The organism is Providencia sp. PROV032, from assembly GCF_028484875.1.
GTDB classification, from domain to species: domain Bacteria; phylum Pseudomonadota; class Gammaproteobacteria; order Enterobacterales; family Enterobacteriaceae; genus Providencia; species Providencia rettgeri_E.
Genome location: NZ_JAMPSX010000028.1, coordinates 1 through 52,497 on the forward strand (window position 1 = coordinate 1; position 52,497 = coordinate 52,497).

50 protein-coding genes are annotated in these 52,497 nt (G+C 41.5%); 38 read left to right on the forward strand and 12 right to left on the reverse strand.

Annotated elements, in window-relative coordinates; translation table 11 throughout:
- Positions 1 to 65: 65 nt before the first annotated feature.
- Positions 66 to 950 (forward strand): CNNM family magnesium/cobalt transport protein CorC, encoded by an 885-nt coding sequence (corC, locus tag PSF42_RS16785; RefSeq protein ID WP_125894263.1) that lies wholly within the window; start codon positions 66 to 68, stop codon positions 948 to 950.
- Positions 950 to 2,479, forward strand: a complete 1,530-nt coding sequence (gene lnt, locus PSF42_RS16790) for an apolipoprotein N-acyltransferase (protein WP_213914233.1) — start codon at positions 950 to 952, stop codon at positions 2,477 to 2,479. Before corC ends, lnt begins: the two co-directional genes overlap by 1 nt.
- A 47-nt stretch (positions 2,480 to 2,526) precedes the next feature.
- Here lnt and PSF42_RS16795 read toward each other — a convergent pair whose 3' ends face one another.
- Positions 2,527 to 3,450 (reverse strand): sugar kinase, encoded by a 924-nt coding sequence (locus tag PSF42_RS16795; protein ID WP_272680391.1) that lies wholly within the window; start codon positions 3,448 to 3,450, stop codon positions 2,527 to 2,529.
- 3 nt (positions 3,451 to 3,453) lie between these two features.
- Positions 3,454 to 4,470: an SPFH domain-containing protein gene (locus PSF42_RS16800; RefSeq protein ID WP_272680392.1), complete on the reverse strand. Its 1,017-nt coding sequence runs from the start codon at positions 4,468 to 4,470 to the stop codon at positions 3,454 to 3,456.
- 150 nt (positions 4,471 to 4,620) lie between these two features.
- Between PSF42_RS16800 and PSF42_RS16805 the strand changes: the two genes are divergently transcribed.
- Positions 4,621 to 5,334, forward strand: a complete 714-nt coding sequence (locus PSF42_RS16805; protein WP_125894184.1) for an NUDIX hydrolase — start codon at positions 4,621 to 4,623, stop codon at positions 5,332 to 5,334.
- Positions 5,335 to 5,382: 48 nt separating this feature from the next.
- Here PSF42_RS16805 and PSF42_RS16810 read toward each other — a convergent pair whose 3' ends face one another.
- The 5 genes from PSF42_RS16810 to PSF42_RS16830 all read right to left on the reverse strand — a co-directional run bounded on the left by PSF42_RS16810 (position 5,383) and on the right by PSF42_RS16830 (position 10,064).
- On the reverse strand, positions 5,383 to 5,910 hold the full coding sequence (locus tag PSF42_RS16810; RefSeq protein ID WP_148099021.1) for a protein K: 528 nt from the start codon (positions 5,908 to 5,910) through the stop codon (positions 5,383 to 5,385).
- 109 nt (positions 5,911 to 6,019) lie between these two features.
- Entirely contained in the window at positions 6,020 to 6,520 is a 501-nt protein-coding gene (locus PSF42_RS16815) for a protein disulfide oxidoreductase (protein WP_125894188.1), read from the reverse strand.
- Positions 6,521 to 6,804: 284 nt separating this feature from the next.
- On the reverse strand, positions 6,805 to 7,536 hold the full coding sequence (locus tag PSF42_RS16820; RefSeq protein WP_272680393.1) for a DsbA family protein: 732 nt from the start codon (positions 7,534 to 7,536) through the stop codon (positions 6,805 to 6,807).
- The gene (locus tag PSF42_RS16825; RefSeq protein ID WP_125894192.1) at positions 7,533 to 9,605 is read right to left on the reverse strand and encodes a protein-disulfide reductase DsbD family protein; all 2,073 of its coding nucleotides are present in this window, start codon (positions 9,603 to 9,605) and stop codon (positions 7,533 to 7,535) included. The genes PSF42_RS16820 and PSF42_RS16825 overlap by 4 nt, the downstream gene beginning before the upstream one ends.
- A gap of 48 nt (positions 9,606 to 9,653) precedes the next feature.
- Entirely contained in the window at positions 9,654 to 10,064 is a 411-nt protein-coding gene (locus PSF42_RS16830; protein ID WP_125894265.1) for a metal resistance protein, read from the reverse strand.
- Between the two features lie 584 nt (positions 10,065 to 10,648).
- On the opposite strand from PSF42_RS16830, the gene PSF42_RS16835 reads away from it, so the two are divergent.
- The 4 genes from PSF42_RS16835 (at position 10,649) to PSF42_RS16850 (ending at position 13,802) form a co-directional block, all read left to right on the forward strand.
- On the forward strand, positions 10,649 to 11,542 hold the full coding sequence (locus tag PSF42_RS16835; RefSeq protein WP_213914229.1) for an amino acid ABC transporter substrate-binding protein: 894 nt from the start codon (positions 10,649 to 10,651) through the stop codon (positions 11,540 to 11,542).
- Between the two features lie 115 nt (positions 11,543 to 11,657).
- Positions 11,658 to 12,398, forward strand: a complete 741-nt coding sequence (locus PSF42_RS16840) for an amino acid ABC transporter permease (RefSeq protein WP_102138300.1) — start codon at positions 11,658 to 11,660, stop codon at positions 12,396 to 12,398.
- A 4-nt stretch (positions 12,399 to 12,402) separates the two neighbouring features.
- The gene (gltK, locus tag PSF42_RS16845; RefSeq protein WP_109913215.1) at positions 12,403 to 13,080 is read left to right on the forward strand and encodes a glutamate/aspartate ABC transporter permease GltK; all 678 of its coding nucleotides are present in this window, start codon (positions 12,403 to 12,405) and stop codon (positions 13,078 to 13,080) included.
- Positions 13,077 to 13,802, forward strand: coding sequence for an amino acid ABC transporter ATP-binding protein (locus PSF42_RS16850; RefSeq protein ID WP_004257041.1), 726 nt, complete (start codon positions 13,077 to 13,079; stop codon positions 13,800 to 13,802). Before gltK ends, PSF42_RS16850 begins: the two co-directional genes overlap by 4 nt.
- A gap of 76 nt (positions 13,803 to 13,878) precedes the next feature.
- Here the strand turns inward: PSF42_RS16850 and PSF42_RS16855 are convergent, their stop codons facing one another.
- Entirely contained in the window at positions 13,879 to 14,289 is a 411-nt protein-coding gene (locus tag PSF42_RS16855) for a GFA family protein (RefSeq protein WP_125894199.1), read from the reverse strand.
- 451 nt (positions 14,290 to 14,740) lie between these two features.
- Between PSF42_RS16855 and leuS the strand changes: the two genes are divergently transcribed.
- Genes leuS through nadD form a run of 4 tightly spaced genes read left to right on the forward strand, consistent with a single transcriptional unit; the run spans position 14,741 to position 19,582 of the window.
- On the forward strand, positions 14,741 to 17,323 hold the full coding sequence (gene leuS, locus PSF42_RS16860; RefSeq protein ID WP_213914245.1) for a leucine--tRNA ligase: 2,583 nt from the start codon (positions 14,741 to 14,743) through the stop codon (positions 17,321 to 17,323).
- Between the two features lie 30 nt (positions 17,324 to 17,353).
- Positions 17,354 to 17,893 (forward strand): LPS assembly lipoprotein LptE, encoded by a 540-nt coding sequence (gene lptE / locus PSF42_RS16865; protein ID WP_036957952.1) that lies wholly within the window; start codon positions 17,354 to 17,356, stop codon positions 17,891 to 17,893.
- Positions 17,893 to 18,924: a DNA polymerase III subunit delta gene (gene holA, locus PSF42_RS16870; protein WP_125894201.1), complete on the forward strand. Its 1,032-nt coding sequence runs from the start codon at positions 17,893 to 17,895 to the stop codon at positions 18,922 to 18,924. Before lptE ends, holA begins: the two co-directional genes overlap by 1 nt.
- On the forward strand, positions 18,917 to 19,582 hold the full coding sequence (gene nadD / locus PSF42_RS16875; protein ID WP_125894203.1) for a nicotinate-nucleotide adenylyltransferase: 666 nt from the start codon (positions 18,917 to 18,919) through the stop codon (positions 19,580 to 19,582). Before holA ends, nadD begins: the two co-directional genes overlap by 8 nt.
- Here the strand turns inward: nadD and PSF42_RS16880 are convergent.
- Positions 19,573 to 20,295, reverse strand: a complete 723-nt coding sequence (locus tag PSF42_RS16880) for a YbgA family protein (protein ID WP_272680394.1) — start codon at positions 20,293 to 20,295, stop codon at positions 19,573 to 19,575. The genes nadD and PSF42_RS16880 overlap by 10 nt on opposite strands.
- A 263-nt stretch (positions 20,296 to 20,558) precedes the next feature.
- Here PSF42_RS16880 and rsfS point away from each other — a divergent pair, with 263 nt between their 5' ends.
- The 9 genes from rsfS (at position 20,559) to lipA (ending at position 29,167) form a co-directional block, all read left to right on the forward strand.
- Entirely contained in the window at positions 20,559 to 20,885 is a 327-nt protein-coding gene (gene rsfS / locus PSF42_RS16885; RefSeq protein ID WP_080641496.1) for a ribosome silencing factor, read from the forward strand.
- Between the two features lie 2 nt (positions 20,886 to 20,887).
- A complete protein-coding gene (rlmH, locus tag PSF42_RS16890; RefSeq protein WP_004908925.1) occupies positions 20,888 to 21,358 on the forward strand; it encodes a 23S rRNA (pseudouridine(1915)-N(3))-methyltransferase RlmH in 471 nt (156 codons plus the stop codon).
- A 32-nt stretch (positions 21,359 to 21,390) separates the two neighbouring features.
- Positions 21,391 to 23,280 (forward strand): peptidoglycan DD-transpeptidase MrdA, encoded by a 1,890-nt coding sequence (mrdA, locus tag PSF42_RS16895; RefSeq protein ID WP_125894207.1) that lies wholly within the window; start codon positions 21,391 to 21,393, stop codon positions 23,278 to 23,280.
- A gap of 37 nt (positions 23,281 to 23,317) precedes the next feature.
- Entirely contained in the window at positions 23,318 to 24,430 is a 1,113-nt protein-coding gene (gene mrdB, locus PSF42_RS16900; protein ID WP_125894209.1) for a peptidoglycan glycosyltransferase MrdB, read from the forward strand.
- A 13-nt stretch (positions 24,431 to 24,443) separates the two neighbouring features.
- Positions 24,444 to 25,418 carry an endolytic peptidoglycan transglycosylase RlpA gene (gene rlpA / locus PSF42_RS16905; RefSeq protein WP_272680395.1) on the forward strand — a complete coding sequence of 325 codons (975 nt, stop codon included), beginning with the start codon at positions 24,444 to 24,446 and terminating at the stop codon, positions 25,416 to 25,418.
- A 172-nt stretch (positions 25,419 to 25,590) separates the two neighbouring features.
- Entirely contained in the window at positions 25,591 to 26,802 is a 1,212-nt protein-coding gene (dacA, locus tag PSF42_RS16910) for a D-alanyl-D-alanine carboxypeptidase DacA (protein ID WP_125894213.1), read from the forward strand.
- Between the two features lie 154 nt (positions 26,803 to 26,956).
- Positions 26,957 to 27,220: a DUF493 family protein YbeD gene (gene ybeD, locus PSF42_RS16915; RefSeq protein WP_125894215.1), complete on the forward strand. Its 264-nt coding sequence runs from the start codon at positions 26,957 to 26,959 to the stop codon at positions 27,218 to 27,220.
- 229 nt (positions 27,221 to 27,449) lie between these two features.
- Complete coding sequence (lipB, locus tag PSF42_RS16920; protein WP_125894217.1) at positions 27,450 to 28,079, forward strand: lipoyl(octanoyl) transferase LipB; 630 nt, start codon at positions 27,450 to 27,452, stop codon at positions 28,077 to 28,079.
- A gap of 122 nt (positions 28,080 to 28,201) precedes the next feature.
- Positions 28,202 to 29,167: a lipoyl synthase gene (lipA, locus tag PSF42_RS16925; RefSeq protein WP_213914222.1), complete on the forward strand. Its 966-nt coding sequence runs from the start codon at positions 28,202 to 28,204 to the stop codon at positions 29,165 to 29,167.
- Positions 29,168 to 29,300: 133 nt separating this feature from the next.
- Here lipA and cspE read toward each other — a convergent pair whose 3' ends face one another.
- Positions 29,301 to 29,510: a transcription antiterminator/RNA stability regulator CspE gene (gene cspE / locus PSF42_RS16930; protein WP_004257099.1), complete on the reverse strand. Its 210-nt coding sequence runs from the start codon at positions 29,508 to 29,510 to the stop codon at positions 29,301 to 29,303.
- A 216-nt stretch (positions 29,511 to 29,726) separates the two neighbouring features.
- Positions 29,727 to 30,185: a methylated-DNA--[protein]-cysteine S-methyltransferase gene (locus PSF42_RS16935; protein WP_272680396.1), complete on the reverse strand. Its 459-nt coding sequence runs from the start codon at positions 30,183 to 30,185 to the stop codon at positions 29,727 to 29,729.
- Positions 30,186 to 30,473: 288 nt separating this feature from the next.
- On the opposite strand from PSF42_RS16935, the gene nrdH reads away from it, so the two are divergent.
- The 11 genes from nrdH to emrB all read left to right on the forward strand — a co-directional run bounded on the left by nrdH (position 30,474) and on the right by emrB (position 43,907).
- The gene (nrdH, locus tag PSF42_RS16940; protein WP_125894222.1) at positions 30,474 to 30,701 is read left to right on the forward strand and encodes a glutaredoxin-like protein NrdH; all 228 of its coding nucleotides are present in this window, start codon (positions 30,474 to 30,476) and stop codon (positions 30,699 to 30,701) included.
- Positions 30,702 to 30,709: 8 nt separating this feature from the next.
- The gene (gene nrdI, locus PSF42_RS16945) at positions 30,710 to 31,123 is read left to right on the forward strand and encodes a class Ib ribonucleoside-diphosphate reductase assembly flavoprotein NrdI (RefSeq protein ID WP_125894224.1); all 414 of its coding nucleotides are present in this window, start codon (positions 30,710 to 30,712) and stop codon (positions 31,121 to 31,123) included.
- Positions 31,124 to 31,134: 11 nt separating this feature from the next.
- Positions 31,135 to 33,267: a class 1b ribonucleoside-diphosphate reductase subunit alpha gene (nrdE, locus tag PSF42_RS16950; protein WP_213914221.1), complete on the forward strand. Its 2,133-nt coding sequence runs from the start codon at positions 31,135 to 31,137 to the stop codon at positions 33,265 to 33,267.
- Between the two features lie 13 nt (positions 33,268 to 33,280).
- Positions 33,281 to 34,252 (forward strand): class 1b ribonucleoside-diphosphate reductase subunit beta, encoded by a 972-nt coding sequence (nrdF, locus tag PSF42_RS16955; RefSeq protein WP_125894228.1) that lies wholly within the window; start codon positions 33,281 to 33,283, stop codon positions 34,250 to 34,252.
- Between the two features lie 741 nt (positions 34,253 to 34,993).
- Positions 34,994 to 36,193 (forward strand): glycine betaine/L-proline ABC transporter ATP-binding protein ProV, encoded by a 1,200-nt coding sequence (proV, locus tag PSF42_RS16960; RefSeq protein ID WP_125894230.1) that lies wholly within the window; start codon positions 34,994 to 34,996, stop codon positions 36,191 to 36,193.
- Positions 36,186 to 37,361, forward strand: coding sequence for a glycine betaine/L-proline ABC transporter permease ProW (gene proW / locus PSF42_RS16965; RefSeq protein ID WP_125894232.1), 1,176 nt, complete (start codon positions 36,186 to 36,188; stop codon positions 37,359 to 37,361). Before proV ends, proW begins: the two co-directional genes overlap by 8 nt.
- A 102-nt stretch (positions 37,362 to 37,463) precedes the next feature.
- A complete protein-coding gene (gene proX / locus PSF42_RS16970) occupies positions 37,464 to 38,459 on the forward strand; it encodes a glycine betaine/L-proline ABC transporter substrate-binding protein ProX (protein ID WP_272680397.1) in 996 nt (331 codons plus the stop codon).
- A gap of 130 nt (positions 38,460 to 38,589) precedes the next feature.
- Complete coding sequence (locus PSF42_RS16975) at positions 38,590 to 39,789, forward strand: MFS transporter (protein ID WP_213914219.1); 1,200 nt, start codon at positions 38,590 to 38,592, stop codon at positions 39,787 to 39,789.
- 654 nt (positions 39,790 to 40,443) lie between these two features.
- Positions 40,444 to 40,959: a transcriptional repressor MprA gene (gene mprA, locus PSF42_RS16980; protein WP_125894236.1), complete on the forward strand. Its 516-nt coding sequence runs from the start codon at positions 40,444 to 40,446 to the stop codon at positions 40,957 to 40,959.
- Positions 40,960 to 41,175: 216 nt separating this feature from the next.
- Complete coding sequence (gene emrA / locus PSF42_RS16985) at positions 41,176 to 42,357, forward strand: multidrug efflux MFS transporter periplasmic adaptor subunit EmrA (RefSeq protein ID WP_272680398.1); 1,182 nt, start codon at positions 41,176 to 41,178, stop codon at positions 42,355 to 42,357.
- Positions 42,358 to 42,371: 14 nt separating this feature from the next.
- The gene (emrB, locus tag PSF42_RS16990; protein ID WP_125894240.1) at positions 42,372 to 43,907 is read left to right on the forward strand and encodes a multidrug efflux MFS transporter permease subunit EmrB; all 1,536 of its coding nucleotides are present in this window, start codon (positions 42,372 to 42,374) and stop codon (positions 43,905 to 43,907) included.
- A 107-nt stretch (positions 43,908 to 44,014) separates the two neighbouring features.
- Here emrB and PSF42_RS16995 read toward each other — a convergent pair whose 3' ends face one another.
- Positions 44,015 to 45,109 (reverse strand): tRNA/rRNA methyltransferase, encoded by a 1,095-nt coding sequence (locus PSF42_RS16995; protein ID WP_125894242.1) that lies wholly within the window; start codon positions 45,107 to 45,109, stop codon positions 44,015 to 44,017.
- 169 nt (positions 45,110 to 45,278) lie between these two features.
- Here PSF42_RS16995 and PSF42_RS17000 point away from each other — a divergent pair, with 169 nt between their 5' ends.
- From PSF42_RS17000 to PSF42_RS17030, 7 genes are all read left to right on the forward strand, one after another.
- Entirely contained in the window at positions 45,279 to 45,980 is a 702-nt protein-coding gene (locus PSF42_RS17000; RefSeq protein WP_272680399.1) for a tRNA-uridine aminocarboxypropyltransferase, read from the forward strand.
- A 228-nt stretch (positions 45,981 to 46,208) separates the two neighbouring features.
- Positions 46,209 to 48,854, forward strand: coding sequence for a bifunctional acetate--CoA ligase family protein/GNAT family N-acetyltransferase (locus PSF42_RS17005; RefSeq protein WP_125894244.1), 2,646 nt, complete (start codon positions 46,209 to 46,211; stop codon positions 48,852 to 48,854).
- Between the two features lie 159 nt (positions 48,855 to 49,013).
- Complete coding sequence (pssA, locus tag PSF42_RS17010; RefSeq protein ID WP_125894246.1) at positions 49,014 to 50,369, forward strand: CDP-diacylglycerol--serine O-phosphatidyltransferase; 1,356 nt, start codon at positions 49,014 to 49,016, stop codon at positions 50,367 to 50,369.
- A gap of 73 nt (positions 50,370 to 50,442) precedes the next feature.
- Positions 50,443 to 50,775, forward strand: a complete 333-nt coding sequence (locus PSF42_RS17015; protein ID WP_272680400.1) for a YfiM family lipoprotein — start codon at positions 50,443 to 50,445, stop codon at positions 50,773 to 50,775.
- A gap of 115 nt (positions 50,776 to 50,890) precedes the next feature.
- A complete protein-coding gene (locus PSF42_RS17020; protein WP_272680401.1) occupies positions 50,891 to 51,214 on the forward strand; it encodes an antibiotic biosynthesis monooxygenase family protein in 324 nt (107 codons plus the stop codon).
- Positions 51,207 to 51,596, forward strand: a complete 390-nt coding sequence (locus PSF42_RS17025) for an amino acid-binding protein (RefSeq protein ID WP_125894252.1) — start codon at positions 51,207 to 51,209, stop codon at positions 51,594 to 51,596. Before PSF42_RS17020 ends, PSF42_RS17025 begins: the two co-directional genes overlap by 8 nt.
- Positions 51,593 to 52,303, forward strand: coding sequence for an ArsR/SmtB family transcription factor (locus PSF42_RS17030; RefSeq protein ID WP_125894254.1), 711 nt, complete (start codon positions 51,593 to 51,595; stop codon positions 52,301 to 52,303). The genes PSF42_RS17025 and PSF42_RS17030 overlap by 4 nt, the downstream gene beginning before the upstream one ends.
- Positions 52,304 to 52,497: the final 194 nt, after the last annotated feature.

Here is a 52,497-nt window from a genome sequence, read left to right on the forward strand (position 1 = left end):
CAGCCAACAACGCTGCAGTTCGAAGTATGACGAGTATTTTTTTGAGGAATATTAAATTAACCGCCATGAGCGACGATAACTCTTCGAGTAGCGATAACCCTGGTCCTAAGAAAGGGTTCTTTGCACTGTTAAATCACCTATTCCATGGTGAACCTAAAAATCGTGATGATTTAGTCGAATTAATCCGCGACTCTGAACAAAACGATTTGATCGATCCTGATACCCGCGAAATGCTTGAAGGGGTAATGGATATTGCGGATCAGCGCGTACGCGACATTATGATCCCGCGTTCCCAAATTGTTACCTTAAAACGTAATCAAACGCTTGATGAGTGCCTTGATGTCATTATTGACTCAGCTCACTCACGCTTCCCTGTTATTAGTGAAGACAAAGACCATATCGAAGGGTTATTGATGGCAAAAGATTTACTGCCATTTATGCGTACCGACGCAGAGCCTTTTAGTATTGATAAGGTATTACGCCAAGCGGTTGTTGTCCCTGAAAGTAAGCGAGTAGACCGGCTACTCAAAGAATTCCGCTCTCAACGCTATCATATGGCTATCGTGATCGATGAGTTTGGTGGCGTTTCTGGTCTAGTGACCATTGAAGATATTTTAGAGCTCATCGTAGGCGAAATTGAAGACGAATATGACGACCAAGACGATGTTGATATTCGTCAACTCAGCCGTCATTCTTATTCTGTCCGAGCCCTTACACAGATTGAAGATTTTAATGAAGCCTTTGGGACTCATTTTAGTGACGATGAAGTCGATACCGTCGGTGGCCTCGTTATGCAAGCCTTTGGACACCTGCCTTCTCGTGGTGAAATCATCACGATAGACAACTACCAATTTAAAGTTGCGATGGCTGACAGCCGCAGGATCCTTCTGCTTCACGTGAAAATTCCAGACGACGCGCCAGTTCCAACTTTGGAAGAAGAACAGACTTAATGAACTCAACGTCTATTTATCAAAGCCAGCGGTTACGGTTATTGCTGGCTTTAATTTTCGGAGCCAGTGGAACACTGGCTTTTTCGCCTTTCGACATCTGGCCTGCCGCACTGCTTTCTATCCTTTTCCTCCAACTACTGACCTTGCAGCGTACAGCCAAACAATCTTTTGCTATTGGCTTCGCTTGGGGATTTGGCTTATTCGGTAGTGGGGTTAACTGGGTTTACGTCAGTATTGCCGATTTTGGTGGCATGCCGGGCCCTGTAAACGTATTTATTGTTATTTTATTAGCCGCTTACCTCGCGCTTTATACTGGCCTTTTTGGTGGTTTACTGGCTAAGCTTGCTCCTAAAGCTAATATTTGGCGTTTCGTTTTTATGGCGCCAGCGCTCTGGCAAGTCACTGAATTTCTGCGGGGTTGGGTATTAACTGGCTTCCCATGGCTACAATTTGGTTATAGCCAGATTGATGGGCCGATGAAAGCACTCGCCCCTGTATTTGGGGTAGAAATGATCACATTGCTTTTATTTAGCATTAGTGGTCTGTTAGTACTCGCTATCCTACGCCGCAGCTTTATCGCGCTCGCCGTTGCAGCTGCCTTCATTTTTGCCCCATTAATCGCCAAAAATGTACAGTGGTTTACCCCCCTTGAAGGCAAAAAAATGGAAGTGGCATTGGTTCAAGGCAACATTCCCCAATCAATGAAGTGGGAAGCTAGCTTCTTACAAAAAACCAAAGACACCTACATGGCGCTCTCTCGCCCTTATATCGGCAAAGCGTCTTTGATTATTTGGCCTGAATCAGCGGTCCCTTCTGTTGAGCTCGATAACCAAACGTGGCTTAAATCTCTCGACCAATTATTGGCAGAGTCGAATACCCAATTAATTACTGGAATTGTGGATGCACGCCCGATAGATGGTGAATATACTTTTTATAATACAATCATTGTATTAGGCGATAAAAACCCGTACTTGTACCCATCTAAAAACCGCTATAACAAACACCATTTAGTGCCATTTGGTGAATATGTACCTTTAGAAGATTTGCTGCGCCCTATCGCACCGTTCTTTAATTTGCCAATGTCAGGTTTTAGCCGTGGCGATTATGAGCAAGCGCAATTAGCGGTTGGTAATATTCATCTAACGGCTGCGATTTGCTATGAAATTATTTTAGGTACACAGGTCAGGGATAATTTTAAACCTGATAGCGATTACTTACTTACCGTCTCCAATGATGCATGGTTTGGTCAATCTATCGGCCCATGGCAGCATTTCCAAATGGCGCGTATGCGTTCATTAGAATTGGGACGCCCATTATTACGTTCCACCAATAACGGGATAACTGCGGTGATCAGTGCAGATGGCTCAATACAAGATATGCTGCCACAATTTAAAGCAGCGACGCTTGCTACTGAAGTCACACCAACAACTGGACTGACACCTTACGCACGTTGGAGCCATTATCCGATGTGGGGAGTAGTCGTTATATTTGGTATTCTTGGTTTTGCTCTGAATCGCCGTCAAAAATAACGATATTGACCCCACCTCAGTCGCTATCAATGAGGTGGGGTAACCCGCTAAGCAACCAGTAACCCTTGTAGATCCGCAATTTTCACTGTCACAATACAACCTGAGTTGAATTGTAAGAAATCATCTTCGATACCATCGGAAAAAATAACACCGTTATGGGGCATTAATGATTCAATGGCTAACGGGCTCCCCGGCTCAATCGTGCCAAATACCCATTTCGTTCCTGTTGTTTTACTTAAAAATGGCTCCCTAACACTAAACTGTAATTTACTTTCTCCCCAGCCAAACCCTTTTGCCAACGGATGATTATGTCCCCCCATAATTGCCTGTGCTCCCGCTAAAATAGATTGAAACCAACCTGTTGACCCAAGTCCTGTGGATATAATAATGCCAGAGGATGATTGAAACTCTTGCTCTCCATTCCAATTTAACAAATAACGTGCCGACGTGTGGCTTTTCGGACCAATGAATAAATCGTTCACCGCGAGTAAGGATTGCCCGTCATTGGTCGTTGCCTGTGCGAAGGTCACCTTTTTTTGCCCTATTTTTCCTTTTAAGGTATTCATCACCACTTCCTGCAATTGGCCTATTTCAAAAGGAAGCAACTGACCATCCCACCTTTCAGGATCTGGATTAATAGCGATAACGGGTTGTCCGTTTAAGTACTTCAAGGTGTTCGCCACTAAACCATCTTGGCCAATCACGATAACAATATCGTGTTTAGAAAATTGGTAACTGGGCAATAATTTTCTCTCCAATAATTGAAACCTACCTAATGATTTCAATATCGATTCGGCTTGTATTAGTTGGCGTTGATATAAGTCATGTTCATTTAAGTAGTCACTCACCTCTACATGGTTGTGTTCCAAGTAAAATTTGGCTTGAGGCCAAGTATTAAAGCGCTCAATCAATTCCTGCAAACGTGTTTTACGCATTACTAAGACAAAACGTACGTCATTATTCCTTTGCATTATTTACCCCCCTTTCTTCATTAGCTGGCCAAATAAATCAGGCGATATATTGAGCTCACCAATCTTACCGGCATTTTGTGCTAATGATTCGAATGCCATCGCCATCAATTGTTCTGGTCCCATTTTTGCTAACGCTAATGCTTTTAAGTTTTCAACCGGTAATTGACTATAGGCTTTCATTTTAGATTCAATAGAGTAAGCATCGGCGTCCGACTGTATGCGTTGGTTTTCAACACTAAGCGCAACCAATTCATTGCGTTTTGCTTCTGCGTTCACCTGTGCGATTAACTCCTCTTGCTCGATTTCTGCTCGCTCTCGCAATATTTTCCGCTCATTATCAAGGCGCGCCTCTTCAATTTGCTGTTCTTTGGCTTGAACAGATAAGTCGGTTTCTAATTCCGCTTCTTTGATTGTGCGTTCTTGTTCGACAGAAAATTTACGTCTTGCATAAATGGCATCATCAGCCTCTTTCAGTATGGATTCTCTCGCTTGTGCTTCTAATGCTTTAAGCGTTTCAGGTAACGGTGCAATGGCTGAGATAGAAACATCCAAGATTTCAATCCCCAGAGACTCAATGACCGCCTGCACGGCGAGTTGCTGGCTTACCAAAACAACTAATGATTGGCTAATTAACAATGCATCCCGCAGTGAAGTGGTTTGTACTTTGGCTTGGATCACGGTTTGAGCCGCTCGTACGACTCGATCATTTAATTTAAGGGGGTCTTCTGAAGCGTAACTTTTTCCGTCCTTAGATAAGTTAAAATTTAAGACGTCCGCTGTTTTTTCGGGCTGTTTTACCTGAAAAGAAATTTGCCCCTGAATACGTAAACTTTGGAAATCAGCTGTTTGTAAATTAAAAATAAATGGGGCTTCTTGTGCATTCAATGGAAGCGCCGCAATGGAGGTTTTATCGGAGTTATACCAAAAACTGAGCCCTTTACCTTGCTTACGCACTTTCCCATTCACGGATTGAATAACAAAAGTCGATGAATCTGCTTTGAAATATTTAAAGTTAATCATAGTGTGCTCCTCATTATTGTCTTTATGACTTTAATTAATTATTGTCCTATAGACATTAATTAGTCAAGCAATAATTGTCTTAATGACATTAACTATTTTTTAGCGTATAGTTTATTCATCAATGCCAATCAGACTTTGAGTGATAACCAAATGAATGAAAAAGAATTTTTAGCTCACTACGATAGAAAAAAATTTCTATCACCGCTTATCACTGTCGACGCTGTAGTATTTACCTATCATGAAAACACGCTGAAAGTATTACTTGTCGAGCGCGCTAATTTTCCAGAAAAAGGAAAGTGGGGGTTGCCGGGTGGTTTTATTGATGAAATAAATGATAAAAATTTAGAAGAGACGGTGTTACGTAAGCTGAAAGAAAAAACAGGGGTTATCCCACCCTATGTTGAGCAGCTTTGTACTGAAGGCAACCATCAACGGGATCCTCGAGGCTGGTCTGTCACTGTTTGTTATACGGCGTTAATTGCTTACCAATCCTGCGAAGCGCATATTGATACGGTGGATTCTGTCAGGTGGGTCTCTATTGATGAGATAGATCAGCTTTCTCTTGCATTCGACCACTTCAAACTCTATCAACAAGCAAGAGAACGTCTAAAGCAAAAATCACTCTACTCAATCGTGCCAGGTTTCGCACTTCCTGACGTTTTTACCTTAGCTGAGCTGCAACATGTCCATGAAGTTTTGATTGGCAAACCTTTGCAAAACAAATCGTTCAGACGTCGGCTCGAACAAGCAGATTTGTTGATTGATACTGGAGAAAAACGCCACGAGCGCGGCCGGCCCGCTAATTTGTATCGTTTAAAACCACAATCCGCGGATTACCGTTTTATTCGTAATTTAGAATTTTAGTAATTGATATGCCTGATAAATAAGTATTATCAGGCACTTTAATGAGTGCTATTGGCAAATAGCTGGAGTCACAATATAGGTAAAAATGAGTTTGTTCGACTTATGATAATTATGTGTAATGCCTTCGGGGAACATTTCATGCAAAATATCCATACCTGCATTTTTACTGCAGTAGTTGCGGTTTAAAATTTCACGCATATTTTGCTGCCAGCTATCACCTTCCAATATATTGTCAGGGATCCCTTTGATCGTGTATTGATAAAATAACATGCCATTTTTAGCAGTCACTTCCGTCAATAATGTTACATCGTCGATTAACATAGGTAGAGATTTAGCCATATCAGACAGAAAAATGCCCCGTAACATCGTTGGGTCATCATCCCCTTTTGCATTAAATGCATTGATTTTATCTTCTGTCGAGTTAGCTTTTATTTCATCATAGCGCTGGTCTATTTTTGAATTTTTTATCGTTTCTGACGGTTGTTTCGTTGTTGTTTTTTCTTCCACCTCAGGGGAGCACCCTGTGATTAATACCGCCCCTAAAAATAATCCAATTACTTTATTAAACATAGCCATCCCATTCACCTATTTTATTATTTATATAGCCGAATGAGTTTACCATAATGATAAATTAAACTTATAGGCAGAAAAGTCCCCTTTTTAATCTAAAGGGGATATAGCAAAATTAAAACGATGCAAACCACATACGCATTTTTAAGCCGTAAGAGCTAGTCCAACCCGATGTAAAGCTGACTAATTCGCCGTTATCAATCACCATAAAGGTGGGCGTCGCACTGACCCCGACCGCATTGGAAAGCTGACCGCTGGTATCGTTAATCACAGGAAACGTTAATTCTTTGTTTTCCATTCCCTTGATTAAGCGAGATGTTTCACCTGAGCGTATCGCTACGGAAATAATTGGCATACCTGATTGGCTTAATTCTGATACCGTTGGCGAAGTCAAATTACATACCCCACACCACGTCGCCCAGAAATAAACCAATATTGGTTTTTCTTTGCTTAACTCAGCTAGTGAAACGCTCTCACCATTCACTAGCGTGTGCTGTTCCAATAATACAGGTGCAAGGGTTTGTGGCTTGCGCCATAAATCCATCACTGTAAAAGCAATAAATAAAATAATTGCCAAAACAATAATTTCTTTAGACCACTTTTTTAGTCTAGACATACGTTTTTAACCACTTAGTTTTCAAATAGCCCAAATTTAACGTATAGGAAAACAAAGCATTTAATCGAAATTAATGCTTTGTTATTAAGTTAAAATGCTTTCTTTCCTAATTCGCTAATACTTTTCTAAGTAAATCTTTAGCTTAACTTTATCCTCTAAATAATTCGTGTTGTGGCTAGGCGGCAAGTGAAACTAAGCCCTAAGAGCATACATCAGTATGTGACTAGGGTTAGTAAACGAAGCCAACAACGCCACAGCGCGAAGTATGACGAGGATAACGAGGATTATTTGAGCTTAGCGAGCTGCTCCTTCACTATCTCTTCAAACTGCTGCGCATCGATAGCGCCAGGGATCAACTCATCCCCCACCAATGTTGCTGGCGTTCCATTCACACCCAATTTTTCTGCCAACATCATATTGGTGCGAATACCATCACGGCTCTTATCACTCGCTTTCAGCTTATCATTGCCAGTGGCTTTGAGGGCATCTTTGATATTTGCATCTGATAGCATGCCCTGTTTTTGCATAAATTTGTGGTGTAGAGCTTCAAATGCTTTCGGGTTTTCTTGCCATAACGTCATGCTTAACTGAGCTGAATCCATTGATGTTTGGCCTTTAAATGGTAAATATTTGATTACCACAGCCACATCATTAGGGTATTTTTTCACAATATCCATCAGTTGAGGGTCGAAACGCTTACAGAATGGGCAGTTGAAATCCGTAAAGTTAACTAAGACGAGCTTCGCATCTTTTTTACCGATAAGTGGGCTGGTTGGGTCATTAAACAGAACATCCTGCTCCGCTTTTAACGTTTCTTTCATCTGAGCTTGTTGTCTTTCCCCTTGTTTCGCTTGCAGGGCAACAATGGCTTCTTCTAAAATTTCAGGGTTTTCAACTAAAGTATCACGCACTAATTTACGCACTTGTGCTTCTTGGTCTGCACTCAAAGGTGCCGCCTGTGCTACTGTTCCCATCATTAGTGATGAAAATAAGACAGCTAAAATTGTTTTTTTCATTTTGTGGCTCCTTTGGCCTGATTCATAATGGATATTAGCGATTCACGATCAAGTATCGTTGACAGTACTTCGCCTTCGGCCAAGTTAGGGCCATAAATTTGATTGAATGGAACAGCAACCTGTCCACGTTTTTGTAAAAATGCTGTAATTTCAGGTGAAGGTTTGGTCCAATCCCCACGTAAAGCAACCACATCAGGTTCACTGAGCAGTTGTTGGATATCATCCCTTAGCAGTACATTGTATTTATTTGCCTTACAGGTTACGCACCATTCCGCGGTGACATCAATAAATACCCGTTTATTATCCGCTAACGCGTCAGTAATTGCCTGTTCAGTTAACGGCTGCCAATTCACGGTATCTTTAACGAGAGAGCGGCTACCGGAATGCTGTTCTTGTGTCATCCAGACAAACCCACCAGCAAAAACAGCAAATAATATCAATGGTAAGATTGCCGCCCTAATACCCCGTTTTATCGCGATAAAGACCACCAATAACACTAAGAAAACAACAGCAATTGCGGTCGATGTGGTGACACCAAAATGCGGTATTAATAAGCTAATTAACCATAAGCTGGATATCAGCATCATTAACCCAAGTACAGCACGCAGCTTCAGCATCCACATACCAGGCTTTGGTAGTAAACGAGAGATAACCGGAAAAGCCGCGATCAGTAGCCACGGTAAACTCATTCCGACACCTAATGCCGTGAAAATCAACCACAACTCTTCCATTGGTGCTGCCAATGCAAATGCCACGGCTGTGCCCAAAAATGGTGCAGAGCAAGGCGTTGCCAGTAATGTCGCAAATACCCCTTGCCAAAAATGGCCACTGTTACCATGACCGCCTGCTGTCGCCAAGCGTGTATTGGCCTTACTGCCGAGATTGATTTCAAATAAGCCAAATAAATTCGCCGTAAATAACGCCGTTACCAGCACCATAAAGCCGATAAACCACGGGTTTTGGAACTGAATTCCCCAGCCAACTGCTTGTTGACCGACTCGTAATAACGTCATCAAGAGCGCCAGTAACCAAAAGGAAACTAGAATACCGAGAGAGGACAATAAAAACTGGCGACGAATGGTCTTTTGCTCACCATTAGGCACCATCAAAACAGAACCAAGTTTCATTGCTAACACCGGAAGTACACACGGCATTAGATTAAGGATCAAGCCCCCTAAAAGAGCAAATAGCATCACCTGCCATAAAGAAGCACTGCTCACTTTAGACGCTACCGTGCCGGTAAATGGGCTAACTTGATGGCTAACTTGCTGTGAAATATCGCCATCTGCAACAACAAAAGAAATGGTTTTTCCAGTTAAATCAGGAGAATCGCTACCCCAATCATCGCTGACATCTATTGTTGCTGTTAAATGGTCACCTGATGTTTCTATTACAGGCACGCCTAATGCCGCCCCTTCAACCACATCAGTGAAAATATTCGGTTGCTCCCACGCGGTTCCTGTGCTTTTTTGCAATTCAATGATTAGCTTATCATTCGCAAAACCAACTTTAGTTTGCTCAACTAAACCACTTGATGGTGGAACCGCACCTTTGGCTTGATTAAACGCCCAAGTAAAGTCAGCTGGAACAGGTTCTGTTAAATCGAGCTCAAACGGGTAATCTGTTAAAATACAAACATTACTGCACGTTGATAATGTTAACGTACCTTCAAGTTTATCCAACTTTTCATTACTTGTGACTGTAATGGGGAAAACAATATCCCCCATGTAGCCTTGAGTTGAAACGCCCGCAACATCAAAGCGACCCGGCGTTGGCCATTGCCAATCCGTTGATTCAACAGGTGACGACCACACAATTTCAGGCGCAACTCCGCCTTCACCAGGTGAGCGCCAATAGGTTTTCCAGCCTTCATCAAGCTTTACATCTAGCAAAATGTCGACTTTGCCATTTTCCTGTGCCGAACTTAATAACCTGACCTGCGCATGCTGCGGGGTATTATCACTCATCCACCCCGTATTCGCAGGTTGCAACCACCCCGTATCCGCAGCATATAAACTGCTCGAAAATAGTGCAAAAAATATAAAAAATGAATTAATTAAAAAACGCATTGTTTCCTCCAGAATAAATTACACAAACAAGTCCCTATTCGTTGTGCGCTAATTCCGAAGATTACAAAACTGTAAGTGTCGTCTGACTCTTGGAGGGGCATGTTTCTCTTCATTATTTGCTCTAGATATAAATAGATTAGTACAAAATAACGTTAATGCCGCTAAAGAAAGAAACATGAAGAAGAGAGGTTCAAGAACAGCAGGTAGCAAAGTCATCAATGACTTAGCACTCAGCTCACAACTGGAAAGCTGCGCACTGCCGCTATCACTTTGATTTACTTGAAATTCACTGATGTAAGAAAGGTTAATTCCCGTATTAATTTGTGCTTGCGCGAGCACATCCGGCACAAAAAAATTGGCGAACAGACGCTCTCCGACGGCGCGTTGATTTATACAAACCAATACCATCAGACAGGCGAATAACACTAATCCTTTACCTAATCTTAAATGCCTGTTCATGCGCATCTTTGTATAACTTCCTGAAATAACACTCATTATGCGACTTTGATAACCATAACGATAAAAACCAGTCTTTGGCTAATACCATTACCCCATCTATCTATAAGTTAAATAGAGGTTACATCTTACACAGCAAAATATTCCGTACAAGTACCATCAGCTAACTTTACAAATATTATTCCATTTCAGATCAGTAAACATGCAACTCCATCAAAACTCGGCACGTAAATTGCTTAATCCAATGTATGCCATGATACGAAGATAAATTGCACTTTAATAGTGCGTGATTATCAGTTTCAAACAATTTTAGATAGCAAACCACCATGTTAGTGCGGTAACTCAAAAATTACCCAAATAATATGCGAGACAGCTCCCGAAATTGAAACAATTTGTTTTCATTAATTAACAATTTTAATTACTTTTTAACAAGAATAAAACATATAGCGGATAATCGCGGTGTTATCTAAATCAGCGAAATATTTGCAAACACAACACAACAAAACCACAGTAATTCAGGCGTTATCTCGCGATAGCCCCTTAAAATTACAGCGGGCTTACACCGATGTTCTAAAGGAGTTGTAATTATGCGTATAAGTAAACTTGTATTATCGATGATGATTTTAGGTGCAACCTGCGCAGTCCAAGCAGAAGAATTAAACGGCACTCTGAAAAAAATCAAAGACAACGGTGTAATAGTTGTTGGTCATCGTGAATCATCCGTACCGTTCTCTTACTATGATAATAGCCAGAAAGTGGTTGGTTACTCGCAGGATTATTCAAATGCCATTGTTGATGCAGTGAAGAAAAAATTAAATATGCCTGATCTGCAAGTCAAACTCATTCCAATTACATCACAAAACCGTATTCCACTCCTGCAAAATGGCACATTTGATTTCGAGTGTGGCTCAACAACCAATAATGTAGAAAGACAAAAACAAGCTGCTTTCTCTAACACGATCTTTGTGGTTGGGACGCGCTTACTCACCAAAGGTGACTCTGGTGTAAAAGACTTTGCTGACTTAGCAGGTAAAAATGTCGTTGTGACCTCAGGTACAACTTCTGAAATTCTGTTGAATCAGTTAAATGATGAAAAAAATATGAAAATGCGCATTATCAGCGCGAAAGATCATGGTGACTCATTCCGTACTTTGGAATCTGGTCGTGCTGTCGCCTTTATGATGGATGACGCATTGTTAGCGGGTGAGCGAGCAAAAGCGAAAAAACCAGAGATCTGGGAAATCGTCGGCAAGCCACAAACTGAAGAAGCTTATGGCTGTATGTTACGTAAAGACGACCCTCAATTTAAAGTGCTTATCGATGAAACCATTGCGAATGCACAAACCTCGGGTGCCGCTGAGAAATCCTTTGACCGCTGGTTCAACCAACCTATTCCACCGAAAAATCTGAACCTGAAATTTACGTTGTCCGATGAAATGAAAGCCTTATTTAAAGAACCGAATGACAAAGCATTAAACTAATAAAAAGACAAACAGGGTATTACTGAAGTAAGAATTGCAAGGCGGTCGTTCCCCGCCTTGCATCCTCTTTTACGACAGTATTCGGGAATTTCATTGCCCACAGGAAGTCAATATTATGTCTATTAATTGGAATTGGGGGATTTTCCTTCAGGAAGCCCCGTTTGGGAATACCACCTATTTAGGGTGGTTAATATCTGGTCTCGAAGTCACTGTCACGCTTTCCATTTGCGCATGGATTATCGCATTCTTAGTTGGCTCATTTTTCGGTATTTTACGTACCGTACCTAACCGTTTTTTAGCCTTTTTAGGAACCGCCTACGTAGAGCTATTTCGCAACGTACCGCTTATTGTGCAATTTTTTACTTGGTATTTGGTGATCCCCGAACTGCTTCCTCGCTCAATCGGGGATTGGTTTAAAATGGATTTAGATCCTAACTATCAATTCTTTATATCTTCAATGCTTTGCCTTGGGTTATTCACTGCAGCGCGAATGACCGAGCAAGTACGTGCAGCCATTCAATCACTACCTAGAGGACAAAAAAGCGCTGCTCTCGCAATGGGGCTCACTTTGCCACAAACCTATCGCTACGTTTTATTACCCAACGCCTATCGAGTCATTTTGCCCCCCATGACGTCAGAAATGCTGAACTTAGTCAAAAACTCAGCCATTGCGTCAACCATTGGCTTAGTTGATATGGCGGCACAAGCAGGGAAACTATTGGACTACTCCGCTCACGCATGGGAATCCTTTACCGCAATTACGTTAGCTTATGTCGGAATTAACGTCATTATTATGATTTTAATGACGTTATTAGAGCGCAAAGTTCGCTTACCTGGCACCATTGGAGGGCGGTAAAATGATGTATGAATTTGATTGGAGCTCAATTGCTCCGAGTATGCCCTTTTTAATCGATGGCTTTATTGTCACCGCGAAAATTACACTGACCGCGATAGTGGTGGGGATTTTGTGGGGTACTGTCCTTGCTGTGATGCGGTTATCCACATTCAAACCCATTAGCTGGTTTGCAGCCCTGTATGTGAATACATTTCGCTCCATACCATTAGTCATGGTTTTACTGTGGTTCTACTTAATTGTGCCTAGCTTATTACAAAATGTTCTAGGCTTATCACCAAAAAATGATATTCGTTTAATTTCTGCAATGATAGCCTTCTCTCTTTTTGAAGCGGCCTATTACTCTGAAATCATTCGTGCTGGTATTCAAAGTATTTCTCGAGGACAAGCCTCCGCTGCGTTAGCCTTGGGAATGACAAATATGCAAACCATGCGGCTCGTCGTATTACCGCAAGCCTTTAAAGCCATGGTGCCTTTGTTGTTAACACAAGGGATTGTACTGTTTCAGGACTCCTCTCTCGTGTATGTGCTCAGTTTGACCGACTTTTTCCGTACCGCCACCAATATAGGCGAGCGTGATGGAACACAAGTAGAGATGGTTCTGTTTGCGGGTCTGGTGTACTTTATTATCAGTTTTGGCGCTTCTATGTTAGTGAATTATCTTAAGAAAAGGACTGTTTCATGATAACCCTGAAAAATGTATCCAAATGGTATGGCCAATTTCAGGTGCTTACAGACTGCACAACTGAAGTTAAAAAAGGTGAGGTTGTGGTGGTGTGCGGGCCATCTGGTTCTGGTAAATCCACATTAATAAAAACAGTGAATGGTTTAGAACCTATTCAGCAGGGTGAGATTTTTGTGAATGACATTCAAGTTAATAACAAAAAAACTGACCTTGCAAAGCTTCGCTCTAAAGTTGGGATGGTGTTCCAACACTTTGAGCTATTTCCTCATTTGTCGATCATTGAAAACCTGACATTAGCGCAAGTTAAAGTATTAAACCGCGATAAAAAAGAAGCGGAAGCAAAAGGTTTGAAATTATTGGAGCGTGTAGGTTTATCTAGCCATGCCAATAAATTTCCGGCTCAACTTTCAGGTGGGCAACAGCAACGTGTCGCTATCGCTCGCGCACTGTGTATGGACCCCATCGCAATGCTATTTGATGAGCCTACTTCAGCGCTAGACCCAGAAATGATCAACGAAGTTCTTGACGTTATGGTTGAATTAGCCAATGAAGGCATGACCATGATGGTGGTGACCCATGAAATGGGATTCGCCAAGAAAGTGGCTAACCGCGTGATTTTTATGGATGAAGGGAAGATTGTTGAAGACAGTAAAAAAGAAGACTTTTTTGCAAACCCGCAATCTGATCGTGCAAAAGATTTCTTAGCGAAAATCTTGCATTAAGTTTATTTATTATTTGGCAGAGAACTATCAGGTTTTCTGCCACTTTCCTGATTAAAATCATTCACCATTAACTGCACTATTTTTCATTTACTTTTTTATAAATAAGCTTCCCAATAACGCCTCCCCCGCCATCTTTGGGGTGATTCACGCCATCCATAACATCAACCTCTGCAAAATCAAATGGAGAGATACCTTCAAGACACGCAACATTCACACCATATTGCTCAGGATTAGAACGGCGCTGATGAAAAGTATAAATACCACATACAGAGCAAAAAAAGTGAACCGCTTTCTGGGTATTGAAACGATACTCGGTGAGTTTGTCAGCCCCTTCTATTATAGTGATCCCTAACAAAGGGGCTGAAACTGCAATAGCTCCACGCATTCGACAAAAAGAGCAATTACAGCGTCTTTTTGTATTGAGTCCATCTGTTAATACAACCTTAAACTTCACTGCACCACAGTGGCATTGCGCTCTTTTTTCCATAACAATTCCACAATTGTATAACTGTTGTCAGATAAATTAATAGCAGCCACTATAAAGCAAAGGTCCACTCACCCGCTTAATGATTTTGTGCCTTTTCCATTTTAATAAGGCACAAATAAAAATTAAAAGCCCAATTGATGTTCATTGGATGCATGCCTTCCACAATTAAAAACGGCACTATAAAATATTTGATAGTTTCGTTTTTTTTTGTGTAAAACACTACCAATCTTGCTGTTTTTTGGTTAAGTTTGATGGTCATTGGAATGTAAAATTCTAACTTCGCCCCCCAAAAACAAGATCCAGCTTCCCCTATCGGTTCAGCTAATCAACGATTGTTGTGATAAGGCATTGTTGTTTTCGGGTATGATCCGTTATGCTATGCGGATCTAATTTAAGAAAGACATTAATGCTACTTAATGTAGCCTTTACTCACCATAGGATTATCGGTGCCATGCAAGAACAATATCGTCCAGAAGATATAGAGCCTAAAGTACAGCGTCACTGGGATGAAAAAGCAACTTTCAAAGTGACTGAAGACAACAGCAAAGAAAAATACTACTGCCTGTCCATGCTACCTTACCCTTCTGGTCGACTACACATGGGCCACGTACGTAACTACACCATGGGTGACGTTATCTCTCGTTACCAACGCTTGTTGGGGAAAAACGTTCTCCAACCCATTGGTTGGGATGCGTTTGGTCTACCTGCTGAAGGTGCTGCGGTTAAAAATAATACCGCTCCTGCGCCATGGACTTATGCCAATATCGATTACATGAAAAACCAGCTAAAAATGCTCGGTTTCGGTTACGATTGGGATCGCGAAGTCACGACTTGTACCCCTGAATATTACCGTTGGGAACAATGGTTCTTCACTAAACTGTATGAAAAAGGTTTAGTATACAAAAAAACGTCTGCGGTGAACTGGTGCCCTCACGACTTAACTGTTTTAGCGAATGAACAAGTGGTTGATGGCTGCTGCTGGCGTTGTGACACTCCTGTTGAGCGCAAAGAAATCCCACAATGGTTTATTAAAATTACCGACTACGCAGAAGAATTGCTCAACGACCTCGACAAATTAGATGACTGGCCAGAGCAAGTTAAAACCATGCAGCGCAACTGGATCGGCCGTTCCGAAGGGACTGAGATCACTTTCAATGTTGCAGACCGTGATGAAACCTTAACGGTTTACACCACTCGCCCTGATACCTTTATGGGGGCAACTTATGTCGCTGTCGCAGCTGGTCACCCTCTGGCGAGAGAAGCTGCGGCAAATAACCCTGAATTAGCCCAATTTATTGATGAGTGCCGTAACACCAAAACTGCAGAAGCAGATATGGCAACCATGGATAAAAAAGGGATGGCTACGGGCTTATTCGTTATTCATCCATTAACCCAAGAAAAACTGCCAATTTGGGTCGCTAACTTTGTTTTAATGGAATACGGTACGGGTGCGGTTATGGCCGTTCCAGCCCATGACCAACGTGACTGGGAATTCGCCCACAAATACAACTTACCCATCAAACCTGTTATTGCCGATGCTGATGGCAATGAACCTGATTTATCCCAAGAAGCGATGACCGAGAAGAATTCCCTGATTAACTCAGGTGAATTCAGTGGATTAGACCACCAAGCTGGTTTTAATGCGATTTCAGATAAACTCGTTTCTCTGGGCGCAGGCCAACGTAAAGTAAACTATCGCTTACGTGACTGGGGCGTTTCACGTCAACGTTACTGGGGCGCACCAATCCCAATGGCAACATTGGAAGATGGTACTGTCGTGCCTGTTCCTGAAGACCAATTACCTGTCATTCTGCCAGAAGATGTCGTGATGAACGGCATTACCAGCCCAATTAAAGCTGATCCTGAGTGGGCAAAAATGACCATTAATGGTCAACCTGCACTACGTGAAACCGATACTTTCGATACCTTTATGGAATCATCTTGGTACTATGCACGTTATACCTGCCCACAATATGACGAAGGCATGTTAGACCCAGAGGCAGCGAACTACTGGTTACCGGTTGACCAATATATCGGTGGTATCGAGCACGCTATCATGCACTTAATGTATTTCCGCTTCTTCCATAAGTTGATGCGTGATGCAGGGTTAGTAAATTCCGATGAACCAGCAAAACGCTTACTGTGCCAAGGCATGGTGCTTGCTGATGCATTTTATTACACCGGCAGCGATGGCCAACGTGTTTGGGTCTCCCCGGCAGATGCTATTGTTGAACGTGACGATAAAAACCGTATTACTAAAGCCGTAGACAGTGAAGGTCATGAACTGGTGTATACCGGTATGAGCAAAATGTCTAAGTCGAAAAACAACGGTATTGACCCACAATTGATGGTCGAGAAATACGGTGCCGATACTGTTCGTCTGTTTATGATGTTTGCAGCGCCACCTGAGTTAACCCTTGAGTGGCAAGAGTCTAGCGTTGAAGGTGCTAACCGCTTCGTTCGTCGTGTTTGGCGTTTAGTGCATGAACATTCTCAAAAAGGTGCGACTTCGCCTTTAGATATCAGCGCACTGACACCAGAACAGAAAGACTTACGTCGTGATCTGCACAAGACAATTGCTAAAGTCTCTGATGATTTCAGTCGTCGTTATGCATTTAATACCGCGATTGCAGCCATCATGGAATTCTTAAACAAATTAGTTCGTGCACCACAAGAAACTGAACAAGACCGTGCATTAGTCCAAGAGTCTCTTGAAGCTATCACATTAATGTTATCACCAATCATTCCACATGCTTGCTTTGAAATGTGGAAAGCGCTCGGTCACCAAACAGACATTGACTTTGCACAGTGGCCTGTTGCTGATGAAAAAGCCATGATTGACGATACCAAGCTGGTTGTCGTTCAAGTTAATGGTAAGGTTCGCGGCCGTATCACCGTTCCGGCTGATGCAACCCAAGAGTTTGTCCTAGACATGGCAAAAAATGAGCCAAGCGTAGCGAAATACCTTGAAGGTGTTAGCATCCGCAAAGTAATCTATGTCCCAGGCAAATTGCTAAACCTTGTTGTAGGTTAATATTAGGTTGTTGGCTGATAAGGAGGCCAGGTGCGTTATCTGATAACTTTATTTTTGAGCCTGGCGGTGCTAGTCACCGCAGGTTGCGGTTTTCGTCTTCAAGGAACAACTCAAATTCCTGAGGAACTGAGAACTTTGCAGCTAAGTTCAAGTGACCCATATAGCTACCTCACAAGAGCGCTTAGGGAGCAACTGCGGCTCAATAATGTGACCATTCTCGAAACTGGAAGAGCCGGTGTTCCCATTTTGAAAGTTCTGAGTTCTAATGAAAACACTGAAACTGTATCCGTTTATCAAGATGGTAAAGCAGCAGAGAAACAATTAACACTGGTAATGAATGTGCAAGTGTTAATGCCTGATGGTGCTATCTATCCATTACAAAGCCGTGTTGAACGCACTTTCTTCGACAACCCTTTAGAAGCACTTGCAAAAGATGCAGAAAAAGAAATTGTTAGACAAGAAATGCAAGAACAAGCTGCACGTAATATCGTGCGTAAATTATTGCTTGTTCATTCAGCAGAGCTTGAAAAAGCAAAAAACCAAGCGGCTGATACGAATACTCAACCATAATGACGCGTATTTACCCTGAACAGCTGGCCTCTTCGTTACAAGAGTCTCTAAGAGGCCGCTATTTAATTTGGGGCAATGAGCCCCTTCTTCTTCAAGAAAGCCAAGATGCCATCCGAAAAGCCGCACAAGAGCAAGGCTTTGAAGAGCATTTTTCGTTTTCTCTTGAACAAAATACCGATTGGGATGAAATTTTTAGCCTCTGCCAAGCTCTCAGCCTATTCGCAAGCCGCCAAACTCTGACGCTATTATTACCTGAAAATGGCCCTAACGCCGCCATGGCAGAAAAGCTGAACCAACTAGCACAACTACTACATTCAGATCTCCTTCTTGTGTTACGCGGTCATAAGCTCACTAAAGCACAAGAAAACAGTGCTTGGTTTAAAGCAATTAGCCAAGATGCTATTTATATCAGCTGCCTAACTCCTGAATATCAGCGGTTACCACAATGGGTTTCTAAACGCGCCTACAGTATGCGGCTTTCGTTAGAAACTGAAGCTAACCAGCTACTTTGTTACTGCTATGAGGGCAATTTACTTGGTTTGGCGCAAGCACTTGAGCGGCTGTCTCTTCTTTATCCAGACGGTAAACTCACCTACCCTCGGGTCGAAAGTGCCGTTAATGATTCTGCGCATTTTACCCCCTACCATTGGGTTGATGCCCTATTGGCTGGTAAATCCCGCCGTTCATGGCATATTTTAGAGCAGCTGCAACAAGAAGATGTCGAGCCTGTTATTTTATTGCGTTCAATCCAACGTGATCTCATGTTGCTTATTACATTAAAACGCCAATCTGCAACCACCGCGCTAAAGACATTATTTGATCAACACAAAGTGTGGCAAAACCGCCGAGGTGTGCTCACGGAAGCTTTACAACGTTTAACACTGCATCAATTGCAATCTGCATTAATGTTATTAACGCAAGCAGAAATCAATATTAAACAAGATTTTAGCCATTCCCCATGGCCTGACCTACAGTCACTGTCTATGCTATTATGTGGTAAAGCATTTGCAGAGAACTTTATTCATGAGTAATTCTTTTCCAAAACAACATAACTTGCTAGCGCTATTCGGAGGGACATTCGACCCTATTCACTTTGGCCATTTACGCCCAGTGCAAGCCCTTGCCCAACAGGTTGGTCTCGAAAAAGTTCTCTTGTTACCTAACCACGTCCCCCCCCATCGCCCACAACCCGAAGCGACGCCATCACAACGTTTAGAAATGGTGAAACTTGCGATTCAAAACCTGCCGTTGTTTACTATCGACACCCGTGAATTAGCGAAAAACAGCCCTTCTTATACAATAGAAACGCTAATTGAATTACGCCAAGAAATTGGGCCAGAAAAACCCCTGGCGTTTATTATTGGCCAAGATTCCTTATTGTCGATTAATAAATGGCACGGTTGGGATCGCATTCTTGATAACTGCCATTTATTGGTTTGTTCCCGACCGGGGTATGCCACGCAGTTTGCCGACCCTAAAATGCAAAATTGGCTGTTAGAACATCAAACAACAGACCCTATTACCTTAAACCAAATAGCGAATGGGTATATTTTTATTGGGGATACCCCATTGGTAAATATCTCTGCAACCGAAATCCGCGAAAAATTAAGCTCCGGTGACTCGTGTCAGGATTTAATTCCAGATGCGGTTCTGCAATATATTCATCAACAACACCTTTATCAGCAATAAGGGATCTCTCTTATTGAACTGCAATTAGGGTATGGTTCAAAAATGACTTGCTCTATTAAATAGTTGTCTGGGTATTGAACAAGCAACTGTTTCATCATCGCTAACGGCCGGTTTAACGGTAAATTCCCCGCTAAGTAGTCATTAATCAGCCACAATAAGCGTTTTTTCTCATCTTTCGTAGCTTTGTGTTTAAAATAGCCTTGCATATGACTTAGCGCATTAACTTCAATGTTTCTTGAAGGTACCGTTGCCAATATTTCCATTAAACAGGCTTTATATTGATTAAAAAAACACTCAAGATCGGTATTGCTTTTAATACTTGCCACTAAGCGCCCGGTATACTGATAGCCAACTGGGGAATACGCCATAATGAGATATTTGTGGCAACTATGAAATTGGATAATATTGTGATGTGTTAACACGCGATATAAGCCATTTAATCTTTGTATCGTATATAATTTCGTCAAAAAGCAGTCCCAGAACGCAACATTTTGTAGTTTATCATCGGTTAATATCGGAATGCTTGCAGGGAATAGCCCTTGTAATTCACAGAATTGCGGCTGAGAGCAGATAATACCATTAACTTTGTCCTGCACGTCCTCATGGGAAAAACTCGTTACAAATTCAACCGTAGAATTCACTTGCCGATAAATATTAGCAGGCAGGTGATTAATCCCTTCAAATATAAAAACTTTTGGTTTAATTATTTGCACAATACGTATCTCATCCTAAAATATTTATCTGGGGAACAGTTTTTAGCGCTATTTTGTAAAGTTAGCACAAACTTCTTGCTCAAATGTACGGATATCCCTATAAATTTCACTCCACAATGAATAAAAAAGAATTTAGCCGATTTTTCTTAAAATCTAGGGTAAAATAGCAAGGCTGTTAATGTCTTTGATTCATTATCAGCGATTATTTTATCGACAAACTACAAACAGTGTTTAACGTGATATTCTGTTTATTTGAATAAAAGGTGAACCTTTTGCAAGGAACTGAACTCCAACAATTTATTATCGATCAGCTTGATGATGCTAAAGCAGAAGATATCATTACTATCGATGTTCAAGGGAAATCAAGTATTACTGATCAGATGATCATCTGTACAGGGACATCAAGCCGCCATTTGATGTCAGTTGCTGACAGATTAATCGAAGCTTGCCGCAAAAATGGTTTAATGCCATTAGGTGTTGAAGGGCAAGGTATTTCTGATTGGATTGTCGTCGACCTTGGCGATGCCATTGTTCATATAATGCAAGATGAAAGTCGTCGTATGTATGAATTAGAAAAGCTCTGGAGCTGAGTTTGAAATTACAGCTCATCGCCGTTGGAACAAAAATGCCGGACTGGGTCCAGACCGGCTTTATGGATTACCTCCACCGTTTTCCTAAAGATATGCCCTTTGAATTAACGGAAATTCCAGCAGGGAAACGTGGAAAAAATGCAGATATAAAACGCATTCTAGAAAAAGAAGGCGAATTAATGCTCGCTGCGGTAGGCAAAGGAAATCGCATCGTTACTCTGGATATTCCAGGCGATCGTTGGGACACCCCAAAACTTGCCGTACAGCTCGATAAATGGAAACAAGATGGCCGTAATGTCAGTTTATTAATCGGTGGTCCCGAAGGTCTTGCACCCGCTTGCAAAGCGGCCGCGGAGCAAAGCTGGTCACTTTCACCACTTACGCTTCCCCATCCACTGGTTCGTGTCCTTGTTGCCGAAAGTCTGTATCGCGCATGGAGTATTACGACTAACCACCCTTATCACAGGGAATAGTCAGGTTTAAATATGTTCAAAATGGCAATGGGATGAAAACACAACGCACCCCTTTTCGCGACCATACCGCTGAATCAGTTTTGTTTATCCGCCGAGCGCTTATCGCCTTCGGTGTGATTGTCATTTTAACGTCTATTCTTGTGACCAATTTGTATCATTTGCAAATTGTCCGCCACGAAGATTACCAAACGCGGTCAAATGATAACCGGATCAAATTAGTGCCTATCGCACCAAGCCGCGGGATTATCTATGATCGCCGAGGAACCCAACTCGCTCTTAATCGCACGTTTTATCAGCTAGAAATCGTGCCGGAAAAAGTCAGTAACCTACAAGAAACCTTAGATAATCTTCGTAGTGTGGTCGATTTAACTGACGAAGACATCACTAACTTTGAAAAAGAGCGTAAGCGCTCACGTCGGTTTACCTCTATTGCACTAAAAACACAGCTTAACGAAGTCCAAGTCGCGCGTTTTGCTGTTAATCAATATCGTTTTCCTGGTTTAGAGGTCAAAAGCTACCAACGTCGTTCTTACCCATACGGCTCTGCATTAACCCATGTGATTGGCTATGTGGCAAAAATCAATGATAAAGATGTTGAACGTCTTGATAAAGAAGGTTTATTACCCAACTATGCCGCTAGTCACGATATCGGTAAATTAGGTATCGAACGCTATTATGAAGATATTTTACACGGTAAAACAGGCTACGAAGAAGTTGAAGTGAATAGCCGCGGGCGTGTTATTCGCCAACTTCATGAACAACCACCGCAAGCAGGTCGAGATATCTACCTCACCATTGATCTCGAACTGCAAATTTATATCGAAAAGCTGTTAACCACCAGCCGTGCAGCCGTCGTCGTCACTGACCCGCGTAATGGGGAAATTTTGGCTCTGGTGTCGAATCCAAGTTATGACTCTAACTTGTTTGTTAACGGTATCTCCAATAAAGATTATCAAGCATTATTGAATAACCCTGATAGGCCATTGATTAACCGAACAACTCAAGGGCTTTATCCCCCTGCATCGACAGTAAAACCGTTTATTTCTGTCGCTGCGTTAAGTGAAAAGGTGATCACGCCCAACACCACCATTTTTGACCCTGGTTGGTGGCAATTACCCGGTTCAGAAAAACGTTATCGTGACTGGAAGCGCTGGGGACACGGCAAACTCAACGTATCAAAATCGATTATTGAATCTGCGGATACCTTCTTCTACCAAGTCGCCTATGACATGGGGATTGACCGTATTTCTGAGTGGATGAGCCGGTTTGGCTTTGGCGATTATACAGGAATTGACCTTGCTGAAGAACGCTCAGGGATCATGCCGACCCGTGAATGGAAACAAAAACGCTATAAAAAACCTTGGTATCAAGGCGATACTATTCCTGTAGGGATTGGACAAGGCTATTGGACCGCAACGCCAATTCAAATGTCAAAAGCATTGATGACATTAATTAATGATGGCCAAGTTAAAACGCCTCATTTGCTCTACGGCACAAAATTGGGTAATGCCATGGTGCCTTATGAAGATAAAGAAACCAAGCAAATTGGCGACGTGAATTCAGGTTTTTGGGAATTAGCTAAGCATGGCATGTACGGTGTTGCCAACGCACCAAATGGTACGGGCCGCCGCAGTTTCATTGGTACGCCGTATAAAGCTGCGGCCAAATCGGGTACCGCGCAAGTCTTCAGTTATGAAACCTATAATGCCAGTAAACTTGCTGAACACTTACGCGACCATAAGTTGATGATTGCTTACGCTCCGTATGATAAACCCACTATCGCTGTTGCGATTATTTTAGAAAACGGGGGCGTGGGCCCTGCAGTCGGCGACATTGTGCGGCAAATATTTGACCACGTTCTTCTTGGTGATAACAGCACTGATGTCCCGGTGTCAGCAACCAATCCAGGAGAAGATCGCTGATGCACAATCTAATGAATAACCATGGGCTATAAAGAATATGACAGACGATAAGAAAAAGATTTCGTTATCCACACGTCTGCATATAGATGTGCCTATGCTTCTGATTATTATCGCGTTGCTTGCATACAGCGCATTTATTATGTGGAGTGCTAGCGGTCAAGATCCTGAAATGATGGAACGCAAATTGGGGCAGATAGCATCAGGCTTCATCGTCATGATCGTGATGGCGCAGATCCCCCCTAGAATGTATGAAAACTGGGCACCTCACCTGTTTATCTTTTGTGTTATTTTATTGGTTTTTGTTGATGTGTTCGGGCAAATAAGTAAAGGGGCTCAGCGCTGGTTAGACTTGGGGTTTATTCGGTTTCAGCCCTCTGAAATTGCAAAAATTGCCGTCCCTTTAATGGTCGCTCGCTTCATGAACCGAGACCTATGCCCTCCTTCATTCAAAAACACCTTAATCGCACTCGTCTTGATTTTTGTACCGACACTATTAGTGGCTGCGCAGCCAGATCTTGGTACCTCAATTTTAGTTGCCGCTTCCGGCTTGTTTGTTTTGTTCCTTGCTGGGATGAGCTGGCGGCTTATTACTGTCGCAGCCATTGCTCTCGCAGCCTTTATTCCATTGCTGTGGTTCTTTTTGATGCATGGCTACCAAAGAGCCCGCGTCATGATGTTATTAGACCCAGAAACTGACCCATTAGGGGCTGGTTACCATATTATCCAGTCAAAAATTGCGATTGGTTCTGGTGGGTTAGTGGGGAAAGGTTGGCTACATGGCACACAATCACAGCTTGAATTTTTGCCAGAAAGACATACCGACTTTATTTTTGCCGTGTTAGCAGAGGAACTTGGCTTAGTCGGGGTGCTTATTTTACTTGGCCTATATCTTTTACTGATTATTCGCGGACTTTATATTGCTGCTAGCGCACAAAATACATTTGGCCGGGTTATGGTTGGTGGTTTGATATTAATCCTTTTTGTCTATGTATTTGTGAATATCGGTATGGTCAGTGGTATATTACCTGTGGTTGGTGTTCCCCTCCCTTTAGTGAGCTACGGGGGATCCGCTTTGATTGTTTTAATGGCTGGATTCGGTATTATCATGTCGATACATACACACCGAAAATTCCTTTCTAAAAGTTTATAAGATGAGGCTTAGTATGCGTTTACAATGGATAATGCTTGGCGTCACAGCCGCGCTACTTAGTGGCTGTGTGACAGAAAATGTTAAACAACCAGCCCAAGTGCCAACCAATGTACCCACTCAAGATGTATTAGGTGCAGAGCCTCATTATGAGCCGTATCATCCAACCGCAAATAATGATTACTCACGTAATGGCCAACAATACCAAATCGTGCGTGACCCATCACAATTTAGCCAAGTAGGCTATGCATCCATTTATGGTGCGGAGTCTGCCGGCAATATGACAGCGATAGGTGAACGTATTAACCCTGTGGAATTAACTGCCGCTCATCCTACTTTGCCTATCCCAAGTTATGTTCGTATCACTAACATGATGAATGGTCGCATGATGGTCGTGCGTGTTAATGACCGCGGCCCTTATGTCCCGGGTAAAAGTATTGCAGTATCAAGAGCGACCGCTGACCGCCTGAATTTAATGCCGACGACAAAAATTAAAATTGATGCTATTCAAGTTGCTCAAGATGGTACCTTGTCAGGTCCTGGGACCGTAGGTTCTAATTTTGTGAAACAAAGTTATGCATTACCAGGGCGCCCACAATTAGGTTCTGGCCCAATGGGTACCCCTGTAATGGAGAACTTGCCAACGCCAGAAAATATATTGCCCGTTCAGCAGCCAAAAGAGCCAATGCAGCCTACTATGCCAGATATGAACCTGCAAACCCCTACACCACCGCCAACTGCAACTACCGCTGAAGAACCTGTGCCAGAACGTGGTTTTCTCGTTCAAGCTGGTGCGATTAGTAACCAAACTAATGCACAAAACATGCTGAATGAATTGAAAACGCAATTTAATGTCCCTGGACGGTTACAACCCTACAACGGTATTTTCCGAGTACAATTAGGGCCATTTAGTACAAGACAGCAAGCTGTTGAGGTTCAAGGCCGTTTACAGTCTGAAAAAAATCAATCGTCAATGGTCGTTGCGCCATAAAGCGATGCTAACTTAGGTCGCTCACGTCTATTTGGAGCAACCTAAATTCAGGCAATATTGAACTGACAAAAAAATCATTGGTGCAGCGCAAAAGTCACTTTTTTCTTACCCCTTTCTTTTGCTAAACTGCGCCTCCTTGTGTTAACCGAATTTCGGATGTAATGGTAAAACCATGAATAATGTCGCTCCATCACGCATCGTGCGTCATACAGTGCTGGGCTCCGCACTCCTTCTTATGACTGCTAATATTGCAAATGCTAATGAAACTTTCCCGACCCCATCAATTCCTGCTGCACCTGCGATTGATGCAGAAGCTTATATATTAATTGATTATAATTCAGGCAAAGTTCTTGCTGAAAGTAATGCAGACCAACGTCGCGACCCTGCGAGTTTGACTAAAATGATGACCAGCTATGTTATCGGTCAGGCAATTAAGTCAGGCAAAATTGGTGAAAATGATATTGTCACGGTTGGAAATGATGCGTGGGCGACGGGTAACCCAATATTTAAAGGCTCATCATTGATGTTCTTAAAACCTGGCGATCGCGTTAGCGTATCCCAGCTAACTCGGGGCATTAATTTGCAATCAGGTAACGATGCTTGTGTTGCAATGGCCGACTATATTGCAGGTGATCAAACCAACTTTGTACAATTAATGAATGGCTACGTGAACAAATTAGGGCTAAAAAACACCCATTTTGAAACGGTTCATGGTTTAGATGCGGATGGTCAGTACAGCTCAGCCCGTGATATGGCCCTTATTGGCCAAGCGCTAGTGCGTGATGTACCTGAAGAATACGCTATCTATAAAGAGAAAGAATTTACCTTTAACAATATCCGCCAAACAAATCGCAATGGGCTGCTGTGGGATAAGAGCTTAGCTGTTGATGGCATCAAAACAGGCCATACTAATGCCGCGGGCTACAACCTTGTCGCATCAGCAACCGAAGGCGACATGCGCCTGATCTCCGTTGTTATGGGGGGGAAAAGCAGCAAAGGCCGTGATGCAGAGAGCAAAAAATTACTCACTTATGGCTTCCGTTTTTATGAAACCGTTAAGCCATTACAAGCCAATGTTGACTTTGCCAGTGTGCCAGTCTGGTTTGGTGATGAAAATGAAGTAAAATTAGGTGTCACAGAAGATTTATACCTCACAATCCCACGTGGCCGCTTAAAAGATTTAAAAGCTAGCTATGAATTATCGACAGCTGAGCTCGAAGCCCCGTTAACCAAAGGCCAACAAGTCGGGACAATTAGTTTTCAGCTTGATGGCAAAATCATCGAACAACACCCTCTAGCGGTGTTAAAAGATGTTGAAGAAGGTGGTTTCTTCAGCCGATTAATTGACTACATCAAGTTACTCTTTCATCGCTGGTTTGGTTAAGACTTGAAACTAAAACAAGTCGCCCTCATATAGTAAATATTGAAATATAGTAAGTATCGAAATGTTTGTTGGATGAATACTTCTCATTGGCTGGTTTAATAATACCAGCCAATCTTTTTCAGCCAGCAGCCCAATTTAAAAATTAGGAGTGCCCATGAAAACGAAATTAGGTGAACTGCTTGAGTTCCCATGTCCATTAACCTACAAAGTAATGGGCTTGGCACAGCCTGAGCTGGTTGATCAAGTGGTTGAAGTGGTACAGCGCCATGCGCCAGGTGACTATAGCCCAGACGTAAAACCAAGTAGCAAAGGCAATTATCACTCAGTTTCTATTACTATTAATGCAACTCATATTGAACAAGTTGAAACCTTGTATACTGAGTTAGGTGCATTAGAGTTAGTGAAAGTAGTGCTTTAATCAAAACTGTATTAAAGACCCACATCAAAGGCCGAATAGTCTGTTGCTATTCGGCCTTTTTTCGTTTTGTTCCTCTACTTTAGCGTGGATTACATTTACACCTAAATAACATTTGATTCCAATTTGAATCACATTTTATGCAAGTACCAGATACGATGTTAGCTTGAAGTATGGCAAACATAGGCGTTATACTGCCCGCAACGATAAAGACAACGTGGACACCTAAATTTTGTCAGATAGATGTATAACCATACGCCAACTCGGCCTTGCTCCTTATCAAACTGTTTCTGATGCGATGCACCATTTCACTGAACACCGTACGCCTGAAACTCATGATGAAATATGGCTGGTTGAACATCCTCGCGTATTTACTCAAGGCCAAGCCGGAAAAGCAGAACACGTTCTGGCGCCTGGGGATATTCCAGTTATTCAAAGTGATAGAGGTGGCCAAGTCACCTACCATGGCCCAGGACAGCAAGTGATGTACGTGATGCTTGACTTAAAACGCAATAAAATTGGTGTCAGAGAACTCGTCAGCGCACTAGAAAATACCGTCGTGAATACCCTTGCCCATTTTAATATTGCAGCGTATCCTCGCCCTGATGCTCCTGGTGTCTATGTTAATGGCGATAAAATTTGCTCCCTCGGATTACGCATACGGCAAGGTTGTTCTTTTCATGGTCTCGCATTAAATATTGATATGGATCTTGAACCCTTTAACCGCATTAACCCTTGTGGTTACAGCGAATTAAAAATGACTCAGGTGAGTGACCTTGCTCCCAAAGTGTCAGTTTCTGATGTTCAGCCTGTGCTAATTCGCCAATTCTGTGACACACTGGGATTTCATATTGTTCAATAATAATGCTATAATTTTTAACAATTTTAAAAATTATTTTAATGAATGGATAACAGCCTCCATTTAGTTTTATTTAGAATTATCACTTATCCATCAGCATAAAAGATAACTGGAACCGTCATATTATGAGTAAACCAATTCAGATAGAACGCGGAATTAAATATCGTGACGCCGACAAAATGGCGCTGATCCCTGTCAAAAACGTTGTGACTGAACGAGAAGAGATTCTACGTAAACCTGACTGGATGAAAATTAGGCTGCCGGCTGATTCCACTCGTATTCAAGGTATTAAAGCCGCCATGCGTAAAAATGGCTTACACTCTGTGTGTGAAGAGGCTTCATGCCCTAACCTTTCTGAGTGTTTTAACCACGGTACTGCGACCTTTATGATTTTGGGCGCTATTTGTACCCGCCGTTGCCCATTCTGTGATGTGGCCCATGGTCGACCCAATGCACCGGATGCAAACGAACCTGAAAAATTAGCGCAAACAATTAAAGATATGGCATTACGCTATGTTGTCATCACGTCAGTTGACCGTGATGACCTACGTGATGGCGGAGCACAACATTTTGCTGATTGCATTCGTGCTATTCGTGAAAAAAGCCCATCAATTAAAATTGAAACACTGGTTCCTGATTTCCGCGGCCGTATGGATCGCGCGTTAGAGATTTTAACCGCAACACCGCCAGATGTGTTTAACCATAACCTTGAAAACGTGCCGCGTGTTTACCGCCAAGTTCGTCCAGGTGCTAACTATGAATGGTCTTTAAAATTACTCGAAAAATTTAAAGAAGCGCACCCCGATATCCCAACTAAATCTGGGTTAATGGTCGGTCTTGGTGAAACCAATGAAGAGATCATTGAAGTTATGCGCGATTTACGTCGCCATGGTGTAACGATGCTTACACTAGGCCAATACTTACAACCAAGTCGCCATCACTTACCCGTCAAACGCTATGTCAGCCCTGCTGAGTTCGATGAAATGAAAGAAGAAGCCATGGCTATGGGCTTCACTCATGCTGCTTGTGGCCCATTCGTTCGCTCTTCTTACCACGCTGATTTACAAGCTAAAGGTGAAGAAGTTAAATAGTCTCAACGGGTTAATTTATAGATGAAAAGGTCTGGTTTATATCAGGCCTTTTTTATTTTTTATAGATAAAAAAACTCGCCCTAGATAGCTAGGGCGAGTTTTCAGCTGTTCGTTTTAATCGTAATTATAAAAATTACAGAGGAATAACGTTAGCAGCAGATGGGCCTTTAGCACCTTCAGTAATTTCAAATTCCACTTTTTGGCCTTCAGCTAAGGTTTTAAAACCATCGCCCATAATCGCAGAAAAGTGAACAAATACATCTTTGCTACCATCTTCTGGAGTGATAAAACCAAAACCTTTAGATTCGTTGAACCACTTAACGTTACCTTTAACTTTAGACATCAAATATTACCTTTAAAATAAAATAGACACACCATCTGTATCGAGCTCAGTACATCAGATTTCTCAGTTACTTGTCTACAACCTAGATCACGAAAATGGACTAAAAAGGTAAAAAAATATTATTTATCGACAGAATAGGCTCTAATTTCGATAATAATTCTTAACAATAGTAATTATCACAACTAATAGTATTACTTATAGTTAATTATTTAGATTTTACTTCTCATGCAACAGTAACCAATCTTTAATATCTAAGCCCCCTGTATATCCCACTAATTTCCCATCGTGTCCAAGAACTCGATGACAAGGAACAATTAATGAGATTGGATTACGGGAGTTTGCCATACCGACAGCACGGCAATAATTAACGGATCCTAGCTTTAAGGCCAAATCTTTATAACTCCATCGCTCCCCATAAGGGATCCCACAAAGGTGTTTCCAGACTTTTTTCTGAAATTCTGTTCCCTGTGGGTTTAATGAAACCGTAAACGCGGTTCTTTTGTGATTAAAATATTCCTTTAATTCTTTCACACAAAGCTTGGAATGATCATTCTTTGTTTCTTTTTCTGTTTTTTCATCAACAAAATAGAGGCTAGTTACTCCGTCATCATCAGCCGTAATATGGATCCACGGTTTAGGAAATTTATCCGGGGTTGCTAAATATTGATGGTACATAGTATCTCCTCAAAAGGACTCAATTACCTGATTGTATATACAGTTATAGAGTAAATTATTTCCACTTTGCAATGATCTTTTTTCTTAGAGTGTCTCTTTGAATCATCTAATACACTATTTTTTTATTTTCAATGTTAATAACCACCTAGCCAACAATTAGAATAATTATCATTCAACATTTCATATTCACTACATATTGTATGGTTGATAAATTTAAAATCCATATATAGTATTTGTGTATCGCATATCTTATTTTTAATGCTAATAAACATTCAAAAGGTAAATAACATGGCTGAGATTACCATTTATAGTAAACCTAACTGCGTTCAGTGTAATGCTACTTATCAAGCCTTAGACCGCAAAGCGATTCCCTACCAAATAATTGACCTCACTGAAGATAGCCAAGCCCTTGAACTTGTAAAAAAATTAGGCTATCAGCAAGTCCCTGTCGTTATTGCGGGTGACAAACATTGGGCGGGTTTTCGGCCAGACATGATTAGCCTATTAGCCGCTTAGGTGACGTCATGGAAACGGAATCACTCATCTATTTTTCAAGTCGCTCAGAAAATTGTCATCGCTTTATTGAAAAGCTAGATGTCCCTGCAACACGGCTACCTATTGGCAATCATGAAAGTAGCTTAATTGCAACAAAGCCGTATGTTTTACTACTACCGACCTACGGTGGTGGCGGAACAAAAGGTGCCGTTCCAAAAGAAGTGATCCAATTTCTTAATATTGACGTCAATCGCGCACTTATCCGTGGTGTTATTGCCGCGGGTAATACCAATTTTGGTGATGCCTATGCGATCGCTGGAGATATCATCGCGCAAAAATGCCATGTCCCCTACCTATATCGTTTTGAACTTCTTGGTACTGATAAAGATGTTCAATCCGTTCAACGAGGCCTAAAAACGTTTTGGCAACGTACAAACAACTAGAGTTATTTCAAATGGATAAAATGCAAAATACATCAGATGTCGATTATCATGCACTCAATGCAATGTTAAATTTATATGATAACGAAGGCCGTATTCAATTTGATAAGGACAAAGAAGCGGCTCACCACTATTTTCGACAGCATGTGAACCAAAACACCGTATTTTTCCATGATTTAAAAGAAAAATTAGACTTTTTAGTACAAGAAAATTATTACGAAGAAAGTGTATTAGAACAATATGACTTTGAATTTATCAAAGCATTATTTAAACAGGCATACGCTCACAAATTCCGTTTTCAAACATTCCTAGGTGCCTTTAAATATTACACTAGCTATACACTGAAAACTTTTGATGGCAAACGCTATCTCGAACGCTATGAAGATCGCGTCTGTATGGTTGCCTTAACACTTGCTCAAGGAGATGAGTCCCTTGCTAAGTTATATGTCGATGAAATTATTACGGGTCGTTTTCAACCTGCAACGCCCACTTTCCTGAACTGCGGAAAAAAACAACGCGGTGAGCTAATTTCTTGTTTTCTTTTAAGAATTGAAGACAATATGGAATCTATTGGCCGCTCAGTGAATTCAGCTTTACAGTTGTCCAAACGAGGTGGTGGTGTCGCCTTTCTGATGACTAATTTACGCGAGCAAGGCGCCCCAATAAAATTGATTGAAAACCAATCTTCTGGGGTTGTTCCTGTCATGAAAATGTTGGAAGACGCATTTTCTTATGCGAACCAACTCGGTGCTAGGCAAGGTGCTGGCGCAGTCTATTTGAACGCTCATCACCCTGATATTATGCGTTTTCTTGACACTAAGCGTGAAAATGCGGATGAAAAAATACGGATTAAAACACTATCTTTAGGGGTAGTGATCCCTGATATCACTTTCCAACTAGCGAAAGATAACCAGGACATGTATTTGTTCTCCCCTTATGATATTGAGCGCATCTATGGTGTCCCTATGTCTGAGATTAGTGTTACAGACAAATACCATGAAATGGTCAATAACAAAGGGATAAAAAAATACAAAATTAATGCGCGTGAGTTTTTCCAAACTTTAGCTGAGATCCAGTTTGAATCTGGCTACCCCTATATTTTATTTGAAGATACGGCCAACCGAGCTAACCCTATCGCAGGACGCATTAATATGAGCAATCTGTGCTCAGAAATACTGCAAGTTAATCGCCCAAGTGTTTATGAAGACGATTTAAGCTATCAACAAATTGGTAAAGATATTAGCTGTAATTTAGGCTCCATGAATATCGCTAAAACGATGGATTCACCAAATTTCGCTCAATCAATAGCTGCTGCTGTTAGAGCATTGAGTGCGGTTTCAGATATGAGTGATATTCGTTCTGTCCCTTCCATTGCTGAAGGTAACCGGCAATCACATGCGATTGGATTAGGGCAAATGAATTTACATGGCTACCTAGCAAGGGAGCATATCTATTACGGCTCAGAAGAAGCGCTCGATTTCACCAATATCTATTTTTATGCCGTCACCTATTACGCATTAAAAACATCGAACCAATTAGCCATTGAAAGAAAAACTGCATTTGTTGGTTTTGAACATTCAACTTATGCCTCTGGTGATTATTTTGATAAATATATCAACAATATTTGGCTACCAAAAACACAAACCGTTCAGGAATTATTCCGACGTTCGGGTATCGAAATTCCAACTCGTGAAGATTGGCAGGCCTTAAAACAGTCTGTCATTACCTATGGGATTTATAACCAGAACTTGCAAGCGATCCCGCCTACAGGGTCTATCTCATACATCAATAATTCAACATCAAGCATCCACCCCATTGTTTCACGAATTGAAATTCGTAAAGAAGGTAAAATTGGTCGTGTTTATTACCCTGCTCCTTTTATGACGAATGAGAACTTAGAATATTACCAAGATGCTTACCAAATCGGTCCTGAAAAAATTATTGATACTTACGCCATGGCAACTCAGCACGTTGACCAAGGTTTATCTCTGACACTCTTTTTTAAAGATGATGCCACAACACGAGATATTAACCGAGCGCAAATATATGCTTGGCGAAAAGGAATTAAGACATTGTATTACATCCGATTACGCCAAACCGCCCTCGAAGGAACAGAGGTCGAAGGCTGCGTATCTTGCACTTTGTAATAGGAAAATATTTATGACCACCAGCACATCTAACACACCAGTAAAAGCCATTAATTGGAACCGCATTCAGGATGATAAAGACTTAGAAGTATGGAACCGATTAACCAGTAATTTCTGGCTTCCAGAAAAAGTGCCATTATCTAATGATATTCCTTCTTGGAATACCCTAACTGCTGCAGAAAAACAGCTGACTATACGTGTATTTACTGGCCTCACTCTACTAGATACCATTCAAAATACGGTTGGTGCGCCTTGTTTAATGCCAGATGCTCAAACACCTCATGAAGAAGCGGTTTTATCAAATATTAGCTTTATGGAAGCCGTACATGCACGCTCTTATAGCTCAATATTTTCAACACTTTGTTCAACGATTGATGTCGATGATGCATACCGCTGGAGTGAAGAAAACATTGCATTGCAAAATAAAGCGAAGATCATCCTATCTTACTATTGTGATTCACACCCTTTAAAGAAAAAGGTCGCTAGCGTCTTTTTAGAGTCATTCCTATTCTATTCAGGCTTCTATTTACCAATGTATTGGTCAAGTAGAGGGAAGTTAACTAATACCGCCGATCTTATACGTTTAATTATTCGAGATGAAGCTATACATGGCTATTATATTGGTTATAAATTCCAAAAATCATTAACACAATATGATGAGAATGCCCAAAAAGAAATTAAGGATTTCACATTCTCATTATTATTCGATTTATATGAAAATGAAGTGAGATATACCCAAGAACTTTATGACTCTGTAGGGTGGTCGGAAGATGTCAAAAAATTCCTTCATTACAATGCAAATAAAGCATTAATGAACTTAGGTTATGAAGCCTTATTTCCAGATACTGTCACCGATGTGAGTGCCGCGATATTATCGGCATTATCTCCTGATGCAAATGAAAATCATGATTTCTTTTCAGGCTCAGGTTCATCTTATATTATTGGTAAAGCAGTCAGTACCGAAGATGATGACTGGGATTTTTAACCAAATCGTTAATTTGATTTATCAATAAAAACAATTCACAATAAAAATCATACCATGATGAATTATAACGAAATTATTTATCATGGTATTTTTTAGTTCAATAAACGAACAATTTCGTTCGTTTTTTATATGTATATCTGTTCAATTATTCATTTTTAATGAGTTAATCTGGCCTTATTTCTCAATTCAATCAAGTTTCACTTTATTTTAGATAAATTTAATTAATGCATTTACTGTTAATTTCTTTTTTTTCACCTATCAACCTAGCATCTGTTTCACCTAAAAATAGAACAGAACATGTAATCCCCACATTGATAAATTAAATGTAAATTATTTTTAAATAAATTCAATCTCACCAGCAAGTTAACATTAACATGAATATTATAGAGGTTATTAGTATATAGCTTAGATATCGATTTTATTTACACGAATAAAATCATTATTCCTCTCTAATTTTTTGATTAATTATACTTAACCTAGGGTTGTCAGCTGATTTTATTATGCTAGGGTTTATTGCTTGCAAATTTTACTAATAACTCAAACGGAGGAATTTGAATTTAATCCATAATTAACTAGCCCATTAAACTAAATATAGGAATCTCTGCCCTAATAATTTTCAAAGGATAATCATAGTTAGAAAACATAGTTAGGAAACATAGTGTTAACTATCACTATAGAATTCATCACATTCAATATAGGTAATTTATCTTCCTTGTTGATTGAAAATTGGGTAAATAATATATGGCAATAAAATTACAAGTTAAAAATTTATATAAAATATTTGGGGATAACCCTGATCAAGCATTTAAGCTATTAGAATCAGGTATGAATAAAGATGATATCTTTGAAAAAACAGGCCTTACCGTAGGTGTTCAAGATGTTAATCTGACGATTGAAGAAGGCGAAATCTTTGTTGTCATGGGACTTTCTGGCTCAGGGAAATCGACCTTGGTGCGCCTCCTCAATCGCCTGATAGAACCGACTAGCGGGCAAGTCATGATAGATGGAGACGATATTTCCAATATCTCTGACAAAGCACTGCGCGAAGTTAGGCGAACAAAAATTAGTATGGTGTTTCAATCCTTTGCATTGATGCCACATATGAACGTTATCGATAACACTGCTTTTGGCATGGAACTTTCTGGTATCCCAAAAGAAGAGCGCCATAAGAAAGCCATGAATGCGCTTGAGCAAGTTAACCTTGAAAAATGGGCAAATTCATATCCAGATGAGCTATCTGGCGGGATGCGCCAACGTATCGGGTTAGCCAGAGCACTCGCCAATGATCCTGATATTCTGTTAATGGATGAAGCATTCTCAGCTCTCGACCCATTAATCCGTACTGAAATGCAAGATGAACTGCTCTCCTTGCAAGGGGACAAACAACGCACGATTGTCTTTATTTCCCATGATCTTGATGAAGCCATGAGAATTGGTGACCGCATTGCCATTATGCAAGGAGGCGTTGTCGTTCAGGTCGGCACACCTGATGAGATACTCAATAACCCCGCGAATGACTACGTTAAGACCTTTTTCCGTGGTGTAGATATCAGCCAAGTTTTCAGTGCTAAGGACATCGCACGCAGACGGCCAAATGCTCTATTGCACATCGCACCGGGTTTTGGTCCCCGTTCCGCGCTAAAAGTCCTCAACGATGAAGATCGCTATCACGGTTATTTAATCTCCCGAGGACATACTTTTGCTGGTGTGGTTTCTGTTGAATCCTTAGAGAAAGCGCTTCATGAAAAAGCAGGTATTGAAGCCGCAATTTTAACTGATATCGAACCCATTCAAGGTGATACATCCTTAAATGAAGTTATTTCTACAGTAGCACAGGCCCCTTGCGCCGTTCCGGTTATTAACGAAAAAAACCGGTATTTGGGCGTGATTTCAAAAGGAATGCTGTTACAAGCGCTGGATAAGGAGACACCAAATGAGTAAGCAAAATCAAGAAACAACGACGAACCAACAAGATCCATGGGCTGATACTGAAGTCACTGATACACCAACACAAGGTACTGAAAATACACCTGCTGATGACCCATGGGCAGCAACAAGCTCTAGCGAGACAAATACCTCTGCGGATGATCCTTGGGGCAATGCATCGGACACAACTACACCTGCTGATACCAGTTCGAGTGATTGGCTTGATGCCGCCCCAACAGATAGCATCATACCTGACCAGTTTAATATTATGGATCCCTTCCAGCACACACTGATCCCCCTTGATTCATGGGTTGCGCATGCAATTGACTGGGTTGTCCTCAACTTTCGTCCGGTATTCCAAGGGATACGAGCCCCTATTGATTTCATTTTGAGTGGGTTTGAACAATTTCTTACCTCACTTCCGTCCCCCGTTGCCATTATCATTTTCGCGTTACTCGCTTGGCAATTAGCAGGACGTGCAATGGGTGTGGCCACATTTATTTCGATGATAGTCATCGGAGCAATTGGGGCTTGGTCGGAAGCCATGGTGACACTCTCTCTGGTCCTCACGTCTTTACTATTTTGTATTGTGATAGGACTACCGTTAGGTATTTGGCTAGCGCGTAGTGATAGAGCGGCTAAAGTTATTCGCCCATTACTTGATGCGATGCAAACCACACCCGCATTTGTCTATTTAGTCCCGATTGTTATGTTATTTGGTATCGGTAATGTGCCTGGTGTCGTCGTCACCATAATATTTGCTCTACCGCCAATCATTCGTTTAACCATTTTAGGGATCAAACAAGTCCCAGCTGACTTAATTGAAGCCGCTGAGTCATTCGGTGCAAGTCCCCGCCAAATGCTATTTAAAGTGCAATTGCCACTGGCGATGCCAACCATTATGGCCGGGGTAAACCAAACCTTAATGTTAGCGCTGTCGATGGTTGTTATCGCATCAATGATCGCCGTCGGAGGCTTAGGCCAAATGGTCTTACGGGGTATTGGTCGCCTTGATATGGGTCTCGCATCTGTCGGAGGGGTCGGTATTGTTATCCTAGCTATCATTTTAGACCGTTTTACCCAATCTTTGGGGCAAGATACGCGCGGCAAAACATCATGTCGTTGGTATCAAAAAGGCCCTATTGGGTTAGTTATGCGCCCATTTTGTAAAAAAAACCATTAATCAAAACATCCTCCATTCACCTGAGTGCCATTCACGTGGCACCTAACTTGGCTCTTAACTTTAAAGCCAAGCTCGCTGCGAAAAAACAGAGGGAACAATATAATGAAACATAAAATCATTCTTGCATCTGCACTAACAGCCATATTTACCGTCCCATTAGCAAGTGCCGACGACCTACCGGGCAAAGGGATAAAAATTAACCCTGTTCAAAGTACGATCAGTGAGGAAACGTTCCAAACACTGATTGTGGCGAAAGCCCTTGAAGAGCTCGGCTATGATGTTCAACCTATCAAAGAGGTCGACTATAACGTGGCTTACGCCTCTATTGCGAACGGTGATGCAACTTACTTAGCCACCAGCTGGGTTCCTTTACATAATGCGCAATATGACGCCGCTGGCGGTGATAATGTGTTCTACCGCCAAGGCAACTATGTTGTCAATGCGGCCCAAGGCTACCTTATTGACAAAAAAACGGCTGAGAAATACAACATTACCAATGTTGAACAACTCAAAGACCCTAAAATTGCTAAACTCTTCGATTCAAATGGTAATGGTAAAGCGGATTTAACGGGATGTAACCCAGGTTGGGGCTGTGAAGCTGCGATTAATAACCACTTAAAAGCTTATGACCTAGAAAAAACGGTCGACCATAACCAAGGTAACTACGCCGCGATGATGGCGGATACCATTACCCGATATAAAGAAGGTAAGCCTATTTTATATTATACTTGGACGCCTTACTGGATAAGTGATGTCCTCAAGCCGGGTCGTGACGTGGTCTGGTTAGAAGTACCATTCTCTTCAATGCCAAATGGTGAAAAAACAGATACCACATTACCTAACGGAAAAAACTATGGTTTCCCACCGAATACCATGCATATCGTCGCCAATAAAAAATGGGCTGCGGATAACCCTGCTGCAGCAAAATTATTTGAAGTAATGAAGTTGCCTATTGCCGATATTAATGCGCAGAATTTAAGAATGCATAACGGTGAAGCATCACAATCAGACATTCAGCGCCACACAAATGCTTGGATCAAAGCTCACCAATCCACTTTTGATGGTTGGGTAAAGGAAGCCCAAGCAGCCGCTAAATAAGAACAAACAACCCAATTAATAACCTTAGCCACCCTAGCCGGTGGCTTTTTTGCATCAATGACAAAAAGAAATAAACCAAGGTAATAAATTTTGTTTATAGTAGTCGCCTAGCTAATAATAGGTAATCCTCATGAAACAGACCCAAACTGCAGAGCTAACAACAGGCCTCACTATTTTAATGGCCATTGCCACAGGTCTCGTCGTTGCCAGTAATTACTATGCTCAACCGCTTTTAGACACTATTGCGGGGCAGTTTAATTTAACCACGAATATGGCTGGGTTTATTGTCACTGCGGCCCAGCTGGGCTATGCGGCAGGTTTACTTTTTTTAGTCCCTTTGGGCGACTTGTTTGAACGTAAGCGTTTAATTTTAACCATGACCTTTCTTTCGGCATTAGGGTTATTAATTACAGCGCTTTCAAATAATGTTTGGCAAATCCTTTTAGGTACCGCCCTGACAGGGCTGTTTTCGGTTGTCGCACAGGTCCTGATCCCACTCGCTGCATCTATTGCTAAGCCACATAAACGCGGTAAAGCGGTAGGAATGATCATGAGTGGGTTATTACTGGGAATTCTACTTGCAAGAACCGTTTCAGGCGCTGTTGCTATGGTCGGTGGTTGGCGTGCTATCTATTGGGTGGCTTTTGCATTATTGATGCTGTTAATGATTGTTCTAGCAATTAAACTCCCTCGTTACCATCAAAAAACCAACCTAAACTATTTTCAGCTGATTTGCTCTATTGGCCGACTATTTTTTGGAACCCCAGTACTTGCGGTACGCGCTTCGCTCGGTGCATTATCATTTGCCAATTTTGGTTTGTTATGGACCGCAATGGCTTTTTTGTTAGCCAGCCCACCATTCAACTATTCTGAAGGGACTATTGGCTTATTTGGCCTAGTCGGTGCCGCAGGTGCACTCATGGCTTCCCAAGCAGGGCATCTTGTCGATAAAGGAAAAGGAAAAATCATCACAACAATCGGACTAGTTTTATTACTATTGTCCTGGATACCCATCGGTTTAGCTAAATATTCTCTCGTCGCCTTTATCATCGGAGTTTTGGTGCTAGACCTTGCGGTGCAAGCCGTCCATGTCACCAGTCAAAGTACGTTATATCGTATATTACCCGAAGCGCGTAATCGCCTAACAGCCGGCTATATGACGAGTTATTTCATAGGTGGAGCACTCGGCTCCCTGCTTTCAGGTTATGCCTATGAACATGCAGGTTGGGAAGGCGTAGCTGTTGCAGGGGCAATTTTGACGACCCTAAGTTTAATCATTTGGGCTATTGGTATTCGTTTTGACCCCATCATCACCATAACTGATGACTAGTTGCTACTCATACTGATATCAATCTCTTTTTAGATAACGATTTTTTGAGCTCTCCTTAATATATAAAAAATCATAATACATTAAAGTGATGAGCCTCAATCTTATCTACCAATATGTTGAACAAGTAAACCATTTATCATAGAACTAATAGTTATCAACTGTAATAGTAAACAAAGTAAATATTAGTGAATGACACAGTTAAACAAATACAATGACTCTATAAAAAGGTAGTATAACTGTTAAGATCTCAAATTACTGTTACGTCAAATAATGTTTTAATTATACAAAAATAGGTAGTTATACCTACTAACTAAGTGTATCTATCTAAGTTGTAATTATTGGGTAACAAAAAAAATGGTATTGAGTTAATGTCATGTGATTATATATTGTTTCATATGATTGAAATTAGCCTTTAATTGAGTGTTAAATTGGTTGTTTTGCAACCAAAAGTGACGCTATCAGTATAAAATAGTTAGTGCGCTATACTAAAATAGGTAAATTACATTCATAAAATTTATGAATCATGTATCATTATCAAAATAAAATCGGCGATATTAATTAAGTACAATTGCTAATTCTATCTTTTAATATACCATTTAGATGGTTGATGACAGTTGTAATCTTACCAACTGAAACTAATAAGGTATCCCAATAATGGAAAGTTCATTTACACCTACTGAAGAGTTACTCAATACTCGTGTAGAACAGCAAGATTCACATGAAAACCCTATTCCGTATCAAGAAATTCTTTTAACACGCCTATGTATGCATGTTCATGGGAAATTACTTGAAGCGCGAAATAATATGTTAAGGTCCCAAGGTATTAATGAAACACTATTTATGGCGCTCATGATCCTTGATACAAAAGACTCCCGCAGTATTCAGCCATCTGAACTCAGTGCTGCCCTTGGTTCCTCTCGAACCAATGCGACACGCATTGCAGATGAACTGGAAAAAAATGGTTGGATTGAACGCAAAGAGAGTCACAATGATAGACGTTGCCTTCATCTACACCTCACAGAAAAAGGGGCTGAATTTTTAAATGGTCTATTACCACCTCAACACAGCGCATTAATTGATATTTGGTCTGTTTTAGATATTGATGAAAAACAACAACTTAATACGCTGATGCGTAAATTACTGACAAAACTGGATACTATAAAAGATTAACCATTATTTTTGTAAGGTTAATGTATTTGAGCCATTCTTAAGCTCAACGGTGAAAAAAAACTTTTCACCCAATAATATATCATTATCCTTTCACCCTTATGCTTTACGATATCCCATCAAACAGCAAAATCATTTGTAGTCTCAGTTTCCAGTGGTTAACACCTAACTACTGGAAACAACCGTGATCCTTATCCATAAAAATGGAGAAATACGAGTATGAGTTCCCCTGAGGAAATGCAACAAACGCAAACTCACCAACCAAATAAAAAAAGACAACGCAAAAATGCGCTTATCTTTTTGACGCTATTGTTTCTTATTATAGGCGTTGGCTGGGGGGTCTACTGGTATCTCGTTCTTCGCCACTATGAGTCAACAGACAACGCTTATGTCGCGGGGAATCAGGTGCAAATACAATCCCAAGTTTCCGGGAGCGTCATGACGGTCAATGTGGATAATACCGATTTTGTAACCAGTGGTACCGTTTTGGTTGAACTCGACCCACGAGATGCCGAGTTAACCCTCGATAAAGCAAAAACAGAATTAGCAAATAGCGTGCGTCAGACCCGCCAGCACATGGTTAATAGCCGCCAACTCCAAGCCAATATTCAGGTAAAACGTTCTGAATTAAACCGCTTACAGAATGATTTAAAACGTCGAGAAGTGTTAGGCAGCAGCCATGTTATTGGTAAAGAAGAACTGCAACACGCTAGAGAAGCCGTTGTCAGTGCAAAAGCTGCGTTAGACATGGCAATAGAACAGTATAATGCGAATCAAGCCATCGTTTTAAATAGCTCAATTGAAAAACAACCGGCTGTAGAACAAGCAGCGACCCAAGTTAGAAATGCTTGGCTGACCTTACAACGAACTAAGATTGTTAGCCCTGTTGATGGCTATGTTTCTCGTCGCAGTGTACAAGTGGGATCACAAATCACCCCTTCAACACCGTTAATGGCCATCGTCCCTTCTAAGGGAATGTGGATTGATGCGAACTTTAAAGAAACACAACTTGCAGATATGCGTATCGGCCAATCGGCGAAAATCACGACGGATTTTTACGGTAAAGATATCGTATTCAACGGCACTGTTGTGGGACTTGATATGGGAACAGGTAGCGCATTCTCTTTATTACCTGCACAAAATGCCAGTGGTAACTGGATCAAGGTCGTCCAGCGCCTTCCTGTACGTATTGCCTTAGATGAAACTCAGCTTGAAGAGCATCCACTACGTATCGGTTTATCCACCGAAGTGACGGTTGATACGTTAGATAAAAACGGCAAAGTACTTTCTAAAGGGATGCGCGACACCCCCGCTTACCATACCGCTGCACTAGCGGTGGATATGTCTCCTGTCGACAAAATAGTTACTGAGATAATTAATAATAACCTAGGAAATCAATAGGTGGAGGTGCAATCGTGACGACAGCACCTTTAACGGGATCAAAACTCGCCTGGATGACGATTGCCCTTTCGTTGGCAACATTTATGCAAGTTCTTGATTCCACAATTGCTAACGTAGCTATTCCGACCATTGCTGGAAACTTAGGAGCATCCAACTCACAAGGGACATGGGTAATAACCTCTTTTGGTGTTGCCAATGCCATCTCCATCCCTGTTACTGGTTGGTTAGCGCGTAGGATTGGTGAAGTCAGGCTATTTTTATGGTCTACAGGCTTATTCGCTTTAACTTCATGGTTGTGCGGTATTTCCGGCAGCTTAGAGATGTTGATCTTATTCCGTGTTTTACAAGGTTTAGTTGCAGGGCCGCTCATTCCTTTGTCCCAGAGTCTGCTGCTTAATAATTACCCTCCCGCTAAACGCAATATGGCACTCGCGCTTTGGTCAATGACTATCGTGATTGCCCCGATTTGTGGACCTATTCTTGGTGGCTATATTAGTGATAACTACCATTGGGGCTGGATATTTTTTATCAATGTACCATTTAGTATTGCGATTATTTTTGCCATCATGCATACCTTAAAAGGCCGTGAAACTAAAATATCTATTCAGCGTATTGATACTATTGGTTTAGTACTCTTGGTTGTCGGTATTGGTGCGTTACAAATCATGCTTGACCAAGGCAAAGAGTTGGATTGGTTTAATTCAACTGAAATTATCGTCCTAACCGTTATTGCCGTTGTCGCAATTGCCTTTTTAATTGTTTGGGAGCTCACAGACGACCATCCTGTCATCGACTTGTCCCTGTTTAAAGAACGCAACTTTACGATTGGCTGTTTGTCCCTAAGTCTGGCTTACATGCTCTATTTTGGGACGATTGTCTTACTGCCACAATTGCTGCAAGAGGTTTATGGTTATACCGCAACCTGGGCTGGGTTAGCCTCTGCTCCTGTAGGGTTATTACCGCTACTGATTACGCCAATTATAGGCCGCTTTGGTAACCGAATTGATATGCGTTATTTAGTTACATTCAGCTTTATTATCTATGCCGTTTGTTACTATTGGCGTGCTTATACTTTCGAACCTGGAATGAGTTTTGCTGAAGCCGCTTGGCCACAATTTGTGCAGGGCTTAGCCATCGCTTGCTTCTTTATGCCTTTAACAACCATTACGTTATCTGGCTTACCACCAGAAAAAATGGCCTCTGCATCAAGTTTGTCCAACTTTACACGTACCTTAGCTGGAGCGATCGGGACATCGATAACCACAACCATGTGGACCCAAAGAGAGTCAATGCACCACGAAAACCTTGCTGAGTTTGTTAACCCATACAACCCAAATGCCCAACAGATGTACAGTGAACTGGCAAAAATGGGGATGAATGAGCAGCAAAGTGCAGCCTACCTAGCTAAAACCATTACTGACCAAGGGTTGATTATGTCAGCCAATGAGATATTTTGGCTCTCCGCTGGGATCTTTATCCTATTGATGGTAATTGTTTGGTTCGCTAAGCCCCCATTTGGGGCGGGTTCAAAAGACGGTGGTGCTCATTAATGAGGCCATCCCACTAAGTCGTCTTGATGACAGATATCAAAAAGCCATACATAGCAGGAAACACATCCTTTTATGTATGGCTTTAGATATCTTATAACGAAAAAGTATTATTTAACTTGGTTCTGCTGCCACCACTGCGCCAGCATAATTCCCGTTGCAACAGACACGTTCAAGCTTTCCACTTTACCTGTTCCGCCGATATACAGGCTCATATCACCTTGGTCCCACGTGCTATCACTTAAACCATCACTTTCTTGGCCTAAAACTAAGACCATTTTGGCAGGTAACTTCGCTTTTGCGAGATCTTGGCTGCCTTTATGGCTGGAAGTCGTCACAATGGTATAACCCGCTTTGCGGAATTTATCCAAAGTATCCGTTAATCCATCGGCATCAATCGCTTTAATGTGCTCAGCACCACCTTCTGCGGTACGAATTGCCGCACCAGACTCCAGCATGCCAGCATCCTGCAAAATCACCCCTTTGATACCAAAGTGCGCACAACTACGCATAATACCGCCCAGATTATGTGGATTTCCCACATCTTCCAGCGCTAATACACAGTCATTGCCTGTCGCTTGCTGCAAGTAAGCATCGGCACTCATACCACCACGTTTTTTGATGATAAAACACACACCACCATGATGTTCAGTTCCCGATGCTTTCGATAACTCTTCATCATCGACAACGTGGTAAGCCTTGCGATTTGCAGCCATCCATTTTAATGCATCACGAAAACGTGGCGTGACAGATTGCAAGAACCACGCGCGAACAATCGCATCAGGGCGGTTTTTAAACATGGCTTGGCATGCATTCTCACCATAGATACGGGTTTCTTCTTGGCGCTGCTTACGCAATTGTTCAGGGTCAATTTGGCTCTTACCGACAATTCCACCATGGTCATTCGCTAACTCTTCGCTATCTGGCTTAGAAACAGTGCGCCAAGGTGAACGTTCACGAGGTGCATCATTACGGTTATCGGAGCGACGACCTTCACGACCGCCTTCAGGGCGATTTGAGCGACCACCACGATCTTGGCGAGCACCATCTCGTCTATCGCCACCACGTTTGTCATTACCACGCCTATCATCACGGCCACCGCCTCGGCGTTTATCATTACCTGTCGTGTTGCCCTGCTCTTCACTGCGGACATACATCACTTTTACTTTGCCGTTTTTACCACTAAAATCATTCGAGTCGTTCATCACTATCCCCTACTAAGCTATGGCGCGAAGATTACATGATGTTGCATGGCTACGCTACCGATTCACACTATTATCTCATCTAAAAGTTATTGAATATACTTCTATCGTATAGAAATCGTTTTGCGTACAATATGCGCTTTCATTTTAGGCCTAAAAAATATCACTTAACATGACTCCGAATGCCGTTTATCACCTGCGTCAACAACGCCTCGCGTTATCGACTAAACCGTTTAAAGCGCGGGGCTGCCGAGTAAAACGTTGCCAATATTGCTTGTTACCCATCCCACAATGTTTGTGCCAAGACACCGTATCGTCACAAGCAAAAAGTCAATTCTGCTTGATTATGTTTGATGGCGAAGTATTCAAGCCAAGTAATACGGGAAAACTGATTGCAGATATTTTACCCGATACTTTGGCCTTTCAATGGTCAAGAACAGAGCCTGATGCGCAACTACTGGCGGCATTGCAAGACACTACAAGGCAACCTTACCTTATTTTTCCAGAAAGCTACGCTCAAAATGAACGTGTCGTGGTCAATGAACCTACTTTGTCGGATAAACCCGCTTTATTTGTTTTACTCGATGGGACCTGGCCAGAAGCACGTAAAATGTTTCGTAAAAGTCCTTATCTTAATGATATTCCGATGCTTTCAATTAATACCAAAGCAAGAACGGATTATTTACTACGTACGCCATCAAGGGAAGAACAACATTGTACTGCTGAGGTCGCCGCTACCGTTTTAGAACTCGCGGGAGATTTAAACGCGTCAAAACAACTATTTAGCCACTTCAATCTTTTCCGTCAAAAATATCTTGAAGGAAAACCACACCACCCTATTGCACAGAAGCTACTTACCGAATCCTACCTCTAACTATTTATTGGTACTGTTTTCCTCTTTCTTTTCGAGCCCAGTACCATTAAATGACAACTTTTAGATCGTCGTGCTAATAAAACGTGAACGTGCTTGTATAAATTAACTAAACTCACCGGATAAACTAGCGCAATCGCAAAGATTAGGCATAGTATTCATAAGTATTACTCAGCCAATTTTTATCTATTGGCCGCTTATCTCGTTCAGCAAAGCAAAGGGTTATCAACTATGGGTTTAGTCAGTCAGTTAGAATCTTTATTCAGGCCAAAGTCTATCGTTGTCATTGGAGCATCTGAAAATCCGGGCCGTGCAGGTTCGGTAATGATGAAAAACCTCCTTACCAGTGGCTTTAAAGGCCCTATTCTGCCTGTTAACCCAAACCGAGACTCTGTCCTTGGCGTGCTTGCCTATCCGTCTATAGATAAATTACCGCTCAAACCTGACCTTGCCGTTATCTGCACACATTACTCACGTAATATCACCTGTTTACAGCAATTAGGGGAAGCGGGTTGTAAAGTGGTGATTATTTTATCGTCCCCTTCAATTCAGTTTAATGAATTAAAAAAAGTTGCCCAGCAATATCAAATTCGCCTATTAGGCCCGAATAGCCTAGGTTTTTTAGCCCCTTGGCAGGGCTTGAATGCCAGTTTTTCGCCAATTCCAATCTTAAAAGGAAAACTCGCTTTTATCTCTCAATCTGCTGCGGTATCAAATACCGTTCTGGATTGGGCAAGGCACCGAGACATCGGTTTTTCTTATTTTATTGCCTTGGGTGATAGCATCGATATTGATATTGACGATTTACTTGATTATTTAGCGCGTGACAGCAAAACCAGTGCCATTTTGTTGTACCTCGAAAGCATTAGTGATGCACGGCGCTTTTTATCGTCATCTCGCAGTGCCTCACGTAATAAACCTATATTGGTGATAAAAAGCGGTCGCACCCGCAAAGCACAAGAACTTCTAGGCGATAAACCGAGCCTAGATGCTGCCTATGATGCTGCGATACAGCGTGCAGGGCTACTTCGTGTACAGGATACTCACGAAATGTTTTCTGCTGTCGAAACATTAAGCTACATGACGCCATTACGCGGTGAACGCCTTTCAATCATGAGCAATGGCTCAGCCCCTGCCGCGATGGCACTCGATGAACTTCTCTTGCGAAGTGGCAAACTTGCAACGTTAAGTATTGAAACAGAAAATGAATTAAGTTCACTTCTACCGCTTGATTTATCGACGAAAAATCCAATTGACCTAGGAGATGACTCCACCGTTGAGCGCTATATCAATGTATTGAACAAAATGCTCGACAGTCACGACCATGACGCTTTATTGCTTATCCACACCCCCAGTGCGATAACTGAAAGCAAAACCATGGCAGAAAAAATCATTAAAACCATAAAACAGCACCCACGCGGAAAATGGCTAACTATCTTAACTAACTGGTGTGGTGAATATTCATCTCAAGAATCTCGTCGGCTATTTAGTGAAGCGGGGATCCCAACCTACCGTACCCCAGAAGGGGCAATAACCGCTTACATGCATATGGTGGAATATCGCCGCAACCAAAAACAATTAAAAGAAACGCCAGCCCTTCCAGTAGGTATCACCGCTAATACACAACAGGCTCATGAATATATTCAGCAAGCATTGGAAAATAATAAGTTGCACCTGGATACACATGAAGTTCAACCTATTTTAAAAGCCTACGGGTTAAATAGTTTACCCACATGGATAGCGCACTCTAGCAATGAAGCCATTGAAATTGCAGAAAAAATTGGTTACCCCGTTGCTTTGAAACTGCGTTCTCCTGATATTGTACACAAGTCAGAAGTACAAGGGGTCATGCTCTATTTGCGCAATGCTAAAGAGGTAGAAGATGCAGCGAAAGCGATTATGGAGCGTGTTTCAACAAATTTTCCTAATGCTCGAATTGAAGGGCTATTAGTACAAAGTATGGCAAATCGAGCTGGCGCTCAAGAACTCAGAATCGCTGTTGAGCTAGACCCTGTTTTTGGTCCTCTTATCATGCTCGGAGAAGGTGGCATTGAGTGGCAACAAGAGAGCCAAGCGGCAGTTGCTCTTCCTCCACTAAATATGGCTTTAGCTCGCTACCTCGTTATTAATGCTATCAAAAGTTATAAAATCAAATCTCGAAGCGCTTTAGAACCCTTAAATATTATAGGGCTGTCAGCTTTATTAGTGCGCGTTTCAAATTTAATTATAGATTGCCCAAATATTACAAGGTTAGACATCCACCCATTGCTCGCTTCAGGGGATGAATTTACTTTACTTGATGTCTCAATGACATTAAGCCCAACAGATGATGCGACCACATCAAGGCTAGCGATCCGCCCTTACCCTAGTGAACTAGAAGAAACAATCCATTTAAAAGAAGATCTTACGTGCTTGCTACGTCCGATCCTTCCTGAAGATGAACCGTTGCTAAAATCCTTTATAGAACAAGTGACAAAAGAGGATCTTTATTATCGCTATTTTAGCGAGATCAGCGAATTTACCCATGATGACCTCGCCAATATGACCCAAATTGATTATGACCGAGAAATGGCTTTCGTTGCGGTAAAAAACCCAAATACTGCGCCTGAAATTATCGGGGTCACACGAGCAATGGCTGACCCTGATAACCAAGAAGCCGAATTTGCAGTACTGGTTCGCTCCGATATGAAGGGGCAAACACTGGGTTATCAACTTATGCAAAAGCTACTTAGCTACACTCGGAGTCACGGCATTAAAAAGCTAACAGCAATAACCATGCCTGAAAACCGTAATATGATAAGCCTAGCGAAAAAACTGGGCTTTGAGATTGACGTTCAGTTTGAAGATGGAGTGGTTAATCTGACGCTTCATTTATAAAAACCCCTAAGAACAGGGCTCAATTTGTATAGTAATTAAACAAGTCGTCAATTTATACTAAATGGTTTGGTTAAATATGCTATCATCCACAGATCATTCGCTTAAAAATGTGCGCAAAGCGAGTTGCTATTGGACTAATAAGAGAAAATTCACACTGTGATGTTGTCAAAATTAAAACAAGCAAAACATCAACAATATTTGGCCAGTTTACCAAAACTATCTCAAGAAGTTGCTGATGTAAAAACGCTATATAAGACAGAAGATTTTCGTGATGAACTGCTTAAGCAAATCTCTCAAGCTCAAAATACTATCTACATAACGGCTTTGTATTTAGAGAAAGACGATGCAGGCAAAGACGTACTTCATGCGCTATATGCTGCAAAACAAGCTAATACATCATTGGATATCAAAATTCTCGTAGACTGGCACCGTGCTCAACGAGGGCGTATAGGCGTTGCTGCAAATGCAACTAATGCCGATTGGTATTATGATGTTGCTCAGCATTATCCTGATATCGAAATTCCTATCTATGGTATTCCTGTCAATACACGAGAAGCCCTTGGTGTACTACACCTCAAAGGCTTTTTATTTGATGATACCTTGCTATATAGCGGAGCGAGTATTAATGACGTGTATTTACAACGTCATGATAGATACCGTTATGACAGATACCACCTGATTAAAAATGGGCAGCTCACCGCATCAATGAAAAAATTCATTGATGCATCATTATTGCCTGCCGAAGCGGTTCATTTGCTCAATACTGAAACTCGTCCTAAAACAGCAGAATTTAAGCATTTAATCAAACAATTTCGCTTAAGCTTAAGGGGAGCTTCTTACCAATTTACAGGAAATGCATCAAATGACGCATTATCGGTTACCCCTTTTGTCGGGCTTGGTAAGAAAAACGATTTAAACCGAGTCATCACCCACTTAATGGGTTCGACCAGTAATAAATTAACTATCTGTACACCTTATTTTAATTTACCCGCGGTTTTAGTCCGGATCATCAGCAGGTTACTGCGTGATGGTAAACAGGTTGAAATTATCATTGGTGATAAAACCGCCAATGATTTTTATATTCCTCCCGAAGAGCCGTTTAAAATTATAGGTGCATTACCCTATCTCTACGAAATTAATCTGCGTCGTTTTGTCAGCCGCTTACAACGCTTTATTGACAGCCAACAACTCACAGTCAGGCTCTGGAAAGATGGCGATAATACCTATCACTTAAAAGGTATGTGGGTTGACAATCAGTGGCAGTTGATCACGGGTAATAACTTAAACCCTCGTGCATGGGGCTTAGATCTTGAAAATGCAGTATTAATTCACGATCCAAAACAACAATTGCAAGAACAGCGTAGCCACGAACTCGCGTGTATCCGAACGCATACAAAAGTTGTTAACCATTATCGTGAACTGGACAGCATTCAAACCTATCCAGTTAAAGTGAAAAAATTAATCCGACGGCTACGTCGAATACGGGTCGATCGCTTAATTAGCCGCATTCTTTAGAATTTAAACAATAAGCGTCACACCAGTGGCGCTTTTATTTTGCAACTTTAATTTCCTAGGTATTTCAGCAAATATGCTCAAATTACTAATCATTAGCTTATTTATGTTTATTTTGGCTGGATGTCATGGTTTTCATTGGGCTAATGATAATTGGCAAGGTAAAGATAAAGCTCAGCATTTTGCATTTTCAGCGGCTATGGCTGCCGCTGGCAATGCTTATGCAGATAAACAAAATATACAACACCGTGATGCAGCCATATTCGGTATTCTTTTTTCTGTATCTCTTGGCGTAGCAAAAGAGCTTTATGATAGTAGGCCTACGGGCACCGGTTGGAGTTGGCATGATTTTGCCTATGATGTCGCCGGAGCAGTCGCTGGATATAGCATGTATAAATCCTTCAAATGATCCTCACCTTTCTTTTTCCAATCTTTTACATTCCTATTTTCAATATTTCGCTCACCATCGAAGTAACTATAAATTAAATCCTTATAGTTGAGCCATCTACATTAAGGAGAGTTTTATGATTGCCGTTATTTTTGAAGCCATCCCAATACCTGCGCAAAAAGACCGTTATTTCGAATTGGCAGCAAAACTTAAATCTGAACTGATGAACATTGAAGGGTTCATTGCTGTCGAGCGTTTTCAATCTGTCACAACAGAAGGAAAAATCCTCTCACTTTCATGGTGGGAAACAGAAGAAGCTATAAAAAAATGGAAAAACCACTTCATGCATATCAATGCACAAGTTGAAGGGCAGCAAGCCATTTTTTCTCATTATCGAATTCGAATTGCCCATACACTAAAAGATTATTCATTCAATAAAGAGGATAGTTACGATGTATGACATTCATGTTATTCTTGAAAACCAAGTGGGAACTTTAGCACTATTGGCAACAACATTAGGGAAACATGGTGTTGGTCTTGAAGGCGGTGGTGTTTTTTCTATCGAAGGAAAAAGCCACGCGCATTTTCTTGTTACCCAGCCAGAAAAAGCGCGTAGTGCCTTAGCAACGGTGGGTCTACAGATTGAGAGTATTACACAACCGGTTATCCGCAAATTAAAGCAAGAGCGCCCTGGCGAGCTCGGCGAAATTGTTTCGCAACTCGCGCTTCACCACATTAATATCTTAGTCCAATATAGCGACCACAATAACAGGCTAATATTAATAACAGACAATGATATAGTAACTGCTGAAGTGACAAAACCATGGGAAAGCCTACCATGATACCCAGCAAAAATAGCATTCTCATTGAAGAAAAAGAACCATTAGAACAATCCATCGCAAAAGTTGCTTCTGCAATTGCTGATCCTTCAAGGGTCAGCATTTTGTGTGCATTAATGGATGGCAGAGCGTGGACAGCAACTGAATTAAGCGCAGTTGCAGATATAGCGCCATCAACAACAAGTGCACATCTAGCTAAGCTTTTAAATAGCCACTTAATTAGTTGTCTATCTCAAGGAAGGCACCGCTATTATCGACTTGCTGGCTCAGACATTGCCGAATTATTAGAAACATTAATGGGGGTATCTATGAAATTAGAGTATACCCACCCAATAACAACACCTACACATCTACGAAAAGCACGCACCTGCTATGACCACTTAGCAGGAGAAATTGCCGTTCAGATCTACGAATTTATGGATAAAAATGGCTGGTTTACAGCTAAAGAAAATAAATTATCGATGATTGGTACCGACCAATTCAAAAAATTGGGGATAGATATTGTTCCTCATACAAAACGGAAAATAGCATGTGCTTGTTTAGATTGGAGTGAAAGACGTATGCACTTAGGAGGGCTCGCAGGATCATTACTGCTACAATTCTTTGAAGAAAACAAATGGATAGATAAAACAAAAGGCTATAGAGAAGTTACTTTTACTTCGGATGGTAAAAAAGCCTTAAAGCGTATATTTGATATTAATATAGCTTAAATTCTCCCCCCAAATAGTGAACAGTTACTTTCTATCCTAAAACGATTTAATAATATAGTTGTAGAACCAATTAAAGCAGACGTAAGACTGTGTTTTCCTCAAATAACGCTCCAAGCCACAATGGGTCATTATCCATAAAATTCAATAAGTTAATAATGTAAAAAAGCCCCGTGATTTTCATCACGGGGCTTTAA

Coding starts and splice junctions, on each gene's coding strand:
- mprA (WP_125894236.1), top strand. CDS start 40,444: ATGGAAAGTTCATTTACACCTACTGAAGAGTTACTCAATACTCGTGTA.
- nrdE (WP_213914221.1), top strand. CDS start 31,135: ATGGATAAAATGCAAAATACATCAGATGTCGATTATCATGCACTCAAT.
- nrdF (WP_125894228.1), top strand. CDS start 33,281: ATGACCACCAGCACATCTAACACACCAGTAAAAGCCATTAATTGGAAC.
- PSF42_RS16835 (WP_213914229.1), top strand. CDS start 10,649: ATGCGTATAAGTAAACTTGTATTATCGATGATGATTTTAGGTGCAACC.
- proV (WP_125894230.1), top strand. CDS start 34,994: ATGGCAATAAAATTACAAGTTAAAAATTTATATAAAATATTTGGGGAT.
- PSF42_RS16815 (WP_125894188.1), bottom strand. CDS start 6,520: ATGTCTAGACTAAAAAAGTGGTCTAAAGAAATTATTGTTTTGGCAATT.
- PSF42_RS16795 (WP_272680391.1), bottom strand. CDS start 3,450: ATGCAAAGGAATAATGACGTACGTTTTGTCTTAGTAATGCGTAAAACA.
- PSF42_RS17030 (WP_125894254.1), top strand. CDS start 51,593: ATGATACCCAGCAAAAATAGCATTCTCATTGAAGAAAAAGAACCATTA.
- PSF42_RS16855 (WP_125894199.1), bottom strand. CDS start 14,289: ATGGAAAAAAGAGCGCAATGCCACTGTGGTGCAGTGAAGTTTAAGGTT.
- cspE (WP_004257099.1), bottom strand. CDS start 29,510: ATGTCTAAAGTTAAAGGTAACGTTAAGTGGTTCAACGAATCTAAAGGT.
- PSF42_RS17000 (WP_272680399.1), top strand. CDS start 45,279: ATGACTCCGAATGCCGTTTATCACCTGCGTCAACAACGCCTCGCGTTA.
- PSF42_RS16820 (WP_272680393.1), bottom strand. CDS start 7,536: ATGAAAAAAACAATTTTAGCTGTCTTATTTTCATCACTAATGATGGGA.
- mrdB (WP_125894209.1), top strand. CDS start 23,318: ATGACAGACGATAAGAAAAAGATTTCGTTATCCACACGTCTGCATATA.
- nadD (WP_125894203.1), top strand. CDS start 18,917: ATGAGTAATTCTTTTCCAAAACAACATAACTTGCTAGCGCTATTCGGA.
- PSF42_RS16800 (WP_272680392.1), bottom strand. CDS start 4,470: ATGATTAACTTTAAATATTTCAAAGCAGATTCATCGACTTTTGTTATT.
- corC (WP_125894263.1), top strand. CDS start 66: ATGAGCGACGATAACTCTTCGAGTAGCGATAACCCTGGTCCTAAGAAA.
- ybeD (WP_125894215.1), top strand. CDS start 26,957: ATGAAAACGAAATTAGGTGAACTGCTTGAGTTCCCATGTCCATTAACC.
- PSF42_RS16840 (WP_102138300.1), top strand. CDS start 11,658: ATGTCTATTAATTGGAATTGGGGGATTTTCCTTCAGGAAGCCCCGTTT.
- PSF42_RS16850 (WP_004257041.1), top strand. CDS start 13,077: ATGATAACCCTGAAAAATGTATCCAAATGGTATGGCCAATTTCAGGTG.
- PSF42_RS16825 (WP_125894192.1), bottom strand. CDS start 9,605: ATGCGTTTTTTAATTAATTCATTTTTTATATTTTTTGCACTATTTTCG.
- PSF42_RS16935 (WP_272680396.1), bottom strand. CDS start 30,185: ATGTACCATCAATATTTAGCAACCCCGGATAAATTTCCTAAACCGTGG.
- PSF42_RS17015 (WP_272680400.1), top strand. CDS start 50,443: ATGCTCAAATTACTAATCATTAGCTTATTTATGTTTATTTTGGCTGGA.
- PSF42_RS16805 (WP_125894184.1), top strand. CDS start 4,621: ATGAATGAAAAAGAATTTTTAGCTCACTACGATAGAAAAAAATTTCTA.
- lipA (WP_213914222.1), top strand. CDS start 28,202: ATGAGTAAACCAATTCAGATAGAACGCGGAATTAAATATCGTGACGCC.
- PSF42_RS16830 (WP_125894265.1), bottom strand. CDS start 10,064: ATGAACAGGCATTTAAGATTAGGTAAAGGATTAGTGTTATTCGCCTGT.
- dacA (WP_125894213.1), top strand. CDS start 25,591: ATGAATAATGTCGCTCCATCACGCATCGTGCGTCATACAGTGCTGGGC.
- pssA (WP_125894246.1), top strand. CDS start 49,014: ATGTTGTCAAAATTAAAACAAGCAAAACATCAACAATATTTGGCCAGT.
- gltK (WP_109913215.1), top strand. CDS start 12,403: ATGTATGAATTTGATTGGAGCTCAATTGCTCCGAGTATGCCCTTTTTA.
- PSF42_RS16975 (WP_213914219.1), top strand. CDS start 38,590: ATGAAACAGACCCAAACTGCAGAGCTAACAACAGGCCTCACTATTTTA.
- PSF42_RS17025 (WP_125894252.1), top strand. CDS start 51,207: ATGTATGACATTCATGTTATTCTTGAAAACCAAGTGGGAACTTTAGCA.
- PSF42_RS16810 (WP_148099021.1), bottom strand. CDS start 5,910: ATGGCTATGTTTAATAAAGTAATTGGATTATTTTTAGGGGCGGTATTA.
- nrdI (WP_125894224.1), top strand. CDS start 30,710: ATGGAAACGGAATCACTCATCTATTTTTCAAGTCGCTCAGAAAATTGT.
- PSF42_RS16995 (WP_125894242.1), bottom strand. CDS start 45,109: ATGAACGACTCGAATGATTTTAGTGGTAAAAACGGCAAAGTAAAAGTG.
- emrA (WP_272680398.1), top strand. CDS start 41,176: ATGAGTTCCCCTGAGGAAATGCAACAAACGCAAACTCACCAACCAAAT.
- nrdH (WP_125894222.1), top strand. CDS start 30,474: ATGGCTGAGATTACCATTTATAGTAAACCTAACTGCGTTCAGTGTAAT.
- proW (WP_125894232.1), top strand. CDS start 36,186: ATGAGTAAGCAAAATCAAGAAACAACGACGAACCAACAAGATCCATGG.
- rlpA (WP_272680395.1), top strand. CDS start 24,444: ATGCGTTTACAATGGATAATGCTTGGCGTCACAGCCGCGCTACTTAGT.
- mrdA (WP_125894207.1), top strand. CDS start 21,391: ATGAAAACACAACGCACCCCTTTTCGCGACCATACCGCTGAATCAGTT.
- PSF42_RS17005 (WP_125894244.1), top strand. CDS start 46,209: ATGGGTTTAGTCAGTCAGTTAGAATCTTTATTCAGGCCAAAGTCTATC.
- PSF42_RS17020 (WP_272680401.1), top strand. CDS start 50,891: ATGATTGCCGTTATTTTTGAAGCCATCCCAATACCTGCGCAAAAAGAC.
- holA (WP_125894201.1), top strand. CDS start 17,893: ATGACGCGTATTTACCCTGAACAGCTGGCCTCTTCGTTACAAGAGTCT.
- leuS (WP_213914245.1), top strand. CDS start 14,741: ATGCAAGAACAATATCGTCCAGAAGATATAGAGCCTAAAGTACAGCGT.
- proX (WP_272680397.1), top strand. CDS start 37,464: ATGAAACATAAAATCATTCTTGCATCTGCACTAACAGCCATATTTACC.
- lnt (WP_213914233.1), top strand. CDS start 950: ATGAACTCAACGTCTATTTATCAAAGCCAGCGGTTACGGTTATTGCTG.